General features: G+C 33.9%; 37 protein-coding genes. 9 read left to right on the forward strand and 28 right to left on the reverse strand.

Features of this window, described 5'->3' with window-relative positions:
• Positions 1-221 precede the first annotated feature (221 nt).
• The 4 genes from FLAPXU55_RS10990 to thrA all read right to left on the reverse strand — a co-directional run bounded on the left by FLAPXU55_RS10990 (position 222) and on the right by thrA (position 6,856).
• Complete coding sequence (locus FLAPXU55_RS10990) at positions 222-1,451, reverse strand: hypothetical protein (protein ID WP_180857692.1); 1,230 nt, start codon at positions 1,449-1,451, stop codon at positions 222-224.
• Positions 1,452-1,613: 162 nt separating this feature from the next.
• A complete protein-coding gene (gene thrC / locus FLAPXU55_RS10995; protein ID WP_180857693.1) occupies positions 1,614-2,903 on the reverse strand; it encodes a threonine synthase in 1,290 nt (429 codons plus the stop codon).
• Between the two features lie 455 nt (positions 2,904-3,358).
• Positions 3,359-4,282, reverse strand: coding sequence for a homoserine kinase (locus tag FLAPXU55_RS11000; RefSeq protein WP_180857694.1), 924 nt, complete (start codon positions 4,280-4,282; stop codon positions 3,359-3,361).
• A gap of 126 nt (positions 4,283-4,408) precedes the next feature.
• A complete protein-coding gene (gene thrA / locus FLAPXU55_RS11005) occupies positions 4,409-6,856 on the reverse strand; it encodes a bifunctional aspartate kinase/homoserine dehydrogenase I (protein WP_180857695.1) in 2,448 nt (815 codons plus the stop codon).
• Between the two features lie 638 nt (positions 6,857-7,494).
• Between thrA and hutH the strand changes: the two genes are divergently transcribed.
• From hutH to FLAPXU55_RS11030, 5 genes are all read left to right on the forward strand, one after another.
• Positions 7,495-9,009 carry a histidine ammonia-lyase gene (hutH, locus tag FLAPXU55_RS11010; RefSeq protein ID WP_180857696.1) on the forward strand — a complete coding sequence of 505 codons (1,515 nt, stop codon included), beginning with the start codon at positions 7,495-7,497 and terminating at the stop codon, positions 9,007-9,009.
• Between the two features lie 48 nt (positions 9,010-9,057).
• A complete protein-coding gene (locus tag FLAPXU55_RS11015; protein ID WP_180857697.1) occupies positions 9,058-9,702 on the forward strand; it encodes a DUF47 domain-containing protein in 645 nt (214 codons plus the stop codon).
• A gap of 30 nt (positions 9,703-9,732) precedes the next feature.
• Positions 9,733-11,076: an inorganic phosphate transporter gene (locus tag FLAPXU55_RS11020; RefSeq protein ID WP_180857698.1), complete on the forward strand. Its 1,344-nt coding sequence runs from the start codon at positions 9,733-9,735 to the stop codon at positions 11,074-11,076.
• A gap of 161 nt (positions 11,077-11,237) precedes the next feature.
• A complete protein-coding gene (locus FLAPXU55_RS11025) occupies positions 11,238-12,647 on the forward strand; it encodes an SMI1/KNR4 family protein (RefSeq protein ID WP_180857699.1) in 1,410 nt (469 codons plus the stop codon).
• 203 nt (positions 12,648-12,850) lie between these two features.
• Positions 12,851-13,354 (forward strand): hypothetical protein, encoded by a 504-nt coding sequence (locus FLAPXU55_RS11030; protein ID WP_180857700.1) that lies wholly within the window; start codon positions 12,851-12,853, stop codon positions 13,352-13,354.
• A 23-nt stretch (positions 13,355-13,377) separates the two neighbouring features.
• Here the strand turns inward: FLAPXU55_RS11030 and FLAPXU55_RS11035 are convergent, their stop codons facing one another.
• The 3 genes from FLAPXU55_RS11035 to FLAPXU55_RS11045 form a co-directional block, all read right to left on the reverse strand.
• Entirely contained in the window at positions 13,378-13,899 is a 522-nt protein-coding gene (locus FLAPXU55_RS11035; RefSeq protein WP_053473564.1) for a DUF421 domain-containing protein, read from the reverse strand.
• 95 nt (positions 13,900-13,994) lie between these two features.
• Positions 13,995-15,365 (reverse strand): 30S ribosomal protein S6--L-glutamate ligase, encoded by a 1,371-nt coding sequence (rimK, locus tag FLAPXU55_RS11040; RefSeq protein ID WP_180857701.1) that lies wholly within the window; start codon positions 15,363-15,365, stop codon positions 13,995-13,997.
• 141 nt (positions 15,366-15,506) lie between these two features.
• Entirely contained in the window at positions 15,507-18,053 is a 2,547-nt protein-coding gene (locus FLAPXU55_RS11045; RefSeq protein ID WP_053473561.1) for an ATP-dependent Clp protease ATP-binding subunit, read from the reverse strand.
• 258 nt (positions 18,054-18,311) lie between these two features.
• On the opposite strand from FLAPXU55_RS11045, the gene gyrA reads away from it, so the two are divergent.
• Positions 18,312-20,954 carry a DNA gyrase subunit A gene (gene gyrA, locus FLAPXU55_RS11050; protein ID WP_180857702.1) on the forward strand — a complete coding sequence of 881 codons (2,643 nt, stop codon included), beginning with the start codon at positions 18,312-18,314 and terminating at the stop codon, positions 20,952-20,954.
• Between the two features lie 47 nt (positions 20,955-21,001).
• Complete coding sequence (locus FLAPXU55_RS11055; protein WP_180857703.1) at positions 21,002-22,273, forward strand: tetratricopeptide repeat protein; 1,272 nt, start codon at positions 21,002-21,004, stop codon at positions 22,271-22,273.
• 73 nt (positions 22,274-22,346) lie between these two features.
• Here the strand turns inward: FLAPXU55_RS11055 and FLAPXU55_RS11060 are convergent, their stop codons facing one another.
• The 7 genes from FLAPXU55_RS11060 to FLAPXU55_RS11090 all read right to left on the reverse strand — a co-directional run bounded on the left by FLAPXU55_RS11060 (position 22,347) and on the right by FLAPXU55_RS11090 (position 31,945).
• Positions 22,347-22,766 carry an OsmC family protein gene (locus FLAPXU55_RS11060; RefSeq protein WP_053473558.1) on the reverse strand — a complete coding sequence of 140 codons (420 nt, stop codon included), beginning with the start codon at positions 22,764-22,766 and terminating at the stop codon, positions 22,347-22,349.
• Between the two features lie 626 nt (positions 22,767-23,392).
• Positions 23,393-25,387: a DUF349 domain-containing protein gene (locus FLAPXU55_RS11065; RefSeq protein WP_180857704.1), complete on the reverse strand. Its 1,995-nt coding sequence runs from the start codon at positions 25,385-25,387 to the stop codon at positions 23,393-23,395.
• A 246-nt stretch (positions 25,388-25,633) separates the two neighbouring features.
• Entirely contained in the window at positions 25,634-26,395 is a 762-nt protein-coding gene (locus FLAPXU55_RS11070; protein ID WP_180857705.1) for a lipid A phosphoethanolamine transferase, read from the reverse strand.
• Between the two features lie 65 nt (positions 26,396-26,460).
• Positions 26,461-27,210 carry a shikimate dehydrogenase family protein gene (locus FLAPXU55_RS11075; RefSeq protein WP_180857706.1) on the reverse strand — a complete coding sequence of 250 codons (750 nt, stop codon included), beginning with the start codon at positions 27,208-27,210 and terminating at the stop codon, positions 26,461-26,463.
• 2 nt (positions 27,211-27,212) lie between these two features.
• Positions 27,213-28,607, reverse strand: a complete 1,395-nt coding sequence (locus tag FLAPXU55_RS11080; protein WP_053473553.1) for a tetratricopeptide repeat protein — start codon at positions 28,605-28,607, stop codon at positions 27,213-27,215.
• Positions 28,608-28,763: 156 nt separating this feature from the next.
• Positions 28,764-29,957 carry an aspartate aminotransferase family protein gene (locus FLAPXU55_RS11085; protein ID WP_053473552.1) on the reverse strand — a complete coding sequence of 398 codons (1,194 nt, stop codon included), beginning with the start codon at positions 29,955-29,957 and terminating at the stop codon, positions 28,764-28,766.
• 311 nt (positions 29,958-30,268) lie between these two features.
• Positions 30,269-31,945, reverse strand: a complete 1,677-nt coding sequence (locus FLAPXU55_RS11090; RefSeq protein WP_180857707.1) for an OstA-like protein — start codon at positions 31,943-31,945, stop codon at positions 30,269-30,271.
• A 339-nt stretch (positions 31,946-32,284) separates the two neighbouring features.
• Here FLAPXU55_RS11090 and FLAPXU55_RS11095 point away from each other — a divergent pair, with 339 nt between their 5' ends.
• Positions 32,285-34,156 (forward strand): alpha-amylase family glycosyl hydrolase, encoded by a 1,872-nt coding sequence (locus FLAPXU55_RS11095; protein WP_180857708.1) that lies wholly within the window; start codon positions 32,285-32,287, stop codon positions 34,154-34,156.
• A 113-nt stretch (positions 34,157-34,269) separates the two neighbouring features.
• Here the strand turns inward: FLAPXU55_RS11095 and FLAPXU55_RS11100 are convergent, their stop codons facing one another.
• The 14 genes from FLAPXU55_RS11100 to rsfS all read right to left on the reverse strand — a co-directional run bounded on the left by FLAPXU55_RS11100 (position 34,270) and on the right by rsfS (position 55,237).
• Positions 34,270-35,892 (reverse strand): alpha-glucosidase, encoded by a 1,623-nt coding sequence (locus FLAPXU55_RS11100; protein WP_180857709.1) that lies wholly within the window; start codon positions 35,890-35,892, stop codon positions 34,270-34,272.
• 165 nt (positions 35,893-36,057) lie between these two features.
• Positions 36,058-37,779 carry a glycoside hydrolase family protein gene (locus FLAPXU55_RS11105; RefSeq protein ID WP_219637254.1) on the reverse strand — a complete coding sequence of 574 codons (1,722 nt, stop codon included), beginning with the start codon at positions 37,777-37,779 and terminating at the stop codon, positions 36,058-36,060.
• Between the two features lie 15 nt (positions 37,780-37,794).
• Positions 37,795-39,081, reverse strand: a complete 1,287-nt coding sequence (locus tag FLAPXU55_RS11110) for an MFS transporter (protein ID WP_180857710.1) — start codon at positions 39,079-39,081, stop codon at positions 37,795-37,797.
• The gene (locus FLAPXU55_RS11115) at positions 39,081-40,139 is read right to left on the reverse strand and encodes a glycoside hydrolase family 130 protein (protein WP_180857711.1); all 1,059 of its coding nucleotides are present in this window, start codon (positions 40,137-40,139) and stop codon (positions 39,081-39,083) included. The genes FLAPXU55_RS11110 and FLAPXU55_RS11115 overlap by 1 nt, the downstream gene beginning before the upstream one ends.
• A gap of 177 nt (positions 40,140-40,316) precedes the next feature.
• Positions 40,317-41,864, reverse strand: a complete 1,548-nt coding sequence (locus tag FLAPXU55_RS11120) for a RagB/SusD family nutrient uptake outer membrane protein (RefSeq protein ID WP_180857712.1) — start codon at positions 41,862-41,864, stop codon at positions 40,317-40,319.
• A 10-nt stretch (positions 41,865-41,874) separates the two neighbouring features.
• A complete protein-coding gene (locus tag FLAPXU55_RS11125) occupies positions 41,875-44,955 on the reverse strand; it encodes a SusC/RagA family TonB-linked outer membrane protein (protein WP_180857713.1) in 3,081 nt (1,026 codons plus the stop codon).
• A 206-nt stretch (positions 44,956-45,161) separates the two neighbouring features.
• On the reverse strand, positions 45,162-49,343 hold the full coding sequence (locus FLAPXU55_RS11130) for a two-component regulator propeller domain-containing protein (RefSeq protein WP_180857714.1): 4,182 nt from the start codon (positions 49,341-49,343) through the stop codon (positions 45,162-45,164).
• A gap of 260 nt (positions 49,344-49,603) precedes the next feature.
• A complete protein-coding gene (locus FLAPXU55_RS11135) occupies positions 49,604-50,386 on the reverse strand; it encodes a superoxide dismutase (RefSeq protein WP_053473545.1) in 783 nt (260 codons plus the stop codon).
• A gap of 9 nt (positions 50,387-50,395) precedes the next feature.
• A complete protein-coding gene (locus FLAPXU55_RS11140; RefSeq protein ID WP_053473544.1) occupies positions 50,396-50,665 on the reverse strand; it encodes an acyl-CoA-binding protein in 270 nt (89 codons plus the stop codon).
• Positions 50,666-51,319, reverse strand: coding sequence for a phosphatidylserine decarboxylase family protein (locus FLAPXU55_RS11145; protein WP_053473543.1), 654 nt, complete (start codon positions 51,317-51,319; stop codon positions 50,666-50,668).
• Positions 51,309-52,199: a phosphatidate cytidylyltransferase gene (locus FLAPXU55_RS11150; protein WP_180857715.1), complete on the reverse strand. Its 891-nt coding sequence runs from the start codon at positions 52,197-52,199 to the stop codon at positions 51,309-51,311. The genes FLAPXU55_RS11145 and FLAPXU55_RS11150 overlap by 11 nt, the downstream gene beginning before the upstream one ends.
• A gap of 1 nt (position 52,200) precedes the next feature.
• Positions 52,201-52,806 carry a lactate utilization protein B/C gene (locus FLAPXU55_RS11155; protein WP_053473541.1) on the reverse strand — a complete coding sequence of 202 codons (606 nt, stop codon included), beginning with the start codon at positions 52,804-52,806 and terminating at the stop codon, positions 52,201-52,203.
• Positions 52,807-52,922: 116 nt separating this feature from the next.
• Positions 52,923-54,848, reverse strand: a complete 1,926-nt coding sequence (ftsH, locus tag FLAPXU55_RS11160) for an ATP-dependent zinc metalloprotease FtsH (RefSeq protein ID WP_053473540.1) — start codon at positions 54,846-54,848, stop codon at positions 52,923-52,925.
• Between the two features lie 17 nt (positions 54,849-54,865).
• Entirely contained in the window at positions 54,866-55,237 is a 372-nt protein-coding gene (gene rsfS, locus FLAPXU55_RS11165) for a ribosome silencing factor (protein ID WP_012024667.1), read from the reverse strand.
• A 92-nt stretch (positions 55,238-55,329) separates the two neighbouring features.
• On the opposite strand from rsfS, the gene FLAPXU55_RS11170 reads away from it, so the two are divergent.
• Complete coding sequence (locus FLAPXU55_RS11170; protein WP_180857716.1) at positions 55,330-56,058, forward strand: biotin--[acetyl-CoA-carboxylase] ligase; 729 nt, start codon at positions 55,330-55,332, stop codon at positions 56,056-56,058.
• Positions 56,059-56,201: the final 143 nt, after the last annotated feature.

Below are 56,201 nucleotides of genomic sequence, written 5' to 3' on the forward strand. Positions count from 1 at the left end.
AATTCTTCGCTATACTGAGACTGCCATTTTGAAGGTGATGTCCTTGAATATCTTTCCATACTTTTACACTTTTGTGTAAACCTATTTTAGGACAAGACAATTTGTTTTTGATTTTCTTTGTGTTCACGAGCGGGACGCTCGCGCTAGCGGGGGGCGAAAAACAAACTTGAATTTACCAGAAAACTTGCAATAGCGCAAAAGCGCTGTTGTACGAAGTTTTCTTATTGTAATACCAAAGTAACTATCGAACCAATTGCACCGCCAATGATAGCAGCAATCATCGCCATAGTTAATTCAAGATTTTTTACTCTTCTGCTTTCGAAGAAACTTATTAAATTCGTAACCTGTCCAGTTGGGTAAGCATATTTTTCATTTAATTCCTTATCAATGAATTTTTTAAAAAACGTTTCCTCGAGATTAAAAGTATGATCGTATAAATGTTGGTTTATTTCCGCTTCAAAGATTGAGTTTGCTTCAAAAGTTGTGATTTTTGTGTATAGTTCTGAAATAATTTTAGGCTGTTCAAAAAACCGACTATACATTGCATCAAATCCTCTAAGTTTTTGAAATTTTAAAAGTTGCGATAGATTTTTTTGTATTGAACTCCATGCCCGAATTCCGCGGACGCGTAATTGAATTGAATTGTAAAAAAAACTAAGTTCATCAATAATTGAAAATTCTAATTGCTGAAAAGCTTCATCGCTATCTTTAAATTCGTCTTCATTATAATAAATAATTAAATCGCCATAACCTCTTTGAAGGACTTCTTCTGTTTGAAATTTTAAATCTTGAGTTTCAAATTTTTTTGGGCGTATATAACAATCTAAATGAAAAGGAGATGGACCTAAAAATTCAAAACTAATGTAGTCTGAATCTATTGTTTTTAAACATTTTTTTATGTATTCTCTAACTAATATTATGGATTGAGAAGGTTCACAAAACTTAGTTGGATTCAAACATTCAACTATTGTAACTGGGAGATAAAACCCTTCAATGATTCTAATTCTAAAATCTTCAGTTCCTATTCTGGAATTCTTTTTTTTTCGTTTACTTATTTCTTTTTGAGTTTTGTAGGGAATGTTTAAATGAAACTCAATTTCCGTTAAAATATCTGCTGGAAAAAATCCTTTTCCGTCATTTATTTTCGGTAGTTTTTTTGTTATATTCTTTTCGTAATGTTTAAAATGTTTGTGTGAATAAAGTTCAAGATTATTTAACCCAGGAATTTGTGTTAAAACATTTTCCAAGTTTTCAATATATTCTTCACTTGAGAATTTAGAAGGAATTGAAGTCTTAATTCCAAAATGAAAGCATCCAATTCCAAAATATTTTTCCTTCATGGGTAGTAGTTTAAAATTTCGCACAACTTGTTTATAGGCGAAACAAACTTTCTTATGTACACCTAAAATCGGATAGATAAGTGAAAGTTTGTTTCGTTTTCTTACTTTCAAATATATGTTTTTTTTCTTACTAGATTTTTAAACTTGATATAGAATAATTAGCTTTAAAAAATAATTCTAAAGAATACTTTAGACAGTGAAGATTGACTCAAAAAAACAAAACGACTGAAAAAAATCTCAGTCGTTTTAATAATGTATAATATATTAATTTGGTTACCCCAAGAAACTCTTCAACTCCTCATATGTCCCAATCTTAACACTAACTTTTTCCTCATTAATAACACTCTCAATTTGAGCAGGAATAGGAAGCGTAATTCCTAAAGCAGGTTCAACAACATCTAAGAATTTAATAGGATGCGCTGTTTCTAAGAAAATACCAATCGCATTAGGGTGTTTTTCTAGTTCTTTTTTCAAACCTAAATAACCAACAGCGCCGTGCGGTTCTGCGATATAACCATCTGTGTTATAAATTTTCTTTAGAGCTTCAAGAGTTTCTTCATCAGTATAACTATAAGAAGAGAAATCTTTTTCGAAAGCTTTTAAGTCATTATTGTACAATTCCTGAATTCTAATAAAGTTACTTGGGTTTCCAACGTCCATTGCGTTAGAGATTGTTGCTTTAGAAGGTTTTGGATCGTATTTTCCGTTTTCTAAGAATCTTGGTACCGTGTCGTTTACGTTTGTAGACGCTACAAAATGTTCAATTGGCAAACCTAATTTCTTAGCCATAATTCCGGCGCAGATATTCCCAAAGTTTCCGCTTGGACAAGAAAAGACTAAAGGTTTGTTTTGGCTTTTCAACGCTTTGTAAGCAAAGAAGAAATAAAACATTTGCGGTAACCAGCGCGCAATATTAATAGAGTTTGCAGAAGTCAGGTTTTTATGCGCCAAAGTTTCATCTAAAAACGCTTTTTTCACCATATCCTGACAATCATCAAAAACACCGTCAACTTCAAGTGCTTTAATGTTTTGCCCTAAAGTAGTCAATTGTTTTTCCTGAATATCGCTCACTTTTCCTGACGGATATAATATGACAACATCAACACCGTCAACGCCTAAAAATCCGCTGGCAACCGCTCCGCCCGTATCTCCGGATGTGGCTACTAAAACAGTGTTTTTAGCGTCTTTTTTATCTTTATTGAAATAGCCCAGACAACGTGACATAAAACGTGCTCCAACGTCTTTAAAAGCCATTGTAGGGCCGTGAAATAATTCTAACGAATAGATTCCGTTTTCGACTTTCACAACCGGAAAATCAAAAACTAAAGTATCAGCAATGATTTCTTTTAGTTTTTCTGCTGGTATTTCATCGCCAACAAATTGTTTTATGGCTTCAAAAGCGATTTCTTCATTACTTAAACTTTCGATTTTATCAAAAAATGACGGATCTAAAGGCGTAATGTTTTCTGGGAAATATAATCCTTTGTCAGTTGCTAATCCTTGTATAACAGCTTTTTGGAAAGAAACTTTTGGGGCATTATGGTTTAAACTGTAGTATTTCATTTCTAAATTTTAGATTTTAGATTTTAGATTTTAGATTGGAGGAAAATTCCAAATTTTAAATTCCAAATTCCAATAGTTTATGTTTTCAATTATAGGTTACTTTTGTCAGGCTGAGCGAAGTCGAAGCCCCGCAACGTATAGACATAATGTAAATCCTTAACGTTTGTCATTTCGACTGAAAGGAGAAATCTCCGCAAGTAACTCCGCAACGAGAGTCAAATCTTTGTCGAGCTTCTTGTGGAGATTTCTCCTTTCAGTCGAAATGACAAACTTTATGGCTATGTTTTGTGTCATACGTTGTCGACAAACTAGTGCGATTTGCTTCGCCTGTTCGCTATCGCTCGGGTCTCGTTCCTAGGAATGACAAACGTTGTGTCATCACTTTGCGTGGGCTTCGACTTCGCTCAGCCTGACAAAACTTTGTTTTAATTCTTTTACTTAATACATTTCACATTTTACAAAATCCTAACACCATCGGGATTGATTTTCGAAACGTGAATTTCATATGGTAAATTCATTTTTTCGTAAACGTCGCTCATGGCTTTTGCGATTTGGTCTGCGGTTTCTTTTCCTCTGCTTAAAGCAAAAATCGATGGACCTGAACCTGAAATTCCAGAACCTAAAGCACCGTTTTCAAGAGCGGTTTGTTTGATTAAATCAAATCCGGGAATCAAAACGCTTCTTAAAGGCTCAACGATTTCGTCATGAAGCGAACGTCCAATCAAATCGTAATCTTTTGTGTAAAGACCCGCTATAAGTCCGCCCACATTTCCCCATTGCATAATCGCACTTTTTAGGGAAACGGTTTGTTTTAATACCGAACGTGCATCAGAAGTTTTTAATTCAATTTGTGGGTGAACCACCGTTGCGAATAATTCTTCCGGGCTGTCAATTCTGATAATATCAAGCGGAGCGTAACTTCTTACCAAAGTAAATCCGCCTAAAAGGGCAGGAGCAACGTTGTCAGCATGTGCGTTTCCGCTGGCTAATTTCTCGCCCTGCATCGCAAACTGAACCAAATCTTTACGAGAATAAGGTCTTCCTAATAATTCATTAATCCCGAAAACCGCTCCGGCAGAACTTGCAGCACTGCTTCCAATTCCGCTTCCGGCTTTTATGTTTTTATAAATTTCGATTTCGAATCCAAAATCCAGTTCGTCTAAAGTTTCAAGCATTGCCAAAGCGGCAACTCCAGAAACGTTTTTTTCGGTTTCTAAAGGCAAATCGGCACCCATAATTTTAGTGATTCGAACTCCTTTTTGATCGACTTTTCGAACAATCATTTCATCGCCCGCATTGTCTAAGCAAAGTCCAAGTACGTCAAATCCGCATGAGAGGTTTGCGATAGTTGCCGGGCAAAATAGTTTTATTTCTTTCATTTCTGGTTGGTTTTGCCACGAAGGCATAAAGTCACAAAGTTTATTTTTATAGTTTCTGAGATGCTAAGTTTCTAAGATGCTAAGCATAAAAAAACTTAGAAACTTAGTGTCTTAGTGCCTTAGCGGCTATACATTCCCAATACGAATAACATCTGCAAAAATTCCTGATGCGGTAACAGCTGCTCCGGCTCCGGCTCCTTTGATCAATAAAGGTTGATCTATGTAGCGATCTGTGTAGAACAATACGATATTGTCTTTTCCTTCTAAATTGTAAAAAGGATGATCTTTTGGGATGAATTGCAGACCTACGCTTGCTTTTCCGTTTTCGAATTGCGCTACGTATTTCAATCTTGAATCTTTGGCCAAAGCTTCGTTGTAAATACCTTCAAAATGAGCAGCGTGTTTGATTAGCGAAGCAAAAAAGTCTTCGTTGTTTGTTGTTGCTAAACATTCTGCTGGTAAAAACGATTCGTTTGCAATGGCGTCAATATCCATTTCGTAACCGCTTTCGCGAATCAAAATCAGGATTTTACGCGCCACGTCGATTCCGCTTAAGTCGATTTTCGGATCTGGTTCTGTGAATCCCTGAACTCCGGCTTCTTTTACCACATCGTGGAAAGAATTGTTTTTATCGAAGTTGTTGAAAATAAAGTTCAAACTTCCAGATAAAACTGCCTGAATTTTATGCACTTTATCGCCAGATGCAATAAGATTTTTTACAGTATCTATAATTGGTAATCCCGCACCAACATTTGTTTCAAATAAAAACGGAGCGTTGTACTGGCGAGATAAACTTTTTAGTTTTTTATAATTGTCGTATGCAGATGAACAGGCAATTTTGTTACAAGTTACAACGGCAATGCTTTCTTTTAAGAACTTCTCATACATTTCAGAAACGCCTGCATTTGCTGTAATATCAACAAAAATACTGTTACGTAAATTCAATTCTCTGGCACGTGCGATGAATTCTGTTGGAATGGCTGCTTCAGCTTTGTCTAAAGTCGATTTCCAGTCTTTTAATGAAATTCCGTCTTCATCAAAAAGCATTTTTCTTGAGTTTGACAAAGCAATTACGCGAACATTAATCTTTAAATTATCTTTTAAAAACTTTCTTTGATTGTGAATCTGTTCGATGAATTTTTCTCCCACATTTCCAACTCCCATCACAAATAAATTGAGCTGTTTTGTGTTTTCTTCAAAGAAGTTTTCGTGTAAAGTATTCAATGCTTTTTTAACGTCTCTTTCGTTAATTACAGTCGAGATATTTCTTTCAGATGCACCTTGCGCAATCGCACGAATGTTTACGTTGTTTTTTCCTAAAGTGCTGAACATTCTTCCGCTTAAACCTTGGTGATTTTTCATGTTTTCACCAACCAAAGCAATAATGCAAAGGTCTTTTTCTACATAACAAGGATCGATTTTGTTTTGTGCAATTTCGATTTCAAAAGCTCTGTTAATAGCTGCTTCGGCATTATCAGCATCCGAATTTAAAATTCCGATACAAATAGAATGTTCAGAAGAAGCCTGAGTAATAAAAATTACATTAATTTTTTCCTGAGACAATACTTCAAACAAACGTCTCGAAGAACCTGCAACTCCAATCATTCCGGGACCTTCAAGTGTTAAAAGCGAAATATTATCGATATGACTAATTCCTTTTACAACCGTGTCTTTAGATTGAACATGATCAGAAATTAAAGTTCCTACAGCTTCTGGCTCAAAAGTATTTTTGATAAGAATAGGAATGTTTTTTCTTAAAACCGGCTGAATTGTTGGCGGGTACAAAACTTTGGCACCAAAATGCGACAATTCCATCGCTTCCTGATACGAAATATTCGCAATTGGCTGTGCTTGTTTTACGATTTTTGGGTTTGCTGTAAACATTCCGTTTACATCAGTCCAGATTTCCAGTTGTTCTGCATCGATTGCTCCGGCAATGATTGCCGCAGTATAATCAGATCCGCCGCGGCCTAAAGTCGAAGTGATTCCGTCTAAAGTCTGTGCAATAAATCCTGGAAGAATATTGATTTTTGATTCATTCGAAGCAAAATATTCCTGAATCAATTGGTTTGAAATTTCGAAGTTTACGGCTGCTTTTCCAAAATCAGCATTTGTTTTAATTAACTCGCGGCTGTCTTTGTAAACCGCATCTTTTTCAATTTGCTGAAACGCCTGTGCGATTATATAAGACGAAAGTAATTCTCCAAAACTTAAAATAGTATCAGCAGTTCTTGGGGATAATTCGCCTAAAAGGAAACAGCCGTCTAATAAAGTTTCTAAGTGGTTTATGATTCTTTTTACGTGACTTAATAAACTGCTTTGCTCACTTACGGGAATAAGTTCTTTAAGTGTGTCAAGGTGTTTTTTCTCGATTTCGGCAACGATATCTCTAAAGCTTTCGTCGTTTGCGGCTGCTTTTGCGGCTGCTAATTGCAATAAATCAGTTACTTTACTAAGTGCAGAAACTACAACTACTAATTTATCCTGCTTCGCTTTCTGGTTAACAATTTCGAGAACGAGTTTTATATTTTGAGCATTGGCAACCGAAGTTCCGCCAAATTTTAATACTTTCATTTTGATATTTTTTAATAAGGTGCAAAGCTTTTAAGTAACAAAGGTTCAAAGGTTATCAACTGTGAACTGAAACTGAAAACTGTGACTATTTTTTTTTTTGTAAATGTTTTTTATGTATCCAATGCCTTTCTTCTTTTGCGAAAAAAGTATAGATAATCTGGATTATATGTAAAAATGTATACCCCTAAGGGGTAGTAGTTGTTGTAGTAGAAATTGTTGTAGCAGCAATTGCAACTCCTGTTTGAGTTGTCATTGTAGATTGATATTTTGTGCTGTTACTTTTCATTTTTGATTTTTCAAAAGTACAGATTTTTATACGAGTTAAAAATTTTGAAAGCCTTTTTACGAATATTTTAATAATTTAAATCCTTAGATTTCAATATTGAGCATTTGTTAAAATTAAAGATGTTAAGTTAGCGTTTTAATATATTTCTGATAATTTGAAACGGAAAAACAGATACTTCCCCGACGATATTTTTACTAAAAAAAGGAGCAAAAGACTGTGATAATCTACATTTTACTATTGTCAAATAAATAAAAGTAAAGATTGGGCTCTGTCGAAATTTTAATTATTGTGATAAAATGTTGCTTTTTAATATTGATTTGTTGAATTTTGACACCTTAAATTTAAAAATGTCATGAGAGATATTCATTATATAAGTACTGAAACTATAACGCTGGAAACTTTACAGGAAATTTTAGTAAATGACAAGGCACTTGAGTTATCTGAGGAAGCTAAAGTAAATGTTCAAAAATGCCGTGATTATTTAGATAAAAAAATGGCATCACTTACGACACCAATTTACGGAATCAATACTGGTTTTGGATCTTTATATAGTGTAAAAATCTCTAATGAGAATTTATCGAAACTTCAGGAAAACTTAGTAAAGTCTCATGCTTGCGGAACGGGTGAGGAAGTTCCGGCAGAAATTGTAAAAATGATGCTTTTGCTTAAAATCCAATCTTTAAGCTACGGACATTCTGGAGTTCAATTGATTACTTTAAGCCGTTTGGTTGATTTTTATAATAATAATATTTTACCGGTAATTTATACCCAGGGTTCACTTGGGGCTTCTGGAGATTTAGCGCCGCTGGCACATTTATCTTTACCTTTAATTGGAGAAGGAGAAGTTTATTTTGAAGGTAAAAAAGTGGCTTCTGCCGAAGTTTTAAAACATTTTAACTGGGAACCAATTGTTTTACAGTCAAAAGAAGGTTTGGCTTTGTTAAACGGAACACAGTTTATGAGTGCTTACGGAGCTCATATTTTAATTAAAGCATATAAATATTCGTATCTGGCAGATTTAATTGGAACTATTTCTTTAGAAGGTTTTGATGGAAGAATTGAGCCGTTCAATGAATTGATACATTATATACGTCCGCATAAAGGACAAATCGTAACGGCGCAGCGCATTACTGAATTTTTAGACGGAAGTGAAATTATCGCTCAGGAAAAGAAACATGTTCAGGATCCGTATTCTTTCCGTTGTATGCCACAGGTTCACGGTGCTTCAAAAGATGCAATTGATTACGTTCGAAAAGTATTTAAAACCGAAATAAATTCGGTTACTGATAATCCAAATATATTTATTGAAGCCGATCAGATTATTTCGGGAGGAAATTTCCACGGACAGCCTTTGGCTTTGGCTTTAGATTTTATGGCAATTGCTTTGGCAGAATTGGGAAGTATTTCTGAAAGAAGAACGTATCAGTTAATTTCCGGTTTACGTAACCTTCCGGCATTTTTAGTTGATAATCCGGGATTAAATTCTGGTTTCATGATTCCGCAATATACTGCAGCAAGTATTGCCAGTCAAAACAAGCAATTAGCGACTCCGGCTAGTGTTGACAGTATTGTTTCGAGCAACGGACAAGAAGATCATGTGAGCATGGGAGCAAACGGAGCGACGAAAGCCTTACGAGTTTTGGATAATTTAGTGCGTATTTTAGCGATTGAATTGCTGAATGCATCTCAGGCAGTTGCTTACAGAGAGCCTTTAAAAACAAGTGATTTCATCGAAATGTTCTTAAGTAGTTATAGAGAAGTTGTACCGTTGGTTAAGGAAGATAGAATCTTACATTATGATATTGAAAACACAGTTTCGTTCCTGGAGAGTTTCCAAATAGAAAACGATTTGTTAACAATGGCTTAACATTGTAAAATATTATTGAAGTAATTTTGCACTATCAAAAATATAAAAATGTCAATAAACAGTATTTTCCAATTTTTAGTGCCGAAAGACAAAAAATTCTTTCCACTTTTTGAAGAGGCTTCAAGCAATTTAATTGAATTAGCTTCTAATTTACACGAAGCGGTAAACCTTCCATTGAAAGAAAGAGAAATTCTTTTTCAAAAGATTGACGAATTAGAACAAAGAGGAGAGGACATTACACGTCAGACCAACTTGGAATTAAGCAGAAACTTTATCACTCCATTTGACAGAGAGGATATCCATACATTAATTACTTCTATTGATAACGTTGCTGATTACCTTCATGGTGCAGCAAGCCGTATGAGATTGTATCAGGTTGATAAGATTACAAAATCTATCAGAAAGATGACAGAAATTAACCTTGAGGCTTGTCAAAACATTGACAGTGCTGTAAAAGAGTTAAGAAATTTAAAGAATTTTAAAATCATTAAAGATGCTTGTGCCAGAATTAATAAACTGGAAAACAAATCTGATAATGTATATAACAAAGCAGTTTTTGAAATTTTTGAAAACGAAACAGACGCTAAAAATATCATTAAATATAAAGAGGTGTTATCTGTTTTAGAATCAGCAACAGACAAATGTAAGAGTGTTGCGAACATACTAGAATCTATTTCTGTAAAACATTCTTAATTCAATCTTTCATTCTGAAGTTATAATTTTATGACGCTACTTATATTAATTATAGTATTAGCCTTAATTTTTGATTACATCAATGGTTTTCATGATGCGGCAAATGCTATAGCGACTGTTGTTGCTACAAAGGTTTTAACGCCTTTTCAGGCCGTTCTTTGGGCAGCATTTTTTAACTTTTTAGCTTATTGGGTTTTCGGATTTGGTGTTGCAGATACTGTTGCAAAAACAGCGCACACAATGGAAATTAACCTGGTTGTAATTCTTGCCGGGGTTATTGCGGCAATTTGCTGGAATTTATTGACTTGGTGGTTAGGGATTCCTTCAAGTTCTTCTCATACATTAATTGGAGGTTTTGCAGGAGCAGCGGTTGCGCACGCTATTGCAGTTCATGGTTTTTCTGGTTATGTTGGAGAGGATGGAACAACACATTATTGGTATCAAATTGTAAGCTGGTATAAGGCCGGAAAAGATGGCGGAATGCCTTCTGGAGTTCTTATTATTATTGCTTTTATTGTTTTAGCACCTTTATTAGGAGCTTTGGCATCGTATTTAATTTCAATTTGGTTATTAAATGCTTCTCGTAAAAGTATTTGGCCTAAAGTATTTACTGTAGCTTTAATGCTCGGAACTATTTGGTTTGTATACGCTCAAATGGTTTCTTACGATGAAATTTTAGAGCATGGAAAACCTCGTTTTGATTCTCATTTTTGGAGTATAGCTTTTGATCCTCATAATATTAAATGGTTTTTAGTAGCCTTTATTATTTTAACTGTAAGTGCATTTTGTTTGATATTTAGCAGTTTGAATCTTCATCAGGCTGATGCTGCTTTGAAAAAAATGCAGTTATTATCTTCTGCGGCTTTCAGTTTAGGTCACGGAGGAAATGATTCTCAAAAAGTAATGGGTATTATCGCTGCAGCTGTAGCGGTTTATATCAATACAAATCCTGGAGTTCATATGGATTCATGGTTAAATGTTGTACTGCCAAATGATGACACAGGAATAAAAGGAGTAATGCCGGGATGGATTCCGTTAGCTTGTTATTCTGCAATTGCAGCGGGAACTTTAAGTGGTGGATGGAAAATTGTAAAAACAATGGGATCTAAAATCACAAAAGTAAGTTCATTTGAAGGAGTTGCTGCTGAAACTGCCGGAGCCTTAACGCTTTATTTTACAGAGCATTTAAAAATTCCGGTAAGTACAACACATACTATTACAGGATCTATTATTGGTGTTGGATTAACAAAACGTGTTTCTGCAGTTCGCTGGGGAGTTACCGTAAGTTTAGTTTGGGCTTGGATTCTAACTATTCCAATTTCAGCAATATTAGCAGGTTTGGTTTATTTTATACTAAGTTTGTTTATTTCGTAAAATGATTGAACTAAAATGTGAGATGTAAATCGCATTTTGTCTGCATAATTAAAAAGCCGATTTCTATTGAAATCGGCTTTTTTTTGTTATGATAATGTAAGTTGTTTTTAAGATTTAATGTATCTATATTTACTTGAAATAAATAAAGAAATAAGTTAATAATGGATGAATTAGATCAAATCAAACGTATTAGATATAAGTTAACCTTAGCGAAAAATACCGACAAAAAGTATGAAGTGTTTGGTGCCGGTAAACATAAATATATTTTAGGTGAAACTGTTAAGGAAGCGGAAATTTTAAAGTTTGAAAAAGATTATGACTTAGAGCTTCCAGAGGATTATAAAGCGTTTTTGCTTCATATTGGCAATGGTGGAGTTTCTTATGCAAATTCTGCAGCTGGGCCTTCTTATGGAATTTACCCTTTAGGAAAAAATGTAAACGAATTTATCTATGAAAATACGACAGCTTATTTAAAAGAAAATTGTAGAATTTATCCAAAAATGCCAAACGAATTCTGGGATAAGTTAATTCAAAAAATTGAAAATGATGATATTTCGGATGAAGAATTTGACATTGAATTAGGGGAGATATTTTCTGGAATATTGCCGCTTGGAAGCCAAGGCTGTACTTATTATCATGCACTTGTTTTAAATGGAGAATTTAAAGGAAGAGTTGTTAATATTGATATTGACAGACAAAAGCCATCTTTTGCTTTCGAGTTAAATTTTTTAGATTGGTATGAAAGATGGCTTGATGAAATTATACCAGAAAAATTAAAACTAAATATGCCGGATTTTTTTAGGTTTTCACTTGGAGGATTATCAAGTTATATTTTAGAAGTATATTTTTCAACAAATGAAAATGAAACGAAAATTGAATGCCTAAAGAGTCTTTTAAAGAAGCAAAATCTTGATTCAAAAACTATTGAGGTACTAGAAGAACAGTATAAATTACGTGTTGGTGAAATTCAAAGAATGATACTTCAGATACTTACGAAATTTGATTACGAAAAAGCACATTCTTATTTAATTGATTTATCAAGAGAGAACTTATTAGAGGTTTTTCAATTTGTGTTTTGGTATGCGAAAGATAAAAGTCCTGAGTGGCTAGCAATTATTGAAGCTAACGCTGAGAAAATAAATAATGAAGAAACTTTTAGATTTTGTACTTATTTATTAAAGCAAATGAATATAGATTATAGCTATTTTATAATCCCTTTTACTTTAAATAAAAGCGAAAATATAAGGGTTAGTGCTTATTATTCACTGGGAAAATTAAGCAATAAGATTGATTATTTAGATAATTTTATAGTAGGTTTAAGCGATAGTTCAAATACAGTTATTCGTTCCGCATTGCAAGCATTAAATGGTATATTGGATAGAAAACTTCTAGTTCATTATAAGATAATTGCAGAAAAATTCCCTAAAGAGCAAGATTATATTTTGTCAAATTTAAACTGCAATCTTGAATTATTTGGATTATCCACAACAACCATAAAAACTATTAATATTGATGAATATAAAATAATTAATATGAGTAATCGAAAATGGTTTGAGTTTTGGAAAAATTAAAAAGCCGATTTCAAATTGAAATCGGCTTTTTTTGTTTCGTTTAATTGTAAATGGAAATATGTCTGTAAATGGTGTTTTTATAATTTTTAGCAGTCATTTTTAAGATTCTGTAAATTGATATTTGCAGGATTATTAAACATGTAAACTCATTTTCTAAAGTATTGAAATAGATTGAAATGAGTTTTTAAAACTGCTAATCCCAATTGATACATATCTTTAAAAACAATAAGCTTTCACCACTTTTCTTATTGGTGTTTTTTTTGCTTTTCTCTTGTAAAGGCGACGATGATATAAGAAGAATTCGTTTAAAAGTAGATCAAAAGAAAGTGACCAGCAATCCAAATGAAGAATCGGATATAATTTCCTGTTTTATAAAAGAATCGGTCAGTAAATCTTTGAAAGGCATAAATACAGATAAATTAAAATATTATACAGTTGAAAGAAATGATACTATTTTAGTAATAGCTAAGGTTAGTGATATGATGGGGATTCAAAAATCTTCCCGGAAAAAAATGTTATTTGCTATAAATGACTGTCTTATTTCTTCTGAAAGATATTATATGAAAAAGATTTACATAGATGTAGAAGGAAACTTTAGTACACTATTGGTAAAAACACCTATGAGATATGATTTGGATGGGAGGTTTGCGGATGAGGATTTACTTTTATCATTTTATGGTAAATCAAAAATCCCTTTTAAAAAATAAGAAATAAAGTTTTTTGTTTCTCTTTAATTAAAATTCTGCAGGCTTTTATGATTGTGTTTACGTTTATAATGTGTTTGTTTTAATTTTTCCTGATCTTCAGAAATTATACTGATTGTTCCGTCAATTTCTAACATTGCAAGCTTTACATTTTTAAAAAATTCGATTCCATGTTCTCTCATGGCTTCCTTTAATTCTTCGTCAGAAATATCTAATTTACTTAAAGCTTTAAAATCGAGCTTTCCATCATGAATTAATACTTCGGGTTTGTCTAATAAAAGTTCGCCAAAAACCTTGTATTTGCGCGTCAATTTTTTAATTATAAAATTGATTATAAATAAAACTAATGCAGCAATTAAACCTCCTGAAAGACTTGTGTCTGGCCCAACCATTGCATTTTGAACGGAGTTACTAATTAGTAAAATCAGAATAATATCTGCTGTATTTAATTGTGAAAGTTCTTTTTTACCAAAAACGCGTAAGGCAATTGTCATAAAAAAGTAGACGGCAACGCTTCTTAATATGATATCTAAATAGGGAAAAAGCATGTTTTTTATTTTAAAGTTAAAAAAAAACTTTGTCAAAGTTTTAAAACTTTGACAAAGCTGCTAAATTATTTATGTGATATTAAGTTTAGATGAACTTAACCAAGTTTAAAATTCTTTTCAATTGCTTTAATCATTTCTCCGGCAATATCTTTATTTGTTGCACCTTCGATTCCTTCAAGACCCGGTGAAGAGTTTACCTCCAATAATAATGGCCCTTTTGAAGAACGAATAATATCCACACCAGCTACTTTTAAATCCATGGCTTTTGCGGCCTTAATCGCGATCTTTTTCTCTTCGGCAGTTACTTTTATTACAGATGCTGTTCCGCCAAGGTGAATATTTGCTCTAAATTCGCCCGGCATTGCTTCACGCTGAATCGCAGCAACCACCTTTCCGTCAATTACAAAACAGCGAATATCTTTTCCATTTGCTTCTTTGATGAATTCCTGAACTAAGATATTTGCATTTAAACTTTTAAAAGCATTGATAACACTTTCTGCGGCTTTTTTAGTTTCGGCTAAAACAACCCCTTTTCCCTGCGTTCCTTCTAATAACTTGACAATTAGAGGAGAACCTCCAACCATCTTAATTAAATCGTCTGTATCCAGCGGAGAATTGGCAAAACCAGTTGTTGGGATATCAATACCGCTGTTTAAAAGCAATTGCAGTGAATATAATTTATCTCTTGATTGTGTTATGGCTGTAGCGGAGTTTAAAACGAAAACCTTCAATGCTTCAAATTGACGTGTTAAAGCACAGCCGTAAAAAGTTATACTTGGTCTAATTCGTGGAATTATGGCATCAAATTGATTTAAGATTTTTCCGCCTCTGTAATGAATCTCCGGAGTTTTGGCATCGAGTTTCATGTAACATTCTTTGATGTTCAAAAAATGCATTTCATGACCGCGCATTTCGCCCGCTTCCATAATTCTTTTATTGCTGTATAATTCCGGATTACTGGCTAAAAGGCCAATTCGTAAACCAGAACTTGCTTTTTCTGAGTTTTGATATAATTCTTTTAAAGCCTCGCTTGTAGGCTGTCCAAGTAAGTATTTTTCTTCCGGATCAACCAATACACGTCCGCTCATGGCTTCGCGTCCTAAAAGCATACGGAAACCCATGGAATCACGATTGGTCAAAGTCATTTCGATTGGCCATTTTGAATCGCCAATTCTAATATTGGTCTGAATTACATAACGGTGTTCTCTAAAACCGCTAGAACTTTTTACAATTCTTTTATCGACAAGCGGAGCTTCGCAATGAATGATGGTTTTAATATTATTTTGGATTGGATTAATGTCAAACTTAACCCAATTAGCATCATTTTTTATAAAAGGAGCTATGTTGATAGCGTGCATTGCCGAAGTTTTGGCACCAGAATCGACACGAGCCTTAATTGTCGGGATTCCAAGTTCTGGAAATGCGCACCATTCTTCGCTGCCTAAAATGACTTTGTTTTGAAGCATACTTTGTTTTATTTATTATAGAATTTAAATTCAAAAATAGCTATTTGCTTTTACTAAAGATAGTAAATTATCCAAAAAAAACACCCGTTAAGTTATGAAAACGTAACGGGTGGATTATTTTTGTTATAAATTTTAAGTAATTTATTGATTTGTCGGCTCTTCGGCTTTGTGAATTTCTACCGAAAGTTCTTGCGAATCTTCTTTTAGATCCATCATGATTTCATCGCCTGAATGTATTTTCGAAGTAATGATTTCTTCTGCTAACAAATCTTCAACATATTTTTGAATTGCTCTTTTAAGCGGTCTTGCTCCAAATTGCTTGTCAAAACCTTTTTCGGCAATAAATGCTTTGGCTTTGTCTGTTAAGCTTAATTTGTAACCAAGTTCAGCAATACGTGAGTAAAGTTTTTTCAATTCGATTTCGATAATCAAATCGATATCTCCTTTTTCTAAACTGTTGAATACAATTACGTCGTCAATTCTGTTTAAGAATTCAGGAGCAAAGGTTTTTTTCAATGCATTTTCGATAATGCTTTTTGAGTTTTCATCGGCCTGAGCTACTTTTGCAGCAGTTCCGAATCCAACACCTTGTCCGAAGTCTTTCAACTGACGTGCTCCAACGTTAGATGTCATGATAATAATAGTGTTTTTAAAGTCAATTTTACGACCTAAACTATCTGTTAAATATCCGTCATCTAAAACTTGTAACATCATATTAAACACATCCGGATGCGCTTTTTCGATCTCGTCTAAAAGTACAACGCAATATGGTTTTCTACGAACTTTTTCAGTTAATTGACCACCTTCTTCGTAACCTACGTATCCCGGAGGCGCTCCAACTAAACGAGAAATTGCAAATTTTTCCATGTATTCGCTCATGTCAATACGAACTAACGCATCTTCAGAATCGAATAATTCTTTTGCTAAAACTTTTGCTAATTGTGTTTTACCAACTCCGGTCTGACCTAAGAAAATAAATGAACCAATTGGTTTATTAGGATCTTTAAGTCCGGCTCTGTTACGTTGAATAGAACGTGCAATTTTAAGAACAGCTTCATTTTGACCAATTACTTTATTCTGAATCAATTGAGGTAATTGTGCTAATTTGTTGCTTTCTGTCTGTGCAATTCTGTTAACAGGAATTCCGGTCATCATAGAAACAACATCGGCTACATTATCTTCTGTAACTTCAATTCTGTTGTTTTTAGAATCTTCTTCCCATTGTTCTTGTGCAACAGCCAGATCTTTTTCGATACGTTTTTCATCATCGCGAAGTTTGGCAGCTTCTTCATATTTTTGTTTCTTAACTACCATGTTTTTCATTTCGCGAACTTCTTCTAACTGACGTTCTAAATCCAAAATTTGTTTTGGAACATCAATATTAGTAATGTGAACACGAGATCCGGCTTCGTCCATAGCATCAATAGCTTTGTCCGGTAAGAAACGCTCAGACATATATCTGTTTGTTAATTTAACACAAGCTTCAATTGCTTCCTGTGTATAAGTAACATTGTGGTGGTCTTCGTATTTGTCTTTTACGTTGTTCAAAATCGCGATTGTTTCTTCAACAGAAGTTGGTTCAACAATTACTTTTTGGAAACGTCTTTCTAAAGCACCATCTTTTTCAATATATTGTCTGTACTCATCAAGAGTTGTAGCACCAATACATTGTATTTCACCTCTTGCTAATGCAGGTTTGAACATGTTTGAAGCATCAAGTGAACCAGTTGCTCCTCCAGCTCCTACAATAGTGTGGATTTCGTCAATAAAAAGAATAATGTCATCGTTTTTCTCCAGCTCGTTCATTACGGCTTTCATTCTTTCTTCAAACTGGCCTCTGTATTTTGTTCCGGCAACTAAACTTGCCAAATCCAATGTTACAACACGTTTGTGAAAAAGAATACGGGATACTTTCTTCTGGATAATACGTAAAGCAAGTCCTTCTGCAATAGCAGATTTACCAACTCCGGGCTCTCCAATAAGAAGCGGATTGTTCTTTTTTCTTCGGCTTAAAATTTGTGAGACACGTTCAATTTCTTTTTCGCGTCCTACAACAGGATCTAGTTTTCCTTCTTCAGCCATTTCTGTTAAATCTCTCCCAAAATTATCTAAAACAGGTGTTTTAGATTTTTTGTTTGACTTATTGGCTGGATTATTAAAACTACTTTCCTTTAGACTGTCATCTTGTCCTGAATCGTCATTGTACGATTCGTTTCTTGGCAAGTTTTCTAAGAATTCTTCTTCGTTTGGCGTCATGTTTAAATATTGTTCTTTAGCTATGTCATAATCTATTTTTAGCTTATTCAACAGCTTGGTTGTTGGATCGTTTTCGTTTCGTAAGATGCATAAAAGCAAGTGAGCTGTGCTAATCGACGAACTTTGAAATACTTTAGCTTCAAGAAAAGTGGTCTTCAATGCCCTTTCGGCCTGTCGGGTCAGATGAAGGTTTTTCTTTTCGGCATTTATCTCAACGCTCTGGTTGGCTGGACTCAGTATTTCTACCTTCCTGCGTAAATGGTCTAGATCGACTGCTAGGTTATTAAGTATATGAATAGCTTTTCCGTTACCATCTCTTAAAATGCCCAGCATTAGATGCTCAGTACCAATAAAGTCGTGTCCTAAACGAAGGGCTTCTTCCTTACTGTATGTAATAACATCTTTTACTCTTGGTGAAAAATTATCATCCATAATATATAATTGGTATTGTAAATTTAATGAATTACAGTTTGAAAAACAAAAACCATACCCATCGAGAACTACTGTCAGCTAATTGACAAAAAAAATAACAATAAAAGCGTTAAAAAACGCTTAATTTATTAACTAAAACCTAAAATAAAGTTGTTAATAAATCATTTAAATAAGTGTAAGGAAATAGCTGAAAAAATTTTAAAAAAACGTATCTTGGCACGCTTTGAAACTAATGTAATTATTAAAACATAACAACTTATGTCTGAAGGAGAAAAGTTAATTCCTATTAACATTGAAGATGAAATGAAATCAGCTTACATCGATTATTCGATGTCAGTAATTGTATCGAGAGCACTTCCTGATGTTAGAGATGGCTTGAAACCAGTGCATCGAAGAGTTCTTTACGGAATGTATGATTTAGGTGTAACTTCAAGATCTGCCCACAAAAAATCTGCGAGAATTGTAGGGGAGGTTTTAGGTAAGTATCACCCACACGGTGATACCTCTGTTTATGATGCAATGGTTCGTATGGCTCAGGAATGGAGTATGCGATATTTATTAGTTGACGGTCAGGGTAACTTTGGTTCTGTTGATGGTGACAGTCCGGCAGCAATGCGTTATACTGAGGCGAGAATGCGTAAAATATCTGAAGATATTATGGCAGACATCGAAAAAGAAACAGTTGACTTTCAATTAAACTTTGACGATACTTTATATGAGCCAAAAGTAATGCCTACAAGAGTTCCTACCTTATTAGTAAATGGAGCAACAGGTATTGCAGTAGGTATGGCGACTAATATGCCGCCGCACAATTTAACAGAAGTTATTAACGGTACATTAGCGTACCTTGATAATAATGATATCGAAGTTGACGAATTAATGACACATATTAAAGCTCCGGATTTTCCAACCGGTGGTGTAATATATGGTTATGAAGGCGTTCGCGAAGCTTTTAAAACTGGTAGAGGACGTATTGTTATGCGTGCCAAAGTTGGTTTTGAAGAAGTTGATGGAAGAGAATGTATTATTGTTACCGAAATTCCATATCAGGTTAACAAAGCCGAGATGATCAAACGTACGGCTGATTTAGTTAATGATAAAAAAATTGAAGGTATTGCAAATATTCGTGACGAGTCTGATAGAAACGGTATGCGTATCGTTTATATCCTGAAACGTGATGCTACACCAAACGTAGTATTAAATACCTTATATAAATTCACATCATTACAATCTTCTTTTAGTGTAAATAATATTGCACTTGTAAAAGGACGTCCTCAAATGTTGAATCTAAAAGATATGATTCACTACTTTATTGAGCACCGTCATGATGTTGTAGTTCGTAGAACTCAATTTGAATTACGTAAAGCTGAAGAAAGAGCACATATCTTAGAAGGATTAATTATTGCTTCTGATAATATTGATGAAGTAATTGCGATCATCAGAGGTTCTAAAAACACAGAAGAAGCGCGTGAAAAATTAATTGAAAGATTCAGTTTGTCAGACATTCAGGCCCGAGCTATTGTTGAGATGCGTTTACGTCAGTTAACAGGTCTGGAGCAAGATAAATTAAGAGCTGAGTTTGAGGAATTAATGAAATTAATCGAGCACTTAAAAGCTTTATTAGCAGATGTTAATTTAAGAACTAACTTAATTAAGGAAGAACTTGAAGAAATTCGTGAGAAATACGGAGACGAACGTCGTTCTACTATTGAATATTCTGGTGGAGATGTAAGTATCGAAGATTTGATTGCTGATGAAAATGTGGTTATTACAATTTCGCATGCAGGTTATATCAAACGTACCAACTTAACAGAATATAAAACTCAAAATAGAGGCGGAGTTGGTCAAAAAAGCGCAGGAACAAGAGATCAGGATTTCCTTGAACATATGTTCGTTGCAACCAACCACCAATATATGATGTTCTTTACCCAAAAAGGAAAATGTTTCTGGATGCGTGTTTACGAAATTCCGGAAGGAAGTAAAACCGCTAAAGGTAGAGCAATTCAAAACTTAGTGAATATTGAAAGCGACGATAAAGTAAAAGCTTTCATTTGTACACAAGACTTAAAAGACAAAGATTATATCAATACGCATAACCTTGTAATGGTTACGAAACAAGGACAGGTTAAGAAAACTTCTTTAGAGAAATATTCTAAGCCTCGTGTAAATGGAGTTGCCGCTATTACAATTAAGGAAGGTGATGAATTACTTGAAGCTAAATTAACTGACGGTGAAAGCCAAATTATCCTGGCAGTTAAGTCTGGTAAATTGGTTCGTTTTGAAGAAACCAAAACACGTCCGATGGGAAGAACAGCTTCCGGAGTTCGTGGAATTTCTTTAAAAGATGATACTGATGAAGTAATTGGTATGGTTACTGTAGCTAAAAATGATGTTGCTGATTCTCAAATATTAGTGGTAACTGAAAACGGATACGGAAAACGTACCAAATTAGTTGACGACGATGGAGAAGATGTGTACAGAATTACAAACCGTGGAGGTAAAGGGGTGAAAACGCTAAATATCACGGAGAAAACAGGAAAATTAATTTCGATTAATGCCGTTACAGATTCTGATGATTTAATGATCATCAACAAGTCCGGATTAACAATTAGAATGGCAATTGAGGATTTACGTGTTATGGGACGTGCTACTCAAGGTGTTAGATTGATTAACCTAAAAGGAAAAGATTCTATCGCTGCTGTTACAAAAGTTATGAAAGATGATGTAGAAGAAGTTATTGTAGATGAAGATGGTAATGTTGTCGAATCTGCAATTGAAAGAGTTAAGCCGGATCTGGATGAAGTTCTTGAAGATGATGGAACTGCTGACGACGACGACGATGACGCTGATGATGTAGTGGAAGACGACGATGACTCTGAAGAAGAAGAATCGGAAGAATAAAAAGTAAAACCACAAGAAAATTAAATTAAATATACAAATTGAACATTATGAAAAGTAAATATGTTATACTAGCGTCAGCATTACTGATTTCTGTAGCTACATTTGCTCAAAAAGATCAGATTAAAAATGCTGAAAAAGCATTGAAAAGCGGTGATGCACAAGGAGCACTTGCGCAGCTAAAAGATGCTGAAAACTCTATAGTAAATGCAAAAGATACGGAGCAGGCTCAATATTATTTTGTACAAGGAAATGCTTATTTAGACCTTGCAACTAAAAAAGTTGAAGAAAGTAAAAACTTAACTGCAGCGGCTGACAGCTACAAAAAATTAATTGATGTTGAAAATACTTCTGGAAAACAGAAATATTCAACTCAGGCAGCAGCTTCGATTACAAATATCAAAGGTTTGTTGATTAACTCAGCGATTGCAGATACTCAGGCAAACAAACATTCTGACGGTGCTAAAAAATTATATGATGCTTACCAGTTAGATAAAAAAGATACTATCAATCTTTACTATGCAGCATCTACAGCAGTAAACGCACAGGATTTTGATACAGCGCTTCCTATGTATGAAGAGTTGAAAAAATTAAACTATTCTGGTAAAGGAACTTTATATTTAGCTACAAACAAAGCGAATAACAATGAAGATAACTTTGCTAATGCTAAAGAAAGAGATTTAGCTATAAAATTAGGAACTCACGAAAAACCTAAAACAGAAGCAATTCCTTCAAAAAGAGGAGAAATCTACAAAAACTTAGCATTGATTTTAGTTCAAAAAGGAAAAATCGAAGATGCTAAAAAAGCAATTGCTGACGCCAGAAAAACAAATCCGGATGACAGCTCTTTGATTCTTACAGAAGCTAACTTATACCTTGAAACAAAAGATTACGATCAGTATAAAAAATTAGTTGGAGAAGCATTACAAAAAGATCCAAACAATGCTGATTTAGTATTCAACTTAGGAGTATTAAGTGCAAATTCTAAGAATGAAGCTGACGCTGAGAAATACTATTTAAAAGCTATCGAAATCAATCCGAACTATACTAATGCATACCTTAACCTTGCTGCATTAAAATTAGAAGCTGAAAAACCAATCATTGACGAAATGAATAAATTGGGTACTTCTGCAAAAGATATGAAACGTTACGACGTTTTAAAAGCACAAAGAGAAGGCGTTTTTAAAGGTGTAATTCCTTACCTTAAAAAAGCAAATGAATTAGATCCTAAAAACGAAGATGTTGCAAAAACATTATTAGGAGTTTATAAAGCATTAGAAATGACTGCTGAAGCAAAAGCTTTAAAAGCAACAATGAACTAATATTAGTCATTTCATTATAAAAAAAAACCATCCTGTAAAACGGGATGGTTTTTTTTTATGCCCAGAAAATAACTTAACTCACCAGTGTTGCTGATAAAGTTATAGTTGTATTTAAAAGTTTTGAAATCGGGCAGATTTCTTTTGCTTTAGCTGCCGTTTTTTCAAACTCTTCCGCAGATATTGATGGCACTTTTCCTTTTAAATCTAAATGAATTAAAGTTATCGTTCCGTCTTCAAAAGTTACTGTAGCTTCTGTAGATAAATCATCTGCAGTGAAACCGCCTTCGTTAAGTAAAAAGCTTAACTGCATTGTAAAACAGCCAGAATGCGCCGCTGCGACTAATTCTTCAGGGTTTGTTCCAACTCCGTCTGCAAATCTTGTTTTAAAAGACAATTGTGCGTTATCTAACGTTGTACTTTGTGTACTTATAGTTCCTTTTCCTTCCATGCCGGTTCCTTGCCAGTTAGCATTTGCTTTTCTTGTAAATTTCATGTTCTTCTTATTTAAAAATTAGTATTAAATGTTATTTGTTTGATTGACAGTAATAGTGGTAACTCAAATATAATCAATATTTTGCAGAATAGTTTTACGAAATTTAATGAGAATGTTAAGTTTTAGGTTTTGTTGAAAGTTGAATTGTGGAGTTTTAACGCAAAGAACGTAAAGGTTTACGCAAAGTTCGCAAAGTTTTTTGTTGAAAATTGGATTGGGATTTTAACGCAAAGAACGCTAAGGATTTGCGCAAAGTTTATAAAGTTTTTTGTTTTTATACTAGTATGCAAAGTTCGCAAAGCTTTGTCTTGACAACAGCTTTGTGAACTTATGTTTTTAAACATTTCTTAATAAAAATCTTTGCGGTCTTTGCGTTAAAAAAAATAACGCTAAGGAGGTTGCGCAAAGTTTGCAAAGTTTTTTGTTTTTATACTAGTATACAAAGTTCGCAAAGTTTTGTCTTGACAACGGCTTTGCGAACTTATGTTTTTAAACATTCCTTAATAAAAAAAATCTTTGCGGTCTTTGCGTTAAAAAATGAGCGCAAAAATTGAACGCAAAAAAAAGGTGCAATGAATTTCATTACACCTTTATATTAAATGGTTTCGACTTCGCTCAACTGATAATTATTCTGGCTGATTTAAGTTTCTTAATTGTTTCAGTTTGTCTTTCCATACTTCAAGGCTTTCTTTGTGAATAGCAATGTTCTTACGTACTTCTGTAACAATTGAATTCTCTTTTTTAGCGTTTTTAGTATTGGTAAAGAACTGGATGTTATTTTCTAACTGGAAAATTTCATTTTGAACTTCTTCAATTTTACGCATAATGAAAATCTTTTCATTGTCTAATTTTCTTGTGTCGTTACTATCTGATAACGAATCGATTCTATTAGAGAAACGCATCATTTCAGATTCTTTTTTGCTTAAACTTAGTTTTTCAAAAAGAGCATCTAAAATTTTATTGAATTTCCCTTCAATATGACGTCTTGAAAAAGGTACTTTTCCGTAACCTTTCCAAATTTCAATATGTTGTTTTATAGCATCAAGATCTGTTTTGTGATCACCAGTTAACTGGTAAGCTCTCAAAATATCCAAATAAGCTTTTTTGTTGTCAAATGCAGCAACCTCATCAGCATTTTCTTCTGATTTGTGTTCTTTTAATTTATCAAAATAATGGTTGCATGCATCTTTAAATTCTTTCCAGATTTTATCTGAATATTTCTTAGGAACATGACCAATCTGTTTCCATTCTTCCTGAATTTGTTTCATGATTGGAGTAGTAGAACCAAAATCTGTGCTTTCCTGCAATTCTTTGGCTTTAGCTACAAGAGCCATCTTTTTGTTTAAATTATCGTTTTGATCTTTTTTGATGTCTTTATAAAACGAATTTTTAAAGGCATTGAAATTTCTAACAGCTGTTTTAAACGCGGCCCAGGTTTCCTCATTTACTTCAGAAGGAACTTTCCCGGCAGCGAAAAACTCATTTCTTAAAGCTTCTACTTTTTGAATCTGAACAAGCCATTGCGAATGCGAGTTTACTTTCTCTGTTCCTAAAACCTCGATTTTAGAAATAATTTCTTTTTTAGCTTCAAGATTTTGCTGTTCGTTTGCTCTTTGGCTTTCGAATAAAACTTCTCTTTTATCGTGAATTTTTTTCGTCAGTTCGCTAAATTTATTCCAGATAGAATCACGGTGTTCTTTAGAAACAGGACCGATATCTTCTTTCCAAAGTCGGTGTAAATCCTGCAATTCACGAAACGCTTTACTTATGTCGGCTTCATTTACAAGCTCTTCAACTCTTGCAATGATTTTTTGTTTTTGCTCTAAATTGTGTTTAAAATCTAAATCACGTGCTTCACGATCTAAATGCAGATAATCATAAAAATTTTCTACATGAAAGTGGTAATTGTTCCAAACGTGATTGTATTTGTCTTTTGGAATTGCTCCGGCATTTTTCCATCTTTCTCTCAAATCATTAAAATGCTTAAGAGTGTCTTTTATATTGGCCTGCGGATTTATAAGTTCTTTTAATTCCTCAACTATGGCAAGTCTGTTTTCTAAATTAGATTTTAGATTAGTTTGTAAATGTTTAAAGTGAGCATTTCTTTTCTCTCTAAAAATATTATAATATTCATCAAACTTAGATTTTAAAGGAGAATGATATTCAAATTCTTCATTTGGATCTTCTTTTGAAGCATTAAATTCTTCTCTTTTTTCTTCTATAAGATGGTTGTATTGCAGTAAAAATGATTTTTTGATTTCCTCAATATGATCTTTTACAGACATTGTTTTGTCTATATTAACCAATTTTTTAAGCTCGTCTACCAGTGCATCCAAAGAAAAAGTATCATAATCCTTCATAGGAATATCATGACGCTCTTTTAGCGTTTCATCTTCACTTTCTTCGGCGTTTGAATTTGTTATGGCATCTAATGCACTTTGATGATCAGTTTCTTCAATTTCTGCCGTTTCGTCAACTTCATTTTCAGGGCTTGAAACAGGAGTATCAGTTACGGTTTCAGGTTCTGCAGCTTCAACTGTATCATCTTGTGTAGAATCACTAATATCGATTCCTAACTTTCCGTCTGCTTCTTGCAGGTTATCATTCTTTTCTTCTAACATTTTAAATGTATAAGGTTTTTACTTTAAACAGAGCGAAAGATAGTAAAGGTGTTTCTAACTACAAAATAAATCGTTTGTTTATGCTGTATTTTACGATGAAATTCTTATTCTTTACTATCATTTACACCTTTGATATGTTAATTTTTATAAATTGTTTGAAGGAAATAAAAATTTCAATTTCCCATTATTTTTAGAAGATTGAAGTTAAACTAATGATTTTAGACAGAAACTTTTGTCGATTTCTGATTAAAATAAAATCAGCATTCCAACTTCAATTCCCCAATTATAAGATTTATGATTTCCAAAACCAACGCTCGGATGAATATATGCCATATCATTTGCCGTTATTTTTCGGCCAAATTCTACAAAAGCATTATTTGGAAACCCTTTATTTGTGTTATTATATCTAAAAGCGGCATCGGCAGCAAACCAGTTTTTTCCAAAAATATACATAAAGTAATTTTCAAAAGAGGTTGTATTGATATCGCTTCTGTTGTCTGATCCTGCGAAACTAGATTGATTTTCTATAGAACTTATCCATAATAATTTATTCATTACCAGATATTTTCCATAGAAAACAGCAGGAGCAACAACCCATTTTCCTGATCCCAAAGCAGGATCGACGGCTGAATTTGATATGACCCGAGCGCGAAAAGCAACTCCGCCATTTTTATGTTCTAAGTAAGGAATATAGCTGATTCCGACACCTATATCTCCAATTCCGGTTTTGTTTATAGAAGAAGTATTAGTCGAAATTAATGGAAGATCGACTCTTAAATTCCAAGCCTTATTGGCAATGGGATGTAAAAATCGGAGCTGTGTTGTATTAAATGAACCGGAATCAGTATCCAGATATTCATTAAAAAGTAAAATCGTTTTTAGATAATAATGATATCGGGCTTCTGTATACACACTGCTTGCAGTCTCATTTGTGTTTTGAGATTCCTGTGCTGTAGAAGCAAGTGAAATAAAAAATAAAATGCAGAAGTAAAGTATTGATTTTTTCATAACTATCTACAAATGAGTAGACTAATTTACAAAAATTACTTTAATTTCCTACATTCCAAGTTTTTTTATTTGTTCCAGATTTTCCAGGCTTTCTCTGCCTGAAAAATAAGCATATCATATCCGTTTTTAATTACGGCACCTCTTTCTTTGGCATTTTTAAGAAATTGAGTTTCGGCAGGATTATAAATCAAATCGTATGCAATGTGTTTTTCTGTAAAAAACTCATATGGAAGATCAGGACAAGCTTCAATATTAGGACTTGTACCAACTGGCGTGCAATTGATTATAATTTGATAATTGTCAAAAGTAGTAGCATTAATCAAGTTGTAATCAATGATATTTTCTTTTGCTTCTCTTGAAACAAAAGTATAAAGAATACCAAGTTCATCAAGTGCATAAGCTACACCTTTTGAAGCACCGCCGGTACCAAGGATTAATGCCTTTTTATGATGCGGTTCTAATAAAGGTTTTAATGATTTTTTAAAGCCATAATAATCGGTGTTGTAACCTTTTAGTTTGCCGTTTTTGGTAAACTTAATAGTATTTACAGCACCAATTAAAGCTGCTTTTTTTGATAGTTTATCTAAAAAAGGAATTACCTGCTCTTTATAAGGAATCGTAACGTTTAAACCTTTCAAATCCGGATTGTTTTTTAATAATCCTGAAAAGTGGTTAATATCAGCAATGTCGAAGTTTTCGTAGCTGTTGCCGACGAAAATTTCATCATTAAATTTTTCTGTAAAATAACCTTTTGAAAATGAGTAACTAATATTACGGCCCAATAAGCCAAAACGCCTTTTTAAAATATCAATCATTATTATTTTCTGTGTTTTTCGATATAATTTCTAACTGTTTTTTTTGTCCAAACTACCGGAAATAAATCTTCGATAAGAATATAATTATCAAAGTTCAAACGCAATCCATTGCTTAAGTGGAATTTTGCCTTTGTATTGTCCTGAATCATAAAATACAATCCTGCCAAACGATATTCGATTTCGTTTTCTTCCGGAAAATATTCTGAAGCCTGAAGCAAGGTTTGAATAGCACTTTCAAATTCTCCTAAAAATTGAAGAATATCAACCCAATATAACCAGGTATCAAGAGCATAATCTCCAAATTCAACTGCTTTTCTGTATCCAAATTCAGCCTCTTCAAAAAAGTTCATTTGTTTGTTTATCGTTGCGTAACGTTTCCAGTACAAACGATTTTGATTATCGATTGCTAATGCTTTATTTACAAAAAATAATGCTTTTTGAAAATTCTTTTGGCGAACATGAAAATCTGTAATCGCAATCCAGCCTTTATCTAAAAGCGGATCTTCATGAACAGTCTGGTTGTAATATTGAAGCGCTTTTACAGCATTTCCTAATTTTTCATAACATTTACCAATACGCAATAAGGCATACGAAGTCGCATCGTCTAATTCAATAGTACGATTATAGCTTTCAATAGCTTCATTGTACTTTTTAAGACGTTCGTAAGCTTTGGCTTTTTCCATAAACGCACCTAAAAACTCATCGTCGATTAGGGTTGCATAATCAAAAGCACGAATAGCACTTTCATATTCTTTTACGCCATAATGCAGTCTTCCAAGCTGGTGCCATGCAATTTCGCTATATGGGTTTTTGTTGATGTAATCGTTCAGATAAACAATAGCTTCCTGATTTTGATCTAAAAATTCAAAACAGTAAACCACGTTATATAAGGCAGATTGATCTTCTAAATCTTCTTCAAGACATTTGATGAAGCTTTCTTTTGCCAGTTCAAGATTATCCATAAAAAGATATTCCATTCCAATCAAGTTGTACACGTCGGCGTAGTCATCAGTATATTGCAGGGCAATTTTAAGTAATTCTACCGCTTTCTCGTGTTGATCTCTTTTAGAACAAATATTTGCTTTTTGGATATAAATTTCCTCGTTGTTTGGTTCGATTGCATACAACTCGTTTAAAAGCTTCTCAGCTATTTCAAGTTTGTCTTCGTAAACCAGCATTTCTACTTGTACTAATTTTAAGCCTGTAGATTTTGGATGTTGGTCTAATGCAAGTTTTAAGGCCTTTTTTGCTAAATTAGCCTTGCCTATATCTAAATAATGAAGAATAATTTCTTCAAATTCTTCAGAATCAAAAAAGAGCACTTTGTTAGTTTTTAACATCGACTCAAATTTCGATAAGGATAGGTTATAATCTTCTTCTTCGTTGCTTAATTGCATACTTTGTTTTATTTGAAATTAGCCTGTTATAAATTTAGGCAACCATATAATTGATGTGGGGAAGGGAAATTAATTGTTTTGAACAATTTAATTAACAATGAATTTAGAATTTACGTCCCAAATGTAGTTATAATCTTCTGATCTTTAAAAGATTATTTAATTATTGCCCGCTTTTAATATTTCATCCATAACATTTAAAATTATGGAACATCCTTCTCTTATTTCTTCTTCAGAAATTGTAAGCGGCGGCGTTATCCGGATTGCACATCCTTCAAACAAAAGCCAAAACAGTATTAGCCCTTTGTCCTGGCAGTTTAAAATAACCTGATTGGTTATATCTGCCGTTTCAGTCATTGCTGCAAGCATTAATCCCTTTCCTCTAACTTCCTTTATCAAAGGATGTACCAAAAGCGATCTGAACAGTTTTTCCTTCTCTAATGCTTCCTGCATTAAATTTGTCTCAGTTAATTCCTGCAAAGTCGCTAAACAAGCTGACGCAATGACAGGATGACCTCCAAATGTGGTGATATGTCCAAGTTTAGGATTTTCGGTTAAAAGGTCCATTCTCTCTGCCGAAGCTGTAAAAGCACCAACAGGCATTCCGCCTCCCATACCTTTTCCCATTACGACAATATCTGGAATTACATCGTAGGTTTGAAAGCCAAAAAGTTTTCCTGTTCTTCCAAAACCCGGCTGAATTTCATCTACAATCATCAACGCTCCAACCTCGTCACAACGCTTACGGACTTTTTGCAGAAAGTTATTTTCCGGCTGAATAAATCCGGCACCGCCCTGAATTGTTTCTAAAAGAATGGCTGCGGTTCTGGTTGTTATTTTTTCTAAATCGGCTTCATTATTAAATGTAATGAAATCTACATCTGGAAGCAGCGGGCGAAAAGCTCGTTTGCGTTCTTCAAATCCCATAACACTCATAGAACCCATTGTGTTTCCGTGATAGGCGTTATGGCAAGAAATAAGCTGACTGCGTCCTGTTGTTCGTTTTGCTAGTTTTAAAGCGCCTTCGATTGCTTCTGTTCCTGAATTTACTAAATACGTTTTGTTTAGTGATTCCGGAAGGAGTGAGGCCATTAATTTGCAATACTGAACTGCCGGACTCTGCGAATATTCCCCGTAAACCATTACGTGTGAATATTTGTCTAACTGGTCTTTTATGGCCTGATTTACCCTCGGATGCTGATGACCAAGTGTACAAGCCGAAACTCCGGCAACAAAGTCTAAATATTTTTTATCGTTTGTATCGTATATGTATGATCCAATGGCGTGCGAAACTTCCATTCCTAAAGGATAAGGAGAAGTTTGTGCCTGGTATTTTATAAAATCTGGGTTCATTTTTTTTAAGATGCTAAGTTGCTGAGATGCTAAGATTCTTAGATTTTTATTTCAGGTTTAAAGTTTCAGGTTGCTGAAAACTGTGACTGAGACTAAAAACTGAAACTAATTTTTTAACGCAAAGATCGCAAAGATTTACGCAAAGTTTGTAAGGTTAAAATTAAGATTGCATTGTTAATGCAAAGATTTCAAAGCTAAGGCTGAAAATTAAAATGTGTTTAAGCTTCAGGCTTCTGAAAATTGAGACTGAAAACTGCAAATAATTTTACCACAAAGTCTGTAAACTGTAAACTGCGACTGAAAACTGAAAACTATTTAACTTTAGGTTTAGTCTCTGTTTTCACAGCTGGTTTTTTCTTGTCGTAATTCAAAGTCTCTTTCCTGACTTTCATAGGAACGTTTTTATCTTTTTCTTCCTGATCTTTTCCTTCCTTGACTAATTTGTCGTTCATTTCATTTTCTTCGGCAGTAAAAATGTCATCTTTCGATTTTATTCTTTCGTCACCGCGCCAGACAAAACCGCGCAGTTTACGGGCATTTTCAGGTAAATCTTCTTCGGGGAAAATATCTCCGTCAACACGATTAAAAAACGTAATCGTTTCTACGGCATTATTCTCCAGAATCAGGTTTATTTTACTGCTGACATTTTTATTAATTCCGATTAATTCATTGGCGTCATTCCGCATAAAATAGACGACTTCGGTATTTTTGACGACGTCAACATCGTGGAGTTTTCCTTCTTTAAACTTTCCAAATAAATTGAGTCCCTTGACCTGATTATATCCGGTTCCTAAAGTGTCCTTGGAGATGAGGAAGGTGTTATTAATAACTTTTAATGAATCTAATTTTTTGGTATTGTTATCGCCAATTAAATGCATTAAATCGCCTGTAATCTGACTGTCGCCGTTCCATAAAATCGGGCTTCCAATTAGTTTTGTTAAAGCGGTTTTAGAATTTGAATGTATCGAATCACATTTTCCGCTCATGTCGGTTTTATAAAAACGAACATTTTTAAACGCTCTCAAAATTCGTTCACCTTCTTTTCCGGTAACCATTAATCTTTGTCCGTGAATGTAAACTGAATCGTTTTCGACTAAATTAATAGCAACGGCTCTTTTGGTTACAAACATTGAATCTTTTAGTTTATAAATCTCTGCATAATGACCTTTTACAAGCCCTTTATTAATAGAATCCGTGATTTTTACATTTCGCGTTGCCGATGCAAATTCGGTGTTTCGATTATAAAATAAACTATCTCCTTCAATGAGTCGGTCATCGTATTTTATGTATGATTTCCGTAAAAAATGAGCGAGGTTTTTCTTGGTGTCGTAAAACCCTTTTTCGGTATAAATATAATTGGCTTTACTGGTAATTGTTGACGGACCAAGTAAATAAGTATGCCCTGAATTACTGTAATAATCCAAATGATTTGATTTTATAACATACTTCGGGTTCGTAATCGTAACTTCTGTCAAAAACTGAAATTTTTTCTCAGCGACAAAATACCTTCCGGATTTACTCACTAAAGTATTGTCTTTGTTCACGATAGTACCTTTTGTATTATAGAAAACTTCTTGGGTATTTCGGTCAAAATTAATAGTGTCTGTTTGCAGAGTTGCATCTGGCGAAGTCATTACAGCATCTCCAGTTGCAAAAGCTTTTTTCATATTTCCGTTATATTCGGCATATTTACTATTTAAAAACAAAGTATCACCTTGTACTAATTGTACATTTCCAAAGGCTTTTAAATAATTTTCTTTCTGAAAATAATACGCTTTATTACAGGTAAGCACTACTCCGTCATGGTTTACTTTTACGTTTCCGGTAAGCAAGACCGCATCAGGCGCTGTAGCCTGATCCACATCTAAATAATCAGAATGTTCTATGTTGATTTTTTTAGGTCCCTGCACTTTTTTTGGTGCTTGCGCAGAAATGATTTGAACACTTAATAAAAGCAGACAAGATATAAAAAAGAGTAATTTCTTCAAGTGATTAAATTTTTGTCAAATTTATAAAAAAGGATACAACCTTAGATTGTTATTAGCATTAATTTATATGTTTATTTTTAAGGTTCAAAGGTACAGAGAAACAAAGGTTCAAAGTTTTTCTGATTTTAAAACCTTTGTCACTTTGATCCTTTGTCACTTTGAACCTCATCTGAATTTATTAACAAAACCGTGAACTCTCACGTTGTAGTTAACGATTTCGTTACTGCAAAATGATAAATTGAAATGGCATTCTTCGGAGTTATGAAAAATAGACTAAATTTAGGAATTGGATTTAGATTTCTAATTTCGATAAACAGATACGTTTAGATTTAAAAAACTATGATAAAAAGTAAATTTATTGCTGCGGGAATGGCCGCGGCAATGTTGTTTTCGGGTTGTAAAACAAAAGATTTAAAAATGAGTGAAGTAAAAGAGGAAAATTCAAAAGATCATAAAATTGTTGTTTACCAGGTTTTTACCCGTTTATTCGGAAATAAAAACAAAACCAATAAACCGTGGGGAACTATTGAAGAAAACGGAGTTGGAAAGTTTAATGATTTTACAGATAAAGCGCTTCACGAAATAAAAGATTTAGGCGTAACTTATATTTGGTATACGGGTGTTCCGCATCACGCTTTGGTTCGCGATTATACGGCTTACGGAATCTCAAACGACGATCCTGAAGTGGTAAAAGGCCGTGCAGGTTCACCATATGCCGTGAAAGATTATTATAATGTAAATCCTGATTTGGCAGTAAATCCTGCCAATAGATTACAGGAATTTGAGGCTTTAATTGCTCGTACACATAAAGCAGGTTTAAAATTAATTATAGATATAGTTCCGAATCATATTGCGCGTAAATATGAAGGAAAAAATAATCCTGAAGGAGTAAGAGATTTTGGTGCCGATGATGATGTGAATGTTGAATACAAACGTGACAATAATTTCTACTATATTCCAAATATGCATTTTGAAATTCCCGATGGAGATATTCCGTTAAACGGAGAAAAAAATGCACTTGTTGATGGTGTCTTTGATGAAAATCCGGCAAAGTGGACAGGAAATGGTTCGCGTAAAGTAAAACCGGATCAAAATGACTGGTACGAAACAGTAAAAGTAAATTATGGTGTTCGTCCCGATGGTACAAAAGATTTTCCTGAACTTCCGGCTGGTTTTGATCAAAAATCGTATGCCGAACATTTTGCATTTTGGCAGGATAAAGACGTTCCCGATTCGTGGAAAAAATTTAAATCAATAGCTTTATACTGGACAGCAAAAGGTGTTGATGGTTTTCGTTATGATATGGCAGAAATGGTTCCATATGAATTTTGGAGCTACATGAACTCTGCAATTAAAATGAAAAATCCGAATGCTTTTTTATTGGCAGAAGTTTATAATCCAAATGAATACAGAAATTATATTCGTTTAGGAAAAATGGATTATTTGTATGATAAAGTAGAAACGTATGATAAACTGAAAGATGTTATTCGTGGAAAATCTTCTCCGGATGGATTATCGGATATTCAAAAAGGAATGGCAGATATTGAGCATCATATGCTTCATTTTTTAGATAATCATGATGAACAACGTTTAGCTTCTCCAGAATTTGCGGGAACGCCGGAGCGCGGAAAACCTTTAATGGTAGTTTCGACAACTTTAAGTACGTCGCCAACAATGGTTTATTTTGGACAGGAAGTAGGAGAGGCCGGAAATGAAAATGCAGGTTTTGGGACTCGTTCCAGAACTTCTATTTTCGATTATATCGGAGTTCCAAATCATCAAAAATGGATGAATGAAGGAAAATTTGACGGAGGACAATTGTCTGATTCTGAAAAGCAATTACGAGATTTTTACAAACGATTATTGAATTTCGCTATAAAAAGTCCGGCTTTAATGGGAAGCTTTCAGGAAATTCAATCAGTAAACCGTCAAAATAATGTTGGTTATGATGAATTGATTTATTCGTTTGTTCGCTGGTCTGAAAATCAAAAACTGATTATAATTGCTAATTTTTCTTCAGAAAAAACAAGTGAATTCGAATTAAAAATCCCATCAGATATTATTTCAAAATGGAATTTAAAAGATGGTTCTTATGTGCTTGTTAATAAATTATATTCTGAGAGTAAAACCTATTTTACTGTAAAAAATGGCGAAGGCTCGACAAGAGTTAAAATACAACCTTCAGAATCTTTTATTTATGAAGTGAAATAGTCGACAATTAAACTTGTCATATTTCTGAGTCCTGCAAGGTTTTCAAAACCTCGTAGGTATTAATTATTTAATAATCATACCTACAAGGTTTTGAAAACCTTGCAGGATAAAAACTAATTTTTATAAATAATAAAACTATTTGGTTTTAGAATTTTGCTTCCCATTAATACTTTGACATTCGCAGGCAGTGTTATTTCTTTTTTTATACCAAAATTAATTAGAACAGTAATTTTTTCATTTTCAAAAGATCTTGTAAATGAAATTTTATCTCCCTCAAGTTCCAGATTATCATAAATTCCATATTGCAAAACTTTTTCTTTATTACGTAAAGCGATCAATTTTTTATAGCTGTTAAGAATAGACTTTTTTTGAGGTTTTAAAGCATCAACATTTATTTCTTTATGATCGGGATTGATTTTAATCCAGCTTTTTTCTGTTGAAAATCCTGCAAACGCTTCTCTGTTCCATTGCATTGGGCTTCGGGATTTATCGCGATTGTGTTCGTTTGCTTCAAGAAGTGATTCTTTGTCGTTTTTGCCTTTTGCTATTGCCAATTGATAATGGGTTTTGCCTTGAATATCTACCATTTCGGATATGTTTTGTGCGATAATATTATGCATACCAATCTCTTCGCCATAGTAAATAAACGGAACTCCTTTTGCGGTAAGTATCAAAGCGGCAAGTGCAGTGGCTCTGTCTGTATTTCCGTCTGCCAGCCTGTCGATCATTCTGGGCATATCATGGCTTCCAAAAAACAAAGTGGGATAATTGCTCATGTTTTTTTCCATACTTTGTAATTCGTCAAAAATACGCTGAGTTGAAAATTCTTTGATACTTCCAAAATTGAAATTAAAAACAACATCCAGTAAATCCTGCGATTGATATTGTTTTAAAACCTCGATTTTATCGCTCCCAATTTCTCCCACAATAAATCGGTTATCATATTCATTTACGGTCGATTTTATAATTTTCATCGCGTTTTTTACGCCTTCCTGATCAATATCGTTTAGGTGTTCCTGCTGTCCGTTTTTCATCGGATTATCTTTTGTAATACCGTTAGTAGTGAGGAAGTTTATTACATCTAACCTGAAACCATCTACACCAGAATCAAGCCAGAAACGTAGTATTTTTTGAACCTCAGCAACAACTTTCGGGTTTGACCAGTTCAAGTCGGCCATTCTTTTATCAAACTTATGATAGTAATATTGATTGGTTGCGATGTCTTTTTCCCAAGCTGTTCCTCCAAAAAAAGATTCCCAATTATTCGGTTCGTCTTTCCAGATATAATAATCCCTATACGGATTGTCTTTTGATTTTCTCGATTCCTGAAACCATTTACAATCCGTAGAAGTATGATTTAAAACCATATCAATGATGACTTTTATTCCTCTTTTATGAGCTTCATTTAAAAAAATATCAAAATCTGCTTTAGTACCATATGTTGGATCTACTTCATAATAATTGGCAATATCATAACCGTTATCCACTTTTGGTGAAGTAAGAAAAGGCGTTAACCAAATGCCTTTTATACCTAATTCTTTTAGATAATCTAATTTTTGGGTCATTCCTTTAAAATCGCCATATCCATCTCCGTTGCTATCGGCATAACTCGGCATATAGATTTGATAAAAAACGGATTCTTTCCACCATTTTTTATCAGCTGTTTTTTGGGCTGTACTGATGTTTGAATAGAATATTAGAAGAAAAAAGGTGATACAATTTAATGTAGATTTCATGATATTTATTGTGATGAATTTATTCTCATTTTTGTCATTCCGAGGAACGAGGAATCGCACGAGAAACTCCGTAAAGAATGTCGCCAATCTTTGTCGATTCTCTTGTGCGATTCCTCGTTCCTCGGAATGACAAGATTGTGTGTCAAGCTAGATAGAAAATAGTTCTTATTTTTTGCCTTGCGATTTATAATCTACCACAATTCCATTAACTAACATTTTTGAGCCTTCATAACTTATTTTTCCATTAGAAGGAACTTGTACAATTACAGCGGCACTTAATGCATCCATTTTTATTTTTGCAGAAGCAGAAACATTTTTAGCTATAAAACTTCCCGAAACAGTATTATACAAATCTACTTTTACACCTTTTGCAGTCTTTAAGGTTACTGTTTTACTTACAGAATACGGATTATAATACAGATAAGAAGGATAGGCTTTATCGCTATAAAAATCGGTTGCTAATAAATTTAATTGTAATATTCCTGTAACATTGGTTTCACCAATAATACTTCCAAAAATACCAACGTGACCGCTGCCATAAACACTAAACTGAGATTCTTTTGGGTTTTCTCCGGGTACCCAAAGCGGACCATCGCCTTGTGCTACAGGACCTTTTAGGTTTTCATATTCTTTATAACTGGATTGCTTTATGATCCCTTCGTAACCAATAACACCTTTCGTAACTTGAGCTAATTCAGGTATTGTTTCATGTTCGTCCGGCATATATTGCGGATAGAAAAAACGAGAAGCGTTGGCTGCATTCAGCATCCATTTTCCTATTGCTGTGGCATAAGATTGATCGTATCTTACCATTGGTATAAGTGGCCAGGCAGCGTCATAAGTATTCATTAAAAAACCATATCCGCCGTGATCTACTGTGCTTCCAAAAACACCCGAAATATCAATTCCGTTCCAGTTTCCAACTAATGAACCCCAGCCTTCACGACAAATTGGTGTTCCGTCAAAAGTCCAGGCCAGCATTTTGTTTGTATCGTATTTTGCACCTTCTTCGGCATTAATTCTTGCTGCTAAATAAGCTCCAAAAGGCATTAAAACTTCATAAGTTGGATTTTTAGATTGCGATTCTAAAGCTGCTAATGCACTTTTAGCTCCTTTTAAGTATTTGGCATCACCAAATTTTTTATAAGCCATATATAAAACCCATGCATGTCCTGCCGCAGCATCTGGCTGGGCACAGATTTGGTTTGTCATAGGCTTCATTTTGTTGTAATCAAAGTAAGAGTATTCGTAGTTGCCGTTTAAAATTACATCGGCCTCATAAAATTTGTCTGCAATACTTCTGGCTATTTCTGTAAAACCGGGTTCATTAGGATATTTATCATAAATGGCATAAAACAGCAGGTTTGGATATACGTCATACCACCAATCACGGCCATAACCTCCGCCTAGTAAAGCAACTTCGGGGCAGGTATTATTCATCATAATATTCCAGTTGGTTTCTTTGTTGAAATAGTTTTTCAACATCGCAACATAATTTAGGTTTTGCGAGTTGTTTTTGTCTATTCCAACTAATGTGGCTCCAAGTGTCGCGCCCATTGTTGCCAGGGCTTCATGAAACATTCCTTTATTGTGATCCGGGCCTTGTCGTATATCTGCAACAGCAGTATACAATCCAACAACGGTCTGCGGGTAATTTTTCTTGCTGTCATCCATCCAGACCATTGGCCAAAATTTGCCTTTTGCATTAAAATCATAAACTGTTTTATCAAAATCTAAAGCCAGTTTTTTATAGTCAATAATTTTTAATGGTTGTGGTAAATCCGGCATTTGTGCCACACGGGGTATGTTTTGTTGTTTTACTTGTGCGGCTGCTGTTAAACTTAAAACTAACAGGCACGAAGTGCTTATTTTTATAAATGTATTCATTTTGTTCTTTTTAATTTAAAGAAGTCCTGCGGCTGTTTCTTCTAATACTTTAGCTTCTATTTCTTCATCTGGTGAAAGTTCAAGACCTTGTTTGATAATTTTTTTGCTGATGTAAATGGAGCATAACTGCAATAGTGCGATAATACCAATGGCATATCTTAAAGCAATATCTTCAGATACAACAAAATACAAGGTTAAGAAAGTTCCGGCGCCTAAAAGTCTTCCAAGGTATAAACCGGCTTCATGGTTTAGGATATAAGCGAATTCGCCTCTTTTTTCGATTCTGGAAACAATGTCAATTACTTTTAACTGAATAGGGAAGTAGGCTAAATCCATCAAAGGTTTTGCTATAAGTAATAATAATAAAAAGATTATTACGCCCATTTTGTTAAATAAGAAACCATTTAAAGAAGCACCTAAAGCAAATAGGATTAAGCCAACAGAAAATGTTTTAATCCTGTCTGATGGTTTAGAAAAACGGCCTATGAAATAAATAATAATTGCCGCTAAAACTGCCCCAATAGATTGTGCTTTTCCTAATGCGCCTTCTTCTCCCAATATTTTAAAAATAAGCATGGCAGGAGCAGTAACTAAAAATCCTTGTGCCAAACCTTTAAATGCAGCCAGCGACAATAATTTGTACCAAAGCGGATGAAATTTGAAAAATATATATTGCTTTTGAATGGGATTTATAAATTTACCTCTATAACAAACCATTGAAGCTATAATAGTAATTAAAAAAACAACAGCGGTAATAATTTCATAAGCTCGGTGTTTTTCGTCTTCACCTATTTTTGACTGAATAAACAAACCAATTGCTGCAGGTATTGCAATGGCAATTATGGTATAAATAAAAGTTTCTAATCCGTAATAATAATTTCGATTGTTGTCATTTGTTATAGACAAAGCCAGATAATCGCGATTTGACCAGTATAAGCCAAATGAAAGCCCCATGGTAATCCCGGCAACACCAATCCCGATTAAATCGAGTGTTTTTAAAGACATCATTATAATCATCGAAACGCCGCTGAGCATCATCCCGATTGAATATAATTTTTTGATATTGATATGTTTCAGCAAGAATCCATTTAATAAAAATGTAAGCGGAATCCCGGTATAAATTGCCAATTGATAGATAACTACTTTTGAGGTATCATTAGAGTTTCGCATAATGTAAGCGGCGACAAATATATCGATAACCGGCAGTACTAATGCATAGACTAAGTTGGTGAAAATAAGAATACGAAAATTATGAGTCTGACTTTTAAAATGATCAATTTCTGATATAAGTTTTTTAAACATTAGCTATTTTTTAAAAGTAAAAGGATTTCTTTAATCGAAAACTGAGCACCACATACAAATTCATCTGATGCACCGTAATACATGGTAAGAGTGTCTCCGTCAGGCTCTACAATGTGGCCGTTGGTGAATACTACGTTTCCAAAAAAACCGCTTAATTCATATTCTTCAGCAGGAACCATAATAGGATCTATTGTTCTTGCAATTACTTTTGTGGGATCTTCAAGATCCATTAAAAAAGCACCTAAACAATACATATGATTTTCATTGGCTCCATGATAAATTTCGAGCCATCCTTTTTCTGTTTTTATGGGAGCGGCTCCGGCACCAACCCTTTTACTGTCCCAGATTCCTTTTCTTGTTTTTATGATGCAGTGATGATTTCCCCAGTGAATACCATCAGGAGAAGAAGCAATCCAGATGTAATTACCGCCAATATCTACGCTGCTTGGGCGGTGTAAAGCGTAAAATAATCCGTTTATTTTTTCTTCAAAAATGGCACAGTCTTTATTGTGCGCGGGTAAAATCATACCGTGTTTGGTAAAGTTTTTCCAATCGGTTGTAGTACGCAAACCAACACCAACACCATTGTCTGATACAGAAGTGAAGGTTAGGTAATATGTTCCTTCAATCTGGGCGACGCGGCAGTCTTCTATTCCAAAAGTTTCGAGCATACCTTCGCCAACCAAATGCGGATAGTTTTCCGGTTCATAAAAATTATGTCCGTCTTCACTGCATAATAATCTAAGATGGGAAAGCGTGGTTAAATAATCAACTCCTTTATAATTGATAACGCGTGCATCTGTTGCAATAAGTTCAGGATCGTTTTTTTCTATTTCAATAATGTGAATTTCACCTGTTTGAGTCAGTATGGGAAACGAAATAACAGTATCCTTTTGTTTTGGTCTTTCGGCAACGCGCACTATCAGCCAGGTTTTATTATCATATTGAAATACGCCCGGATTTAATAAGCATGTAATTTCTAATCCTTCTCTGCTTGCAGGAATGTCTACAGGCGATAATAATGGGTTGTCTGCAAAACGTTTCGCTATATCTTTCATGATTTTTATTTTTTATCGTTTTTAATTACCTCCAGCTTTAGCTGGAGGTTGAAGAATTGATAATAAATTCGGCTTTAGCCAAAATAATTAAGTGTTTTGGCTAAAGCCTAGTTCTCATTCCCTTTTTGATCCCCAGCTAAAGCTGGAGGCAATTTAAAAGTTGGAAATAGATTTATCTTAATATCCAGGATTTTGCGTTAAAAGTCCTGCTGAGGCATCTACTTCTGCTTGCGGAATTGGATACAACATATGCTTGTCTAAGAAAACTTTTCCGTGAGCCGTCATTACTTCTTTTGCAATTCCCCATCTTTTTAAATCGGGCATTCTTTGATTTTCAAAACCTAATTCGGCTCTTCTTTCAGCAATCAGCCAAGTTTTTATAAGAGCTTTATCTCCAGAATTTGGTCTGTCTGGCAATGTTCCTGCGGGTGGAGGAGGACCAACTGAAGTTACCGGAATAGTTTTACTTGGGTCAGCTGGAAAAGCCGGATCCTGAACTCTAACCGTAACAGTTGTAACTGTATTTCTGGCTCTTGCTCTAATTTGGTTTATAATGTCAATCGCGCCTGAATAATTACCTGTTTCATTAAGTGCTTCTGCTTTCCAAAGTAAAACATCAGCATAACGAATAAAAACTTTATTGTTTGGAGCATCATCATCGCCTTTGTTTCCGCCGTCTGTAGTTCCTAAAAGTTTATTAACCCATTGTTCAGGAGCATTTACGGTATATAATTTTCTAGGGTCATTAGGCTCAAACGAAGCTAAAAAATCAGTACTTGGAGCAAAAAATCCCCATCCAAGAGGTGCACAAATTCCGTTACCTTTTCTCGGATCAGCTTGTTTAACATGATTATAAGAGAAAATAACTTCATTGTCTGCATATTCCTTGTTCATATTAAAGTTATCAAAATAATTCGCATCAAGGCTATAAAAACCTGTTGTTTCTAATTCTGATACTAAAGTATTTACAGCCGCCCAGTCTTTATTGTATAGCGCGGTTTTGGCCAAAAGTGCAATAACCGCTCCTTTTGAAACTCTCCATTTTTCTGTATTTGACGAATATTTTAAGTTTGGTAAAAGTCCTTTTGCTGTTTCTAAATCAGTCTTAATTTGGCTCCATACGGTTTCTTTTGGTGCTCTTACGGCTTTATCAAAAGCTTCCTGATATGTTTTTATGGGAGCCAGAATTAATGGTACATCGCCAAAATTAGTTACCAATGAAAAATAATAGTACGAACGTAAAAAATAAGCTTCGCCCAGTAATTGGTTTTTTCTTTGAGTAGAAATTCCGGTAAGCGATTCAATCTCCGGATTTAATAGAAAATTCAATGCAATATTAGTTCTTTTGATACCTTCATAATCGTATTTCCACAATCCGTTTGGACCACCGTTTGTCGAAGTAAAAGTGAAATTATTGATTTCATCCATCCAGGATTGATCACCATCTGGAGACCATTTTTTCTCCATGTCATCAGATGCGATATCATCTATAATAATATCATTTTGAAATACTAGACCTCCGTTCCAATCCCATTCAGCCAGCTGATTTAATCTGTTGGATAACATATCGTAAGAAGAAGTTACAGAGCTTTCTACAGAAGCTAATGTTGGTTTAGAATTGGCTTGTTCCTGAGTTTGCGCTCCGATAGGATCAGTAGTAAGTTCATCTTCGCAGCTTGTTAAGGCAAGCGCAATAAGGATTACTGTTATATATTTATATTTCATGATTCGATTATTAAATTTTAAATTTTAGACCTATTAATATTGTACTAGATTGAGGATAAGTACCCTGATCTATAAAAGAAGTCGATTCTGGATCTAAACCAGTATATTTCGTAAAAGTCAATAAGTTTTGTCCGGATACATACATTCTTAAATACGTATCGCCAATTATTTTAGGATTAAACGTATATCCAATTTCAAGATTTTTTAATCGCAGGTAAGAAGCATCTTCTACAAAAACACTTGAAACCTGACTTCCTCCGTTATCATTCAGTGTATTACGAGGAATTGTGTTACTTGTACCTTCGCCATTCCATGCGTTTAATACAGAAGTAGTAGAATTAAAAGGACGGCTGTCGTAATCTAAAATTTGTTTTAAGTCATTGTAACGATCCACACCTGAAACTCCTTGGAAAAGAAATGACATGTCAAATCTTTTATATGAAGCATTAAATGAAAATCCGTATGTTATTTTCGGGATTGAACTTCCTATAAACGTTCTGTCATTCGCATTAATCTGCCCGTCTCCGTTTAAGTCTTTAAACTTAATATCTCCCGGTTTTGCACCGTTTGAATTAGAATATAAAGCAGCATCTATTTCTGCCTGATTCTGATAAATTCCGTCAAACTTCAATCCGTAATACGAACTAATTGGCTGTCCAACTACGGTTTTGGTGTGCGTTTTGTCATCATTAATTTCAGAAACATATTGCTGTAGCTGTTCTACATTATTTTTTAGTGTAGCAATATTTCCGTTGATGCCGTATTTAAATTCATGGTCATTGTTTTGAAAATTAGCTCCAAACTCAAAACCTTTATTAGTTACAACACCAGCATTAACGTAGGTTTTATTGATTTGACCAACTGTTGCAGACGGAAGTCCTACGGCTAGTAAAATATCATCGGTTCTTTTATCAAAATAATCGACAGAGAAAGTCAGTTTATTTTCTAAAACACCTAAATCAAGACCAAAGTTAGTTTGCGTAGTCGTTTCCCATTTTAAGTCAGGATTACCGTAACGAACCACATTTATGATTCCGCCAGTTTCAGTAACAAGAGTTTCATAGGCATTATTAGGGATTTCCTGATTTCCTGATTGTCCCCAGCTCGCTCTCCATTTTAGGTTAGAAACCCATTTTGCGTTTTCCATGAATTTTTCTCTCGACATAACCCAGCCTCCAGAAACCGAAGGGAAATAACCCCATTTATTATTAGGTCCAAAACGCGAAGAACCATCGGCTCTTATTGTACCAGAAACTAAATATTTATTATCGTATGCATAATTTGCAGAAGCAAAAAAGGAAATAAGATTCCAGCTTTGTGCTGATCCTGAACTGTTTTTGTTAACATCGCTTCCGTAATCCAAATAACGGAAAGGATCTGTCGTATTGTTATAATTCGTTCTGCTTCCACCAACTGCAGATTGGTCGTAACTAACTGTTTCTTCACCTAATAAAGCATTGATACTGTGTTTCTCTGCAAGAGTTTTAGTATAGTTTAAAGTATTGGTAAAGGTAAAAGTTGTGGCTTCACCTCTGTTTTCGTTTAAGTTTGAAGGTCGGTTTTGTCTGCCTTGTCCCGGATATAATTCATTTGGGTCGTTGTCATTATCATCTCCAAAATTTTCTCCAAAAGCTTTATTGTGATCGAAAGTGATTTCAGCACCAAAATTACTTCTGAATTTTAATGATTTATCAGCCAGAAAAGCATATTCTGCATAAACATTTCCAAAGGTTTTAAAAGCAGACCGTACATCATCTGTAAAATTAACGATCGCAATAGGGTTAGATGTCAGCTCATAATTACGGCTCCATCCGCCATTAGGATTATTGTTTAAGTAAAAAGGCAAATCAGTATAAGGATCATTTGCTTTATACGTTGGATCGTTTACATCTTTATAAACTCCTAAAACAGAAGGACGTAATAACGCATGTCTGATAACTCCCGGAGCATCTCCGCTGGAAGACATTTTATCCTGCCTGCTGCTGGTAATTTGAAAGTTAGTACCCACTTTAAGACGTTCTGTAATTTCGGTATTGATATTTGCTCTAAAATTGATACGTCTGTAAGTATCTTTATCGCCCACGACAATACCATTTTGTCCAAAATAACCTCCTGAAATTAAATATTGTGTTTTATCAGTACCTCCGCTGGCTGAAATTTGGAAATTGTCTGTTCTTCCTGCACCAAATAATTCGTTTAACCAGTTTGTGTTTGATAACGAAATTCCGTTAACCTGTCCGTTAGTTCTATCGGTTTGATAAGGACTTATGGCATTAGCAGGATTATTGTTAGAATTGTGCCAGGCCTGATCCATTACAGTCAAATACTGGTCTGCGTTTAGCATTTTTGGAAGGTTAGTAGCATAACTTGTTCCGCCAAAATAATCTACGTCAATATTTGCTTTTCCTTTTGCACCGCTTTTGGTAGTAAGAATAACAACCCCGCCCGAAGATCTTGATCCGTATATAGCCGTTGCAGCAGCATCTTTTAATACGGTCATCGATTTTACATCAGACATGTTCAGGAACGAAATATCACGGGTCGCAACACCATCTACAACATAAAGTACTTCGTTGTTGCCCAATGTGCCTTCACCTCTAATACGTATTTTAAGTCCGTCGCCGGGAGCACCCGTATTAGCCGAAACCGAAACTCCGGCAACTTGGCCTTGTAACGCTTGTCCAACATCAGATACTTTTGTTTTAGCTAATTCGCTCATATCTACAGTTGCAACGGCACCTGTTATGGACGATTTTTTTTCACTTGTATATCCTACAATAACAACTTCATTCAAAGCATTTGAATCTGCTGCCAGCGTAACATTTATTTCTTTTCTGCCAGATACTGCTATTTCCTGAGTTTGATATCCTACATAGCTAAAAATAAGGACAGCGTCTGAACCTGCATTAATGATATAATTACCATCAAAATCGGTTATGGCATAGGTTGAGGTTCCTTTTACATTGATATTTGCCTGCGGCATTGGCCCATCAACATCAGAAACTACACCTTTTACGGTTTGAGCATTCATAATGCTTCCCACCATCATTATTCCAAACAGGAATAACTTATAAATATATTTTTTCATCATGATAAGGAAGTGTTAGTTGGGTTAGTGTTTTGATTGTTTTTTTTCATGGTTAAAAAGGTTAGAGATGTTTGTAAAGTTTTACGATAACGATTGAAATAATTATCGTTTATAAAATTAGCAGGTGTGTACAAGAAACGGTGTACACTATTTCTTCAAAAGTGTACACTGGTGTTTATTGTATTGATATTTAGTATTTTGTGCTTTTTTTAGCTCTTGTTTTTGTATTTGAGCTGGTAATTTTTGGGCGTAGTATTATATAGTTTTTTAAACTCGCGGTAAAAATAAGAGCGATTATTAAAGCCGGAACTATAGCAAACTTCAGATACGGTTAAAATATTCTTTCGCAATAATTCTGCAGCATATTTTAATCGGATGGTTCGAATCAAATCGCCTGGTGTAAAACCAAATATTTGTTTGATTTTTCTATACAATTGTGAATTGCTGATACCTAGTTCTTTTTCGATAAATAAACTTTGAAGATTTTCATTGTCAATATTGCGGCGAATTAGTTCTATTACTTTTTTTATAAAGTCTTTTTCATCATTATTTATAGGCAGAGAAGCCAGATTTTCGATAGGAGTATCTTGTGTAAAATGTCTTGAGATCAGCTCTTTTTCTTCCAGCAGTTTTTGAACCCTTATCAATAAATGATCCGGATAAAATGGTTTTGCGATATAGGAATTGGCGCCACTTTCAATTCCTTCAATTCGATGCAGCACAGAATCTTTTGCGGTTAACATGATAAACGGAATATGACAGGTTTTAAGATCATTTTTGATTATTTTACAAAAGTCAATTCCGTCCATAAATGGCATCATGACATCACTGATAATAAGATCAGGGATTTCATTTTCAATAATTTTTAAAGCTTCTAAACCGTTATATGCTGTAATAAGCTTATACTTTTGATCTAATAAATCATTCAGAAGCAAATGAATTTCTTTTTCATCTTCAACAATCAATATTGATTTTCGATCATCTGTAATATGACTTAATGATGAAATTTTATCCGGAGTTTCTTCCTCTTTGGCCGGAGTTTCTTCGAGAATATTTTTTAAATGATTCGAAATTAAAATGGCGCTTGCAGTACTGTCCAGTTCTTTTTCATCAAAAGAAGCTTTATTGCAAGGCAGTAAAACAGTAAATGTTGTTTCGACATTCTCCTGACTTGAAACCGAAATTTCGCCTCTTAATGCCGTAATTAATTTTTTTACATATGCCAGACCAATACCTGTTCTAAACATGGTATTATCTGCATCTGTATTTAATTTAGCTAAGAAAAACTGATCAAATAACGAATCTGATTCTTCTTTCGAAATTCCTTTTCCTGTATTGGTTATGGTGATATTTAATTTTTCTGCGCCAATATCCTGAATGCTGAACTTCAGGGTTATTTTTCCGTTTTCAGGCGTATATTTAAAAGCATTCGACATTAGATTAAATACTATTTTTTCTATTTTATCTTTGTCAAACCATCCTAATAAAACTGGCGGAATATCAAGCGAATAACTAATGTTTTTTTCGATTGCCCATTCGTCAAACAATTCGGCAATTTGTTCGATTAAATTTACCAGATCAAAATTTTTCACATTTACTTCGATATGGTCAAATTCAGCTTTTCTAAATTCAAGCAATTGCTGCGTCAGGAACAATAAACGCGAAGAATTTCGCTGAATCATGTGTATGAATTTCGTATTTCTCTCGCTGAGGTTGGTTACTTCAGAAAGCTTTTGAATTGGGCCAACAATTAAAGTAAGCGGTGTTTGAAATTCATGGGCTATTTCTGTAAAAAAAGTTAGCCTGTTTTCATGTATTTCCATTTCCCTTTTCCTAAATAAGATGTTTTGGTTTAGGGATTGACGTTTTTTGTAATAGCTCTGAATAAAAAACGCAAAAGCCAATAGGAGCAGGGCATAAATTAAAAAGGCAATGTTGGACTGCCAGTATACCGGTTTAACACGTATATCAACAGCCTGAACCGGTTTAGTCCAGACACCATCACTGTTTGACCATTTTATCCATAAAGAATAGTTTCCTTTAGGAACGTTTGTAAAAGAAATAATTCTTCGATTATCAATAACATTCCAGTCTTTGTCAAAATTCTTTAATTGGTAAGCATATTGACATTTTTCAGTATTGATAAAAGTCAGGGCAGTCAGTTCAATATCAAAAAAGTTTTGATTATGATTTAAAACAATAGAAGGATGAGAAGTAGAATTTGGAGCGATAACCAATCCTTGATAATAGGGCAGCGGCTGATTCTGTCCACTTATTTTATCAATAAAAAGATCTGGAATTATGTTTGACTCTTTTATATTTTGAGGTAAAAAATAATTAAATCCTTTTATACCGCCCATAAATATAAAATCTGATTTTAGATTTTGATAAAAAGCGCCGTCAGCAAATTCATTGTTTTGAAGCCCTTCGTTTTTAGTATAATTCGTAAAGTTTAATTCTTTGACATTAAAATTAGAAAGACCGAAATTGGTGCTTAACCAGAGATTGTTTTTTTTATCACAAACAATTCCGTGGATGGTATTATTAGGCAAACCGTCTTTTACCGTAAAACTTTTAAATACAGGTTTTCCATTTTTTGTTTCTAATAAGTTTAAGCCGAGACTGGTTCCAATCCAAAGCCTGTTTTTAGCATCGGTAACCAAACATAAAATATCATTGTTGGATAAACTTTCAGGATCATTTTTATGGTTTCTGTAAGCATAAAAACGTTCTGATTTGATATCGAATAAATTTAATCCACCTAAACGAGTACCAATCCAGAGTTGATTTTTGTTTTTTGGAATTATCGAAAAGACAATATTACTGCTCAATGCATTACTTTGATTATTATTGGCCGCATAGTTTTTAAAATCAGAAACTTTTAGATTATTTCCTAAATGCTCAATTTTAAATCGAAACATACCATATCCGTTTGTTCCAACCCATATAAAACCATTTTCATCCTGATAAATAGAATAAACAGATTTAAAGTACGAACAGGCGTCGCTGCCTATAATTTCTTTCCAGGTAAATAATTTTGATTTTTTTGAATCATAAACGGTAATACCATCGCCATCTGTACCAATAAAAATTAGATCATCTTGTCCTTTGTGTAAACAAAATACCGAATTGTTTATGGCGCTGTTGCTCTCGTTGTAATTTTTATAATCTAATGGTTTTTCAGGATTTGAATAAAAATTTGGAGAGAATTTAAACAAACCTTTTCCTTTTGTACCAATAAGAAAAGAATGATCTTCTAATTCTAAAAATGCCCTCACAATAGCACCATCCAGTTCTGGAACCTCTGTTTTAGAAACGAGATTAAAAGGTTTTTTAAGCGGACTTATTTTAAAAATTCCGTCGCCATCTGTTCCTGCCCAAAACATGTTTTCGTTTCCCTGAATGAGAACGGTCGTTTTGTTTTTTAAATGTTTAAGCCAATCTTTTTTTACCTCAACACCATTTTGGTCTAAAACAGCATATCCTGATTTGTCCAGAACGATAAGGCCTTCAGTAATTTTTCCTATAATTTTTTCAATATGATTTTTATGGAAGGGAGTAATTTCATTGTTTAAAGAATATAAATTGCTGTTTCCGTTTAGTGATACTGTAACAATTTTTTGTTTCGAAATTTCATCAAATGACTGAATGTCTTTCGAAATTAGTTTTATTCCTGAAATCCCTTTTTTGCCATTTTTATCGGTTTCAATGGATAATTTGTAGAGATCATTATTTTCAAACAAAACCAGCAATTCACCTTTTTGTGTAAACTGCATTTTTTTTACTGCCTTTTTAGGGAGATTTTTTGAATTTAATAATTGAAAATTATCATTTTCAAAATAACCAATTCCCCAATTTTTCGCAGCACAAAATACTCTCTTAGAAGAGTCCAGTGCCATGTTAAATTCAGATTCAGATAACGGCGAGATATCTTTTCTCGAAAAATAATAGCGTTGAAAAGTACCCGTTTTTTTATCAAATCGATTTATACCGTGTATGGTAACAATCCAGATGTTGCCATTGTTGTCTTCTTCTATTTTTAAAATAACCTGATTACTCAGACTGTTCTCATTATTTGCTTCCGGTCTGTAAATTTTAAAGTTACTGCCGTCATAACGGTTTAAACCGTCCCAGGTTCCTATCCAGAGTAAATTGTCAGAATCCTGAAAAATAGTATTAATAGAACTATTTGAGAGTCCTTTGTTATTATCCAACTGCTCAGATGAATACTCTACGTCAATTGTTTTAGAGTTTTGATTGTGGATATGTAATGGAGTGGTTTTTAAAAACGGACTCTTTTGAGTATTATTTATAGAAATGTTTTTCTCTTTATTGTCACATGAAAAGAAAATCATTAAGACAAAATATAAGAGAATAGCTTTAATCTTCACTGTACTTTTTTTTTAATAGTTTCATTCAGAATAGCTATTTTTTCCTAGCATATTGGTTTGCTCGAAATAGCTATATAGATCTTTGTGAAATGATTCTTGATTTAAAAAAGTATTTCACGATGCTTAAAGATATAGGAATATACAATGATACGCTATGATTTTAGTCATATTTTTTTATCTTTCATTAATAAGAAGACTGAGTTTTAAAATAAGGGAATAAAAAAAAGCTGATACTTTTTTTAGTACCAGCTTTACTTTTTTTATACTTTCTTGACCTTTTTGAGGGCTTCAACATAATACTCGTTTACTTTTTCCCAGTTTATGTGTTCGTAAAAAGCATCAATATAACTTCCTTTTCGGTTTTGATAATCCAGATAATATGCATGTTCCCATAAATCAATGCCTAAAATTGGCGTTCCGGGAATCAATGCATTTTTCATTAACGGATTATCCTGATCTTCTGTAGTTGTAATTTGTAACTTTCCATATCGGTCTACAACCAGCCAAACCCAGCCAGAACCAAATTGCTTTTCAGCCTGACCTTTAAACTGATTGGTAAGATTATTAAAAGATCCAAATTCTTTATCAATTGAACTCGCAAGTGTATCTTTTGGAGTCTGCTGCTTTGGAGTCAAAACATTAAAATAAAGCGTATGATTGTAATATCCGCCCGCGTTTTGACGAAGCTTAGCGTTATTAAGATCCATCTTTTTTAAAATATCCTCAATTGGCATATTTTCAAATTCAGTAGATACAATCTCTTTATTAAAATTATTTGTATACGATAAATAGTGCTTAGAATAATGCGTTTCTAAAGTTAAGGAACGTAACGCAGGGCTTAATCCGTCGTAAGCAAAAGACAGTTTTGTAAGTTCAAACGAACCGGGATCTGCTTTTACATCATTTGGAGAGCCAATTGTTATTTTTTCTTCTTTAGTAGGCAGCGGAACTTCTACAACTTCAGTTAGCTTATTGTTATCATTACAAGAAAATAATAGAAAAAATGAAGCTAAAATGCTGAAACGAACAATGTTATTCTTCATAATATTAATTTATTTTGATGTTAGTGAATTAATGATTTCGATGTAACACTCCTTAGCTTCATCAATCGATAAATGACTAATCTGCATCCAGGCATTCGTTTTAAAAGCATTTCGTAAATCAAAATTCTCAGACTGATTGTAAACCGCAGTTCCAAAAGTAGCCTGTTTGTAAAACGCATAAAGTCTTAGCTGCACATCTTGCGGCAGTGAGGCCTGAGTCATTTTCAATGCAGTTTCAACAGCCTCGTTAAAGCGTGTATCTAAATCTTTTTCTGCCATTTACGCTTTTGTAGCAATAATAGTTTTTCCTCCAATTGCTTTTTGGTCTAAAACCACGTTAATTGGTGTACCTAAAGGTAAAAATAAATCTACTCTCGATCCAAATTTAATAAATCCGGCATCAGTTCCCTGAATAACCTGCATTCCTTCCTGAGCGTAGTTTACAATTCTACGTGCCAAAGCACCGGCAATTTGTCTGTAAAGAATGGCACCAAAAGTGTCATTTTCGATTACTACAGTTGTTCTTTCGTTTTCCTCACTGGCTTTTGGGTGCCATGCAACCAAAAATTTTCCAGGGTGGTATTTGCTAAATTTTATAATTCCGTCCATCGCATAACGAGTAACGTGAACATTGATAGGTGACATAAAAATAGAAACCTGTAAGCGTTTATCTTTAAAGTATTCACCTTCGTAAACTTCTTCAATAACCACAACTTTTCCATCAACAGGAGCAAGGATATGATCGCTGTTTCTTACAGCAATTCTTTTAGGATTTCTAAAAAATTGTAAAATAATGATCAAAATCAATAATGCTGCTATCTGAACTAGCATTCTCAGCCAATTGATATCAATAAATCTATCAGCAATTACAAGTACGGCAACAGTGAAAACTGTTCCTAATAAAATAGATGGGGCTCCTTCTTTATGAAACATAATATAAAATTTGATAAAATAAAAATATAATTGGTGCTACAAATATAACACTATCTAGTCGATCTAAGATGCCTCCGTGTCCGGGCATAATCGAACCGCTGTCTTTAATGCAGGCAATTCGTTTAAATTTTGACTCGATCAAATCACCGATCGTTCCAAAAACACTCACAATTAAAGCAATAATTGTCCATATGAGGATAGATTTACCGCTAAAAGCCGGATTAGGCTGTATGTATAATTTTGAAATCAAGAACCCTGCAAAAGCCGCAAAAACCATTCCGCCCAGAAATCCTTCAATTGTTTTTTTAGGCGAAACACGCTCAAATAACTTATGTTTTCCCATTGATTTTCCAACCAGATAAGCAAAAGTGTCATTTGTCCAGATTAATACAAACAGACCTATGATGATTTTTGGATTGTAATCATTTGTTCCAAAGGAAATTTTTACGATAAAAAGAAATGGTAATGCAATGTATCCTAAAAGATATAGATATTTTGAGGAGGTGCTTATTTTTTGAACAGAGTCGTAAAATAAAAAGATAATACACTTAATAGATACAACCAGTGTAATGGCTAAAAGTACAATATCTAACTGCTGAATATTGGTTTCTAAATCAAGGTTTGATTTAAAAATATTATTTAAATAAGCTGAAGTTTGTTTATTGTAATGACTAATTAGTATTACTATGGTATAAAGTAATGTCCCAAATAAAATCGAAAAGACTTTGTTAAGATTTACAATATTTGAAAATTCATAAATGGTAATAATTAGGAAAATTCCAAAGAGAATGATAAAGCTTTCGGTAGAAAACAAGATTGAAGTTAACAACAGAGCAATATAAACAGCACCAGAAATGGTTCTTTTAAGCGTTTCGTTCATCTTAAAGATCTTCTAAGAGCAATAAATAAAGATTTTTGGCAACACTTCCGTATTGGGTAAAATCTTCTTCTTTTGCTTTTTCGAAATATTTTATAGTGGTGATATTTGTCGGGATATCTCGATCATATTTACGTTTAATGGCACTTAAACCATCACTTTTCATTGGGAGAATCTGACTAGTTGTTGCAAGAATTACAATATTTGCGGGTAATTCGTTCGGTTTATTTTGTCTAATCTGTTTTGAAGAGAAAAGAATAGAACCTTCATCTGCAATCAGGTTTTCGCAGCTTGCTAATAAAAATTTTGGTTTAGATGGAGCAATATAAAATAATTTGTTTTCGTCCAATAAATGAAAAAGAGCCGGTTCGTAACATAATACTTCACTTTCAAACCAGTCATTTTCTTCTAAAATATTTTCGAATTGTTCTGCAGCTTCCTGATTGTTTTCACAATACAAAAATTTACCGCCATTTTTCTTAAAGTTAAAGATGAATTGTTCGTCTAAAGACAAATGACTATTTGGAGCAGGAGTTCCTGCGTACTCACTTTCGTGTTCTTCGTCAGAAGCAGATTCGCTGGAACCAAATATTTTTTTGAAAAAATTCATTTTTTATATGAAATACTTTACATGTTAATTGAAAACGTTCAAAGATAAAAAAATCTTAATTCAAAAGGGTATTTTGAATTTAGATTTTAAAAAATATTGTGTATTTAATGAATAATTTACGAAACGACTTCTTCTAAATTTTTGTCAAAAGTACGTTTTCCGAAAATTGCTTCTAAGTCATCTTTAAAAATAACTTCTTTTTCAATTAATATATCAGCAAGCTGATTTAGCTTGTCTTTGTTTTCTTGTAAAATTTGAATAGCTCTTTGGTATTGACCTTCAATTAATTCTGAAATTTCTTTGTCAATAACTTTTGCTGTTTCATCAGAATATGGTTTTGAAAAGTTGTATTCACTTTGTCCAGATGAATCGTAGTAAGTGACATTTCCAATTTTATCGTTTAAACCATAAATCGTTACCATTGCACGAGCCTGACGTGTAACTTTTTCTAAATCGCTTAATGCACCAGTCGAAATTCTGTCAAAAGTTACCTTTTCAGCAGCTCTTCCTCCCATAGTAGCACACATTTCGTCAAGCATTTGATCAGTTCTTACGATTTGTCTTTCTTCTGGTAAGTACCATGCAGCACCTAAACTTTGTCCACGGGGTACAATAGTTACTTTAATAAGCGGAGCAGCATGTTCCAGCATCCAGCTTACCGTTGCGTGACCAGCTTCGTGAATTGCGATTGCTCTTTTCTCTTCTGGAGTAATAATTTTATTTTTCTTTTCAAGACCTCCAATAATTCTGTCAACAGCATCAAGGAAATCTTGTCTGTCAACTGCAGGTTTGTTGTTACGGGCAGCAATTAAAGCAGCTTCGTTACAAACGTTTGCAATATCAGCACCAGAGAATCCCGGAGTTTGTTTTGCTAAGAAATCAAGATCTAATCCTTCAACTTTTTTGATAGGAGCTAAGTGAACTTTGAAAATTTCAGCTCTTTCGCGAATGTCCGGTAAGTCAACAAAAATTTGTCTGTCAAAACGTCCTGCACGCATTAAAGCTTTATCAAGAACGTCGGCTCTGTTTGTTGCAGCTAAAACAATTACATTAGAGTTAGTACCAAAACCGTCCATTTCTGTCAATAACTGGTTTAAAGTGTTTTCTCTTTCGTCGTTTCCGCCAGACATATTGCTTTTTCCACGGGCTCTACCTACAGCATCAATCTCATCGATAAAGATAATTGCCGGAGATTTTTCTTTTGCCTGTTTAAACAAATCACGTACACGAGATGCACCAACTCCCACAAACATTTCAACAAAATCAGAACCTGATAATGAGAAAAACGGAACCTGTGCTTCACCCGCAACAGCTTTTGCTAATAATGTTTTACCAGTTCCAGGAGGCCCTACAAGTAAAGCTCCTTTAGGAATTTTACCTCCAAGATTGGTATATTTTTCAGGGTTTTTAAGGAACTCTACAATTTCTTGTATTTCTTCTTTAGCACCTTCTAAACCAGCAACATCTTTAAATGTAGTTTTGATATCTGTTTTTTCATCAAAAAGTTTAGCTTTTGATTTTCCAATATTGAAAATCTGTCCGCCTCCGCCAGCACCTCCGCCAGACATTTTACGCATAATGAAAATCCATACACCAATAATGATGATGATAGGAAGTAAGCTGATTAAAATATCGCTCCAGTTATTTTTTTGAAGGAAATTGAAATCTTTTAGTTTGCCTTCGCCAACTGCTTTTTCAAGTTTAGTTTGAAAGATTTGGTCGTTACCAATCTCTAAAGTATAGTGCGGCCCTTTATTAGGGTTTTTAAAAATATCTTTAGAAACCTTTTCGTTTGCCGGGTCTTTAAGAGCAGCAGCAGTCAGGTACACTTCAGCTTCGGCTTTATTGTAAACGATCACTTTTTCAATTTGACCTTTTTCTAATAAAGTGTTGAATTTAGAAGAAGTCAATTGTGCAGGTTCGCTTAAATTAGATCCACCGGTTGCAAAACTTATAAATAAAAAAACTAGAAGTATTGCGGTATATATTAACCAGGGACTTATTTTAAATTTACTCGGATTTGGATTATTATCTTTAGCCATTTAGAAAAATTTTTCTTTTAGTATTTGTTTTCGATTGTAGTTATTTTGGCGTCACCCCAAAGGCTTTCGATATTATAGTATTCACGAATGTGTTTTTGGAAAACATGTACCACGATATGCACATAATCCATAAGAACCCATTCTGCATTATCGGTTCCTTCTACGTGCCAGGGTTTGTCTTTTAAGTCTTTTGAAACTGTTTTTTGAATTGAGTTTACAATGGCGTTAACTTGGGTATTTGAGCTACCGTTACAAATGACAAAATAGTCACAAACTGCTGTGTCTATATCTCTTAAGTCAAGAATGTCGATATCATTTCCTTTTACTTCCTCAATCCCTTTGATTATGTTCGCCAATAGAACATCATTATTAATAGTCTTTTTCGCCATGAATTATTTTATATGAATTTGTAAAGTTACCAAATTTTGTGATTATTTTTGAACCTTAACAAAATATTAAATTAAGATATTTAAATTATTTAATGAAACTAATCAAACTCGATGCCATAGATTCCACAAATGATTTCTTAAAATCATTGTCAAGTCAGGATGAACTGGAGAATTTTACGGTGGTAACGGCTGAAAATCAGACAAAAGGCAAGGGGCAAATGGGGGCAAAGTGGAGCTCTGAGACGGGTAAAAACTTAATTATGAGCGTCTTGGTGAAAGATTTCCTGTTTGATAATGAGCAGGTTTTCAATTTGAGTATTGTAGTTTCCTTAGCTGTTTTAGATGCGTTGAAATCGTTAAATATTCCTGATTTATGCATAAAATGGCCAAACGACATAATGTCATACAATAAAAAAATTGGTGGCATTTTGATAGAAAATACTCTAAAAAGCGATGGCAGGATCGTGTCAGTTGTCGGAATCGGAATAAATGTCAATCAAACCAATTATAAAGATCTGCCTCGTGGTTCTTCTCTGGCAGTCATCTCTGGAAAAACTTTTGACAAAGAGAATCTGGCAATTTTAATTACTGAAAAAATACAAGAGAAAATCGAATTATGGATTACCTCATCATCTCTTTTTTGGATAGATTATTTTAATTCGCTGTTCAAAAAAGGAGTTCCAATGCCTTTTAAAAATCTTCAGGATAAAAATTTTATGGGAATTATCCAAGGCGTTTCTCCTATTGGAAAATTGCAGGTTTTATTGGAAGATGATTCTGTTTCTGAATTTGAGATAAAGGAGATTCAGATGCTTTACTAAGTTGCTAAGATACTTAGATAATAAGATTCTAAGTTTTTTTTTCGTACTGTTTGTCATTTCGATTTCTATGATAAAACCAAATCTTTTTCATAAAAGGTTTGGTTTTTTATTACTGCAAAAACTCGATGGATTATTTTGTTTCT

It is taken from the genome of Flavobacterium panici (assembly GCF_903819335.1).
Classification (GTDB): Bacteria; Bacteroidota; Bacteroidia; order Flavobacteriales; family Flavobacteriaceae; genus Flavobacterium; species Flavobacterium panici.

Excerpts from the sequence above, each read along its gene's own strand:
- FLAPXU55_RS11065 (WP_180857704.1), bottom strand. The coding sequence starts at position 25,387 with ATGTTAGAAGAAAAGAATGATAACCTGCAAGAAGCAGACGGAAAGTTA.
- FLAPXU55_RS11105 (WP_219637254.1), bottom strand. The coding sequence starts at position 37,779 with ATGAATACATTTATAAAAATAAGCACTTCGTGCCTGTTAGTTTTAAGT.
- FLAPXU55_RS11115 (WP_180857711.1), bottom strand. The coding sequence starts at position 40,139 with ATGAAAGATATAGCGAAACGTTTTGCAGACAACCCATTATTATCGCCT.
- ftsH (WP_053473540.1), bottom strand. The coding sequence starts at position 54,848 with ATGGCTAAAGATAATAATCCAAATCCGAGTAAATTTAAAATAAGTCCC.
- hutH (WP_180857696.1), top strand. The coding sequence starts at position 7,495 with ATGAGAGATATTCATTATATAAGTACTGAAACTATAACGCTGGAAACT.
- FLAPXU55_RS11155 (WP_053473541.1), bottom strand. The coding sequence starts at position 52,806 with ATGAATTTTTTCAAAAAAATATTTGGTTCCAGCGAATCTGCTTCTGAC.
- FLAPXU55_RS11025 (WP_180857699.1), top strand. The coding sequence starts at position 11,238 with ATGGATGAATTAGATCAAATCAAACGTATTAGATATAAGTTAACCTTA.
- FLAPXU55_RS11055 (WP_180857703.1), top strand. The coding sequence starts at position 21,002 with ATGAAAAGTAAATATGTTATACTAGCGTCAGCATTACTGATTTCTGTA.
- FLAPXU55_RS11070 (WP_180857705.1), bottom strand. The coding sequence starts at position 26,395 with ATGAAAAAATCAATACTTTACTTCTGCATTTTATTTTTTATTTCACTT.
- FLAPXU55_RS11145 (WP_053473543.1), bottom strand. The coding sequence starts at position 51,319 with ATGTTTCATAAAGAAGGAGCCCCATCTATTTTATTAGGAACAGTTTTC.
- FLAPXU55_RS11135 (WP_053473545.1), bottom strand. The coding sequence starts at position 50,386 with ATGAAGAATAACATTGTTCGTTTCAGCATTTTAGCTTCATTTTTTCTA.
- FLAPXU55_RS11000 (WP_180857694.1), bottom strand. The coding sequence starts at position 4,282 with ATGAAAGAAATAAAACTATTTTGCCCGGCAACTATCGCAAACCTCTCA.
- rsfS (WP_012024667.1), bottom strand. The coding sequence starts at position 55,237 with ATGGCGAAAAAGACTATTAATAATGATGTTCTATTGGCGAACATAATC.
- FLAPXU55_RS11125 (WP_180857713.1), bottom strand. The coding sequence starts at position 44,955 with ATGATGAAAAAATATATTTATAAGTTATTCCTGTTTGGAATAATGATG.
- FLAPXU55_RS11080 (WP_053473553.1), bottom strand. The coding sequence starts at position 28,607 with ATGCAATTAAGCAACGAAGAAGAAGATTATAACCTATCCTTATCGAAA.
- thrC (WP_180857693.1), bottom strand. The coding sequence starts at position 2,903 with ATGAAATACTACAGTTTAAACCATAATGCCCCAAAAGTTTCTTTCCAA.
- FLAPXU55_RS11085 (WP_053473552.1), bottom strand. The coding sequence starts at position 29,957 with ATGAACCCAGATTTTATAAAATACCAGGCACAAACTTCTCCTTATCCT.
- FLAPXU55_RS11170 (WP_180857716.1), top strand. The coding sequence starts at position 55,330 with ATGAAACTAATCAAACTCGATGCCATAGATTCCACAAATGATTTCTTA.
- FLAPXU55_RS11020 (WP_180857698.1), top strand. The coding sequence starts at position 9,733 with ATGACGCTACTTATATTAATTATAGTATTAGCCTTAATTTTTGATTAC.
- FLAPXU55_RS11150 (WP_180857715.1), bottom strand. The coding sequence starts at position 52,199 with ATGAACGAAACGCTTAAAAGAACCATTTCTGGTGCTGTTTATATTGCT.
- gyrA (WP_180857702.1), top strand. The coding sequence starts at position 18,312 with ATGTCTGAAGGAGAAAAGTTAATTCCTATTAACATTGAAGATGAAATG.
- FLAPXU55_RS11140 (WP_053473544.1), bottom strand. The coding sequence starts at position 50,665 with ATGGCAGAAAAAGATTTAGATACACGCTTTAACGAGGCTGTTGAAACT.
- FLAPXU55_RS11060 (WP_053473558.1), bottom strand. The coding sequence starts at position 22,766 with ATGAAATTTACAAGAAAAGCAAATGCTAACTGGCAAGGAACCGGCATG.
- FLAPXU55_RS11120 (WP_180857712.1), bottom strand. The coding sequence starts at position 41,864 with ATGAAATATAAATATATAACAGTAATCCTTATTGCGCTTGCCTTAACA.
- thrA (WP_180857695.1), bottom strand. The coding sequence starts at position 6,856 with ATGAAAGTATTAAAATTTGGCGGAACTTCGGTTGCCAATGCTCAAAAT.
- rimK (WP_180857701.1), bottom strand. The coding sequence starts at position 15,365 with ATGCTTCAAAACAAAGTCATTTTAGGCAGCGAAGAATGGTGCGCATTT.
- FLAPXU55_RS11035 (WP_053473564.1), bottom strand. The coding sequence starts at position 13,899 with ATGCTTTTTCCCTATTTAGATATCATATTAAGAAGCGTTGCCGTCTAC.
- FLAPXU55_RS11015 (WP_180857697.1), top strand. The coding sequence starts at position 9,058 with ATGTCAATAAACAGTATTTTCCAATTTTTAGTGCCGAAAGACAAAAAA.
- FLAPXU55_RS11100 (WP_180857709.1), bottom strand. The coding sequence starts at position 35,892 with ATGAAATCTACATTAAATTGTATCACCTTTTTTCTTCTAATATTCTAT.
- FLAPXU55_RS11045 (WP_053473561.1), bottom strand. The coding sequence starts at position 18,053 with ATGGATGATAATTTTTCACCAAGAGTAAAAGATGTTATTACATACAGT.
- FLAPXU55_RS11110 (WP_180857710.1), bottom strand. The coding sequence starts at position 39,081 with ATGTTTAAAAAACTTATATCAGAAATTGATCATTTTAAAAGTCAGACT.
- FLAPXU55_RS11075 (WP_180857706.1), bottom strand. The coding sequence starts at position 27,210 with ATGATTGATATTTTAAAAAGGCGTTTTGGCTTATTGGGCCGTAATATT.
- FLAPXU55_RS11095 (WP_180857708.1), top strand. The coding sequence starts at position 32,285 with ATGATAAAAAGTAAATTTATTGCTGCGGGAATGGCCGCGGCAATGTTG.